The organism is Pseudomonas sp. NPDC089406, from assembly GCF_044900265.1.
Lineage (GTDB): Bacteria > Pseudomonadota > Gammaproteobacteria > Pseudomonadales > Pseudomonadaceae > Aquipseudomonas > Aquipseudomonas fakonensis.
Genome location: NZ_JBJDNC010000051.1, coordinates 1 through 41,174, shown reverse-complemented (window position 1 = coordinate 41,174; position 41,174 = coordinate 1). Strand labels below are relative to the sequence as shown.

The window sequence follows — 41,174 nt, the reverse complement described above, 5'->3', positions numbered from 1 at the left end:
ATGGTCTGCCCGTTGGCGAGGCTGACCACGACTGGGCTGCCAGTGACCGGAGCACCTACCGAGGCGGTGTAGATGATGGTGCCGCCCTCGGCCACGCTTGGCGTGGCGGTGAGAGTGACGGTGGTGGTGTCCTGCACATCGGTCACGGTGGTGCTGACCGGGTTCTGATTGGCGACCAGATTCTCGTAGTTGCCACCGCTGACGCCGGTGATGTTGTTGGTCACCGGCGCGTGGCCTTGGTAGACATCGTTGGTCACGGCGCCTGTGGCGGTGCCGGAGCTCTGCCCGACAGGGATAGTGATGGTCTGGCCGTTGGCGAGGCTCACTACGACCGGGCTGCCGGTAACCGGAGCGCCCACGCTGGCGGTGTAGATGATGGTGCCACCTTCGGCCACGCTTGGCGTGGCGGTCAGGGTGACGGTGGTGGTGTCCTGCACGTCGGTGACGGTAGTGCTGACCGGGTTCTGGTTGGCAACGAGGTTCTCGTAGTTGCCGCCGGACACACCGGTGATGTTGTTGGTCACCGGCGCATGGCCTTGGTAGACGTCGTTGGTCACGGCGCCCGTGGCGGTGCCTGAGCTTTGGCCCACAGGAATGGTGATGGTTTGCCCGTTGGCCAGAGAAACCACGACCGGCGAGCCAGTCACTGGTGCGCCTACGCTGGCGGTGTAAATGATGGTCCCACCCTCGGCCACGCTTGGCGTTGCGGTGAGGGTGACGGTGGTGGTGTCCTGCACATCAGTGACGGTTGTGCTGACCGGGTTCTGATTGGCGACCAGGTTTTCGTAGTTACCGCCGCTAACGCCGGTGATGTTGTTGGTAACTGGCGCGTGGCCTTGATAGACGTCGTTGGTCACGGCGCCGGTTGCCGTCCCCGAGCTTTGACCAACGGGGATGGTGATGGTTTGCCCGTTTGCGAGGCTCACCACGACCGGGCTTCCAGTCACCGGAGCACCTACCGAGGCGGTGTAAATGATCGTCCCACCTTCGGCAACGCTCGGCGTGGCAGTCAGGGTAACGGTGGTGGTGTCCTGAACATCGGTGACGGTAGTGCTGACCGGATCCTGATTGGCGACCAGATTCTCGTAGTTGCCGCCGGACACCCCGGTGATGTTGTTACTAACCGGCGCATGGCCCTGGTAGACATCGTTGGTCACAGCGCCCGTGGCGGTTCCTGAGCTTTGGCCAACCGGGATGGTAATGGTCTGACCATTGGCCAGGCTGACCACGACCGGGCTGCCGGTGACTGGTGCGCTAACCGAGGCGGTGTAGATGATCGTCCCGCCTTCAGCCACGCTCGGCGTAGCCGTCAGGGTAACGGTGGTGGTGTCCTGAACATCCGTGACGGTAGTGCTAACCGGGTTCTGGTTAGCGACCAGGTTTTCGTAATTGCCGCCAGACACCCCGGTGATGTTGTTGGTAACCGGTGCATGGCCTTGGTAGACGTCGTTGGTCACGGCGCCCGTGGCAGTACCAGAACTCTGGCCCTCGGGAATGGTGATAGTTTGCCCGTTGGCCAGCGAAACCACGACCGGCGAGCCAGTCACTGGTGCACCTACCGAGGCGGTGTAGATGATCGTCCCGCCCTCGGCCACGCTCGGCGTAGCGGTCAGGGTGACAGTCGTAGTGTCCTGAACATCCGTGACGGTAGTGCTGACCGGGTCCTGGTTGGCGACCAGGTTCTCGTAATTGCCGCCGGACACCCCGGTGATGTTGTTACTAACCGGCGCATGGCCTTGGTATACGTCGTTGGTAACAGCACCCGTGGCCGTGCCTGAGCTTTGGCCGACTGGGATAGTGATGGTTTGGCCGTTTGCCAGTGATACCACGACCGGTGAGCCAGTTACTGGGGCACCCACGCTGGCGGTGTAGATGATGGTGCCACCTTCGGCCACGCTTGGCGTAGCGGTCAGGGTCACGGTGGTGGTGTCTTGAACATCGGTCACTGTAGTGCTGACCGGATTCTGGTTGGCGACCAGATTTTCGTAGTTACCGCCGCTAACGGTGGTGATGTTGTTGGTAACTGGTGCGTGACCTTGGTAGACGTCGTTGGTCACCGCGCCGGTGGCCGTGCCGGAGCTTTGGCCGACCGGGATGGTGATGGTTTGCCCGTTGGCCAGCGAAACCACGACCGCAGAGCCAGTCACCGGTGCCCCCACGCTGGCGGTATAGATGATCGTCCCGCCCTCGGCCACGCTTGGCGTGGCGGTCAGGGTGACCGTGGTGGTGTCCTGAACATCGGTGACGGTGGTGCTGACCGGATTCTGGTTAGCTACGAGGTTTTCGTAGTTACCGCCGGATACGCCAGTGATGTTGTTGGTTACCGGAGCATGGCCCTGGTAGACGTCGTTGGTCACAGCGCCGGTGGCGGTACCGGAACTCTGGCCGACCGGGATGGTGATGGTCTGCCCGTTGGCCAGCGAAACCACGACCGGCGAGCCAGTCACTGGTGCGCCGACCGAAGCGGTGTAAATGATGGTGCCGCCTTCGGCCACGCTCGGCGTAGCCGTCAGGGTAACGGTGGTGGTGTCCTGAACATCCGTGACGGTAGTGCTGACCGGATCTTGATTGGCGACCAGGTTCTCGTAGTTGCCGCCGGATACGCCTGTGATGTTGTTACTAACCGGTGCATGGCCCTGGTAGACATCGTTGGTCACCGCGCCAGTGGCGGTGCCGGAACTTTGGCCGACCGGGATGGTGATGGTCTGCCCGTTGGCCAGGCTGACCACGACCGGGCTGCCGGTGACCGGAGCCCCGACGGTCGCGGTGTAGATGATGGTGCCGCCCTCGACCACGCTTGGCGTGGCGGTCAAGGTCACCGTGGTGGTGTCCTGCACATCAGTGACCGTTGTGCTGACCGGGTTCTGGTTGGCGACCAAATTTTCGTAGTTACCGCCGCTAACGCCGGTAATGTTGTTGGTAACTGGCGCGTGGCCTTGATACACGTCGTTGGTCACAGCACCCGTGGCCGTGCCTGAACTCTGCCCGACCGGGATGGTGATGGTTTGCCCGTTGGCGAGGCTGACCACGACCGGGCTGCCAGTGACCGGAGCACCAACGCTGGCGGTATAGATGATCGTCCCGCCTTCGGCCACGCTCGGCGTAGCCGTCAGGGTAACGGTGGTGGTGTCCTGAACATCCGTGACGGTAGTGCTGACCGGATCTTGATTGGCGACCAGGTTCTCGTAGTTGCCGCCGGATACGCCAGTGATGTTGTTGCTGACCGGCGCATGACCTTGATAGACGTCGTTGGTCACCGCACCCGTGGCAGTGCCGGAGCTTTGCCCGACCGGGATAGTGATGGTCTGGCCGTTGGCGAGGTTCACCACGACCGGGCTGCCAGTGACCGGAGCACCGACCGACGCGGTGTAGATGATGGTGCCGCCCTCGGCCACGCTTGGCGTGGCAGTCAGGGTCACCGTGGTGGTGTCCTGCACATCGGTCACGGTGGTGCTGACCGGATTCTGGTTAGCGACCAGGTGCTCGTAATTGCCGCCGCTAACGCCGGTGATGTTGTTGGTAACTGGCGCGTGGCCTTGATAGACGTCGTTGGTCACAGCGCCCGTGGCAGTACCAGAACTCTGGCCCACGGGAATGGTGATGGTCTGCCCGTTGGCCAAAGAAACCACGACCGGCGAGCCAGTCACTGGTGCTCCGACCGAAGCGGTGTAAATGATAGTCCCGCCTTCGGCCACGCTTGGCGTAGCGGTCAGGGTGACAGTGGTGGTGTCCTGCACATCAGTGACAGTAGTGCTGACCGGATCCTGATTGGCGACCAGGTTTTCGTAGTTACCGCCGCTAACGGTGGTGATGTTGTTGGTAACTGGCGCGTGGCCTTGATAGACGTCGTTGGTCACAGCTCCCGTGGCCGTGCCGGAGCTCTGCCCGACGGGGATGGTGATGGTCTGCCCGTTGGCCAGCGAAACCACAACCGGTGAACCGGTCACCGGCGCACCCACGCTGGCGGTATAGATGATCGTCCCGCCTTCAGCCACGCTCGGCGTGGCAGTAAGGGTAACGGTGGTGGTGTCTTGCACATCGGTGACAGTGGTGCTGACCGGATCCTGATTGGCGACCAGGTTCTCGTAGTTGCCGCCGGATACGCCGGTGATGTTGTTGGTCACCGGCGCGTGGCCTTGGTAGACGTCGTTGGTCACCGCACCTGTGGCTGTACCGGAACTTTGGCCGACCGGGATGGTGATGGTCTGGCCGTTGGCGAGGCTCACTACGACCGGGCTACCAGTCACAGGAGCCCCGACCGAAGCGGTGTAAATGATGGTGCCGCCCTCGGCCACGCTCGGCGTAGCTGTCAGTGTGACTGTGGTGGTGTCCTGTACATCGGTGACGGTGGTGCTGACCGGATTCTGGTTGGCAACCAGATTTTCGTAGTTACCGCCGCTAACGGTAGTGATGTTGTTGGTAACCGGCGCATGGCCTTGGTAGACGTCGTTGGTCACAGCACCCGTGGCAGTACCAGAGCTTTGGCCCACAGGAATGGTGATGGTCTGCCCGTTGGCCAGAGAAACCACGACCGGCGAGCCAGTCACTGGTGCCCCGACTGAGGCGGTGTAAATGATCGTCCCGCCTTCGGCCACGCTCGGCGTGGCGGTCAGGGTAACGGTAGTGGTGTCCTGCACATCGGTGACAGTAGTGCTGACCGGATCCTGGTTAGCGACCAGGTTCTCGTAGTTGCCGCCGGACACGCCGGTGATGTTGTTACTAACCGGCGCATGGCCTTGGTAGACGTCGTTGGTCACGGCGCCCGTGGCGGTGCCGGAACTTTGGCCAACAGGGATGGTAATGGTCTGGCCGTTGGCCAGGCTGACCACGACCGGGCTGCCGGTGACTGGTGCGCCAACCGAAGCGGTGTAGATGATCGTCCCGCCTTCGGCCACGCTCGGCGTAGCCGTCAGGGTAACGGTGGTGGTGTCCTGAACATCGGTGACGGTAGTGCTGACTGGATCCTGGTTAGCGACCAGATTCTCGTAATTGCCGCCGGACACCCCGGTGATGTTGTTGCTGACCGGCGCATGACCTTGATAGACATCGTTGGTCACGGCACCCGTGGCAGTGCCGGAACTCTGCCCGACCGGGATAGTGATGGTCTGCCCGTTTGCCAGCGAAACCACAACCGGCGAACCGGTCACCGGAGCCCCCACGCTGGCGGTGTAGATGATCGTCCCGCCTTCGGCCACGCTCGGCGTAGCCGTCAGGGTAACGGTGGTGGTGTCCTGAACATCGGTGACGGTAGTGCTGACTGGATCCTGGTTAGCGACCAGATTCTCGTAATTGCCGCCGGACACCCCGGTGATGTTGTTGCTGACCGGCGCATGACCTTGATAGACATCGTTGGTCACGGCACCCGTGGCAGTGCCGGAACTCTGCCCGACCGGGATAGTGATGGTCTGCCCGTTTGCCAGCGAAACCACAACCGGCGAACCGGTCACCGGAGCCCCCACGCTGGCGGTGTAGATGATCGTCCCGCCTTCAGCCACGCTCGGCGTGGCGGTCAGGGTCACCGTGGTGGTGTCCTGAACATCGGTGACGGTAGTGCTGACCGGATTCTGGTTAGCGACCAGATTTTCGTAGTTACCGCCGCTAACGGTGGTGATGTTGTTGGTAACTGGCGCGTGACCTTGGTAGACGTCGTTGGTCACAGCACCCGTGGCCGTGCCGGAGCTCTGGCCGACTGGGATGGTGATGGTCTGCCCGTTTGCCAGCGATACTACGACGGGCGAGCCAGTGACCGGAGCGCCAACGCTGGCGGTATAGATGATCGTCCCGCCCTCGGCCACGCTCGGCGTAGCGGTCAGGGTGACCGTGGTGGTGTCGGTGGTATCGGCAACCTGGGTCACCGCCGCCGTATTGTTTACCGCAAGGTTCTCGAAGTTGCCCCCGGAAGCCCCGGTAATGTGCGCGCTGACCTGCCCGGCATCGACATACGGGTCGTCGCCCGGCGCAGCCACGGTGACGCTGCCCGAGGTCTGGTTGGCCGCGATGGTGATGCTCTGACCGTTGCTCAGGGTCACGGTGACATCGGACTGGGCCGCGCTGGTCAAGGTGGCGGTGTAGGTGATCTGGCCACCTTCATCCACGCTCGGCGTCGCCGACAGCGATACCGTGGTGGTGTCCTGGGTATCGGTCACGCTGGTGCTGACCGGGTTCGGGTTGGCCACCAGATGCTCGTAGTTGCCGCCGGACACCCCGGAAATGCTGTTGGTTACTGGTGCATGGCCCTGGTAGACGTCGTTGCTGACCGCGCCCGTGGCGGTGCCCGAGCTCTCACCCACCGGGATGGTGATGGTCTGGCCGTTGGTCAGCGTCACCGTGACCGGGCTGCCAGTGACCAGTGCATCGACCGTGGCGGTGTAGGTGATGGTGCCACCCTCGGCAACGCTTGGGGTGGCGGTCAGGGTGACCGTGGTGGTGCTTTGCACATCGGTGACCGTGGTGCTGACCGGCGTCTGGTCCGCCACCAGGCTCTCGTAGTTGCCGCCGGTGACGCTGGTGATGCTGTTGCTGACCGGTGCATGGCCTTGGTAGACGTCATCGGTCACGGTGCCGGTGGCGGTCCCGGAGCTTTGGCCCACCGGGATGGTGATGGTTTGCCCGTTGCTCAGCGCGACCACCACCGGCGAGCCAGTAACCGGCGCCGCCACACTGGCGGTGTACACGATGGTGCCGCCTTCGGCCACGCTGGGCGTGGCGGTCAGCGTGACGGTGGTGGTGTCCTGCACATCGGTGACGGTGGTGCTGACCGGGTTCTGGTTAGCGACCAGGTTTTCGTAATTGCCGCCGCTGACGCCGGTGATGTTGTTGCTGACCGGCGCATGGCCTTGGTAGACGTCATTGGTCACGGCACCGGTGGCGGTGCCGGTGCTCTGACCGACAGGGATGGTGATGGTCTGGCCGTTAGCCAGCGAAACCACGACCGGCGAGCCAGTCACCGGTGCACCCACGCTGGCGGTGTAGATGATCGTCCCACCCTCGGCCACGCTTGGCGTCGCCGTCAAGGTAACGGTGGTGGTGTCCTGTACATCGGTGACGCTAGTGCTTACCGGGCTCTGGTCAGCCACCAACTGCTCGTAGTTGCCGCCACTGACGCCGGTGATGTTGTTGCTGACCGGCGCGTGGCCTTGGTACACGTCGTTGGTCACGGCCCCGGTGGCCGTGCCGGAACTCTGCCCAACCGGGATGGTGATGCTCTGGCCATTGGCGAGCGTCACCACCACCGGCGAGCCGGTCACCGGCACATTGACGGTCGCGGTGTAGACGATGGTGCCGCCTTCGGCCACCGAAGGGGTGGCGGTCAGGGTCACCGTGGTAGTGGTCTGCACATCGGTGACTGTGGTGCTCACCGGGTTCTGGTCGGCGACCAGGCTCTCGTAGTTGCCGCCAGTTACACCGGAAATGCTGTTGCTGACCGGTGCGTGGCCTTGGTAGGCGTCATCGGTCACGGCCCCGGTTGCGGTACCGCTGCTCTGGCCCACCGGGATGGTGATGGTCTGGCCATTGGTCAGGCTCACCACCACGGGGGCGCCGGTCACCGGTGCGTTGACGGTTGCGGTGTAGACGATGGTGCCGCCCTCTGCGACCGAAGGTGTAGCGGTCAGGGTGACGGTGGTGGTGTCCTGCACGTCGGTGACGGTGGTGCTGACCGGGTCCTGGTTGGCAGCCAGGTGCTCGTAGTTGCCGCCGGACACCCCGGTGATGTTGTTGGTGACCGGCGCGTGGCCTTGGTACACGTCATTGGTCACGGCCCCCGTGGCCGTACCGGAGCTCTGGCCGACCGGGATGGTGACGGTCTGCCCGTTTGCCAGGGTCACCACCACGGGCGAACCGGTCACCGGTGCATTGACGGTCGCGGTGTAAACGATGGTGCCGCCCTCAGCCACGCTTGGCGTGGCGGTCAGGGTGACGGTGGTGGTGTCCTGAACATCGGTGACGGTGGTGTTCACCGGGTCCTGGTTGGCCACCAGGTTTTCGTAGTTGCCGCCGCTCACACCCGTGATGTTGTTGCTGACCGGCGCGTGGCCTTGGTACACGTCATTGGTCACAGCCCCAGTGGCGGTGCCGCTGCTCTGGCCAACCGGGATGGTGATGGTCTGGCCGCCCGCGAGGGTCACCACCACGGGCGAACCTGTGACCGGTGCATTGACGGTCGCGGTGTAAACGATGGTGCCGCCTTCGGCCACGCTCGGGGTCGCCGTCAGGGTCACGGTAGTGGTGTCCTGAACATCGGTAACCGTGGTGCTCACCGGGTCCTGGTTGGCCACCAGGTGCTCGTAGCTGCCGCCGGATACGCCGGAAATGCTGTTGCTGACCGGCGCATGGCCTTGATACACGTCGTTGGTCACGGCACCGGTGGCAGTGCCGGAACTTTGCCCGACCGGGATGGTGATGGTCTGGCCATTGGTCAGGGTCACCACCACCGGCGAGCCGGTCACTGGTGCGTTGACGGTCGCGGTATAGACGATGGTGCCGCCTTCGGCGACCGACGGGGTGGCGGTCAGGGTCACCGTGGTGGTGGTCTGCACATCGGTGACCGCAGTGCTGACGGGCGTCTGGTCGGCGACCAGGCTTTCGAAGCTGCCCCCGGATGCGCCAGTGATGCTGTTGGTGACCGCTGCATGCCCTTGGTAGGCATCGTCGGTCACCGCTTCGGTGGCGGTGCCGGAGCTTTGCCCGACCGGAATGGTGATGGTCTGGCCGTTGGCCAAGGTCACCACCACTGCAGAGCCTGTGACCGGCGCCCCGACTGAGGCGGTGTAGATGATGGTGCCGCCTTCGGCCACGCTTGGCGTCGCCGTAAGGGTGATGGTGGTGGTGTCCTGTACATCGGTAACCGTGGTGCTGACCGGGTTCTGGTCGGCGACCAGGTGTTCGTAGTTGCCGCCGCTGACGCCGGTGATGTTGTTGCTGACCGGCGCATGCCCTTGATACACGTCGTTGGTCACCGCCCCGGTGGCGGTGCCCGAGCTCTGGCCGACCGGGATGCTGATGGTCTGGCCGCCCGCGAGGGTTACCACCACCGGCGAGCCGGTCACCGGTGCGTTGACGGTTGCGGTGTAGACAATGGTGCCGCCTTCAGCCACCGAAGGGGTGGCAGTCAGGGTCACCGTGGTGGTGTCCTGCACATCGGTGACGGTAGTGCTGACCGGGTTCTGGTTGGCCTCGAGGTTTTCGTAGTTGCCCCCGCTGACGGCGGTGATGCTGTTGCTGACCGGCGCGTGGCCTTGATAGACATCGTTGGTCACGGCACCAGTGGCGGTGCCGGAGCTTTGCCCGACAGGGATGGTGATGGTCTGGCCGCCCGCGAGCGAAACCACCACAGGGGAGCCTGTGACCGGCGCATTGACGGTCGCGGTGTAAACGATGGTGCCGCCTTCAGCCACGCTGGGCGTGGCGGTGAGGGTGACAGTGGTGGTGTCCTGCACATCGGTCACGGTGGTGCTGACCGGGGTCTGGTCGGCGGCCAGATGCTCGTAATTACCACCCGAAACCCCGGTGATGCTGTTGCTGACCGGTGCATGGCCCTGATACACGTCGTTGGTTACCGCGCCGGTGGCGGTGCCGGAGCTCTGGCCAACCGGGATGGTGATGGTCTGGCCGTTGGCCAGGCTCACCACGACCGGCGAGCCGGTCACCGGCGCATTGACGGTTGCCGTGTAAACGATGGTGCCGCCTTCGGCCACGCTTGGCGTGGCGGTCAGGGTCACGGTGGTGGTGTCCTGAGCATCGGTAACCATGGTGCTGACCGGGTCCTGGTCGGCCACCAGGTGCTCGTAGCTGCCGCCACTGACCCCGGTGATGTTGTTGCTGACCGGCGCATGGCCTTGATAGACGTCATTGGTCACCGCGCCGGTGGCGGTGCCCGAGCTCTGCCCGACCGGGATGGTGATGCTCTGGCCATTGGCGAGCGTGACCACCACCGGCGAGCCGGTCACCGGCGCCCCGACCGACGCGGTGTAGATGATCGTCCCGCCCTCGGCCACGCTGGGCGTTGCCGTCAGCGTAACGGTGGTGGTGGTTTGCACGTCGCTGACCGTGGTGCTGACCGGCGTCTGGTTGGCTACCAGGCTCTCGTAATTGCCGCCAGAAACCCCGGTGATGCTGTTGCTCACCGCGGCATGCCCTTGATAGGCGTCGTCGCTCACCGCTTCAGTGGCGGTGCCGGTGCTTTGCCCAACCGGGATGGTGATGGTCTGCCCGCCCGCGAGGGTCACCACCACGGGGGAGCCAGTGACCGGCGCATTGACGGTTGCCGTGTAAACAATGGTGCCGCCCTCGGCCACGTTGGGTGTGGCGGTGAGGGTGACGGTGGTGGTGTCCTGAACATCGGTGACGGTGGTGCTGACCGGGTTCTGGTCGGCCACCAGGTGCTCGTAGCTGCCGCCACTGACCCCGGTGATGTTGTTGCTGACCGGCGCATGGCCCTGATAGACGTCATTGGTCACCGCGCCGGTTGCGGTGCCCGAGCTTTGCCCAACCGGGATGGTGATGGTTTGGCCATTGGCCAGGCTTACCACCACAGGCGAGCCTGTGACCGGTGCATTCACGCTCGCCGTGTAAACGATGGTGCCGCCCTCGGCCACGCTGGGCGTGGCGGTGAGGGTCACCGTGGTGGTGTCCTGCACATCGGTGACCGTGGTACTGACCGGTGTCTGGTCGGCCACCAGGTGCTCGTAGTTGCCCCCGGAAACCCCGGAGATACTGTTGGCGACCGGTGCATGCCCCTGGTAGACATCGTTGGTCACACTGCCCGTGGCCGTGCCCGAGCTTTGGCCAACCGGGATGGTGATGGTCTGGCCGTTGGTCAGGGTCACCACGACCGGCGAGCCTGTAACCGGTGCGTTGACCGTTGCGGTGTACACGATGGTGCCACCCTCGGCCACCGAAGGCGTGGCGGTAAGGGTGACGGTGGTGGTGTCCTGCACATCGGTGACGCTGGTGCTCACCGGGGTCTGGTTGGCTTCGAGGTGCTCGTAGCTGCCCCCGCTCACGCCGGTGATGCTGTTGCTGACCGGCGCATGGCCTTGATACACATCGTTGGTCACCGCGCCCGTGGCGGTGCCCGAACTTTGCCCGACCGGGATGCTGATGGTCTGGCCGCCCGCGAGGGTTACCACCACCGGCGAGCCAGTCACCGGCGCGCCCACGCTGGCGGTGTAGACGATGGTGCCGCCCTCCGCGACCGAAGGCGTCGCGGTCAGGGTCACCGTGGTGGTGTCCTGCACATCGCTGATGGCGGTGCTGACCGGGCTGGGGTCTGCCACCAGGTGCTCATAGCTGCCGCCGGACACGCCGGAGATGCTGTTGGTCACCGGCGCATGGCCCTGGTACACGTCGTTGGTCACGGCACCCGTGGCAGTGCCTGAACTTTGCCCCACGGGGATGGTGATGGTCTGGCCATTGGTCAGGGTGACCACCACGGGGGAGCCTGTGACCGGTGCATTGACCGTCGCGGTGTACACGATGGTGCCGCCCTCGGCGGCGTTCGGGGTGGCGGTCAAGGTCACCGTGGTGGTGGTTTGCACGTCGGTGACCGTGGTGCTGACCGGTGTCTGGTTGGCCACCAGGCTCTCGTAATTACCGCCAGTAACCCCGGTGATGTTGTTGCTGACCGCCGCATGGCCTTGATAGGCGTCATCGGTCACCGCCTCGGTGGCGGTACCGGAGCTTTGCCCGATCGGGATGGTGATGCTTTGCCCGTTGGCAAGGGTGACCACCACCGGCGAACCCGTCACCGGCGCGCCGACCGTGGCGGTGTAGACGATGGTGCCGCCTTCGGCGACCGAAGGGGTGGCGGTGAGGGTCACCGTGGTGGTGTCCTGCACGTCGGTAACGCTGGTGCTGACCGGGCTCTGGTCGGCCACCAGATGCTCGTAGTTGCCGCCGCTCACGCCGGTGATGTTGTTACTCACCGGCGCGTGGCCCTGGTACACGTCGTTGGTCACAGCGCCCGTGGCGGTCCCCGAGCTTTGGCCCACCGGGATGGTGATGGTTTGGCCATTGGCCAGGTTTACCACCACAGGCGCACCTGTGACCGGTGCATTGACGGTCGCCGTGTAAACAATGGTGCCGCCCTCGGCCACGCTGGGCGTGGCGGTCAGGGTGACGGTAGTGGTGTCCTGCACGTCGGTAACGCTGGTGCTGACTGGGGTCTGGTCGGCCACCAGGTGTTCATAGCTGCCGCCGGACACGCCGGTGATGTTGTTGCTGACCGGCGCATGGCCCTGGTACACGTCGTTGGTCACCGCCCCGGTGGCGGTGCCCGAGCTTTGCCCAACCGGGATGGTGATGGTCTGGCCGTTTGCCAGGGTCACCACCACAGGCGAGCCTGTAACCGGTGCGCTGACCGTGGCGGTGTAGACGATAGTGCCGCCCTCGGCCACCGAAGGGGTGGCGGTAAGGGTCACGCTGCTGGTGCTCTGCACGTCGGTCACGCTGGTGCTGACCGGCGTCTGGTTGGCCACCAGGTTTTCGAAGTTGCCACCGGACGCACCGGTGATGCTGTTGGTGACGGCAGCATGCCCCTGATAGACATCGTCGGTCACAGCTTCGGTGGCGGTGCCCGAACTTTGCCCGACCGGGATGGTGATGCTCTGCCCATTGGCGAGGGTGACCACCACCGGCGAGCCTGTCACCGGTGCGCCGACCGAGGCGGTGTAGACGATGGTGCCGCCTTCGGCCACCGAAGGGGTGGCGGTCAGGGTCACCGTGGTGGTGTCCTGCACGTCGGTGACGGTGGTGCTTACCGGGTTCTGGTCGGCGACCAAGTGCTCATAGCTGCCGCCGGACACGCCGGTGATGTTGTTGGTAACGGGTGCATGCCCTTGGTAGACATCGTTGGTCACCGTGCCCGTGGCGGTGCCGGAACTCTGGCCGACGGGGATGGTGATGGTCTGGCCGCCCGCCAGCGAAACCACGACAGGCGAGCCCGTGACCGGTGCGCCGACGCTCGCGGTGTAGACGATGGTGCCGCCTTCGGCCACCGAAGGGGTGGCGGTCAGGGTCACCGTGGTGGTGTCCTGCACATCGGTGACGGTGGTGCTGACCGGGTTCTGGTCAGCGACCAGGTGCTCGTAGCTGCCCCCGCTCACCCCGGTGATGCTGTTACTGACCGCGGCATGGCCCTGATACACATCGTTGGTCACCGCCCCCGTGGCGGTGCCGGAGCTTGCGCCCACCGGGATGGTGATGGTCTGCCCATTGGCCAGGTTGACCACCACGGGCGAGCCGGTCACCGGCGCGCTGACCGTAGCGGTGTAAACGATGGTGCCACCCTCGGCCACCGACGGCGTGGCGGTGAGGGTCACCGTGCTGGTGGTCTGCACGTCGGTGACCGTGGTGTTCACCGGGTCCTGGTTTGCGACCAGGTGCTCGTAATTGCCGCCGGACACACCGGTGATGTTGTTGCTGACCGGTGCGTGCCCTTGATACACGTCGTCGCTGGCGGTTCCGGTGGCAGTGCCGGCGCTTTGGCCGACCGGGATGGTGATGGTCTGGCCGTTGGCCAGGGTCACCACCACCGGCGAACCGGTCACCGGCGCATTCACGGTCGCGGTGTAGACGATGGTGCCGCCCTCGGCCACCGAAGGTGTGGCAGTCAGCGTCACGGTGGTGGTGGTCTGCACATCGGTGACCGTGGTGCTGGCCGGTGCCGGGTTGCCCACCAGGCTTTCGAAGTTGCCGCCAGACACCCCGGAGATGCTGTTGCTGACCGGCGCATGCCCTTGGTAGGCGTCATCGCTGACCACTGCGGTAGCGGTGCCCGAGCTTTGCCCGACCGGGATGGTGATGGTCTGGCCATTGGTCAGGGTCACCACCACCGGTGAGCCAGTAACAGGCGCGTCAACGCTCGCGATGTAGACGATGGTGCCGCCTTCGGCGACCGAAGAGGTGGCGGTCAGGGTCACCGTGGTGGTGTCCTGCACATCGGTAACGGTGGTGCTGACCGGATTCTGGTTCGCTACCAGATTCTCGAAGTTACCCCCGGAAACGCCGGAGATGCTGTTGGTAACCGGCGCATGCCCTTGGTAGATATCGTTGGTCACGCTGCCCGTGGCAGTGCCCGAGCTTTGGCCCACCGGGATGCTGATGGTCTGGCCGTTGGTCAGGGTCACCACGACCGGCGAACCCGTCACCGGTGCGTTGACCGTGGCGGTGTAGACGATGGTGCCGCCTTCGGCCACCGAAGGGGTAGCGGTGAGGGTCACCGTGGTGGTGCTCTGCACATCGCTGACCGTGGTGCTGACGCCCGTCGGGTCGGCGACCAGGTGCTCGTAATTACCACCAGACACCCCGGTGATGCTGTTGGTCACCGGCGCATGCCCCTGGTACACGTCATCGCTGACGCTAGCGGTGGCGGTGCCCGAGCTCTGGCCGACGGGGATGGTGATGCTCTGGCCATTGGCGAGCGTGACCACCACCGGCGAGCCGGTCACTGGTGCATTCACCGTGGCGGTGTAAACGATGGTGCCGCCCTCGGCCACCGAAGGGGTGCCCGTCAGCGTCACGGTGGAGGTATCCGGGGTATCGCTCACCTGGGTGACCGCCGGCGTGGCATTGATCGCCAGGTTCTCGAAGTTGCCGCCACTGGCGCCAGTGATGCGCGCGCTGACCAGCGCGGCATCGGCATAGGGGGTGTCCGCCGGGGCTGGCAGGCTGATGCTGGCGCTGGTCTGGTTGGCGGCGATGAGGATGCTCTGGCCGTTGCTCAAAATGACGGTCACATCCGTCTGGCCCGGGTGGTCGAGGGTCGCGGTGTAGACGATCTGCCCACCCTCGGCCACGCTCGGCGTGGCACTCAGCGTCACCGTGGTGGTGTCGCGCACATCGTTGACCGTGGTGTTGGCCGGGGCCGGGCTGGCCACCAGGTTTTCGTAGTTGCCGCCGGCCACCCCGCTGATGCTGGTGCTCACCTGGCCGTGCTGCTGGTACACATCGTTGCCCACCGGCACGCTGACGCTGCCGGTGCTCTGGCCCACACCAATGGTGATGCTCTGCCCGTTGGCCAGGCTCACCACCAGCGGCGTGCCGGTGACCGGCGCATTGACGCTGGCGGTGTAGACGATAGTGCCGTTCTCGCTCACCGACGGCGTTGCCGTCAGGCTCACCGTGGTGGTGTCGAGGCTGTCGCTGACCTGGGTGCTGGCCGGGGTGGTGTTGGCCTGCAGGTGTTCGAAGTTGCCGCCGTTGGCCGAGGTAATGCTGGTGCTCAGGCTACTGCCACCCTTGTAGGCGTCGTTGGGTGCCTGCACGGTAACGCTGGCGCTGCTCTGGCCGGCGGCAATGGTCAGGGTCTGGCCATTGGACAGTGCGACGGTAACCGGCGTTTGCGCCGGGTTGCTCAGGGTCACGGTGTAGGTGACCACGCCGCCCTCGGTCACGGCCGGCGTGGCGCTGAGGGTCGCCGTGGTGATGTCGACGGTGTCGACCACGCGGGTGGTGGCCGGGGTGTGGTCGATGCTCACGCTCAGCCCGCCGCCGCTGGTGGCGGTGATGTTGGCCGACAGGTCATGGGCGTCGAGGTACACGGTGTTGTTGGGCGCTACCGTCACGCTTACCGAGCCGCTGGTCTGCCCGGCGGCGATCACGATCACCGCGCCGTTGGACAGCGTCACGGTCAGGTCGCTCAGCGGCGCCTGGCCCACCGTGGCCACGTAGACGATGGTGCCGCCAGCCTCGCTGATCGACGGTGTGGCGCTCAGCACCACGGCAGTGCCGGTTTCCAGCGGCTGCGGGGTGAGGCTACCGGCCGCCGCCGTTTGCCCGGTGGTGTCGAGGTTGGTGAACTGTGCCGGGCTCAGCCCGTCGTTGAACCCCAGGGGGACGGTGGGGTAGCCCACGTTCGGGGCGACCACCCCGGCGGTCTCCTCGAGGATGACGAAGCTGTGGCCGCCGCCCAGGGCACCGCTGCCGCTGCCCGGGTTGCCGGGGCCGGCTGCGGTGGCCTCGAATGCGGTGGTCGGGTCGAGGCCCGCCTCGATCGCCTGTTGCAGTTGCTCCACCGACGGCGCGTTTTGCGCCGTGGCCATGCACATGTCGGTGCTGTGGTCGGGCTCGCCGGCGCTCCACTGGCTGTCGCGGCCAAGGTCCAGGTGGCGGCCGTCGGGCAGTTGCAGGGTGACCGCGCCGCCCGGCCCGGTCAGCAGCTGTTCGCCCACGTACAGGCGGTCACCTTCCACGAGTACCCGTCGCACGCCTTCCGGCGACACTGCAACGACCTGGCCAACAATGCGTTCTACGATGGCAACAACAGTACTCATTGAACTCTCCAGATGACCCGACCTATACCTTCCCTGGCCTGCCGGTGGGGTTTCCGGCGCTGGCTGGAATGATTTTAAAGTGCCGCTAGTTGCTAGCTGTCAAACTTTCGTTATTGCTATTCGCTGCTGGTTAAATATGCCGAAATATTGACATTTATCGGCGTGTGACACGCACGCGGCAATCTAAAGTCATATCGTGATTTCACCGCTTGCCAACTCTCACTTTCGTATTAGTCCTATGGCCGGTGGCTTGGTTCATAAACCTGCGTGCACTCGGCGTTGAGCTTCACCCTAGACGCCTTCACGGCTTTTTGCGTGCACAAGCCGCGTAGTACGGGGCTTGCGCACGGCCTGGCAAACCCTGCAAGCGGTACCGTTGCAACTTCCACTTGCATCGGCGCCATCAAGCGTTAGTCTTTTGAACGTGCTGTGGCCTGAATGAAACTTGTGTTCAGGCTTATAACCAAGGATGGCTGATAGCTCGCGAAGTGCTGGTGGCAAAGATGAACCTTCGTGTTGGCTCACCGTCTGCACTAAAGAACATCGGGTGACGGTTGATGGCATGTTGCCCGCAACTTGCGCAATGGAAGAGAGTGCCACGTGGAATCCGAAGTCAGTCGAGTCCTGCTCAGTCACGATCCGCGTAGTCAGCACGACGATCCGTTGCTGGACTGCCTGCTGACCCTGTGCGTCCTGCACCAGAAACCCGCCAGCCGGGTGATGCTGACCACCGGGTTGCCCTTGCCCTCCCAGCGCCTCACCCCCGAGCTGCTGCCCCGTGCCGCTGCCCGTGCCGGCCTGCAGGGGCGCATGCTGCAGCGCAAGCTCGAGCAGATCCCGAGCATCGCCATGCCGGCCATGCTGCTGCTCAAGGAAGGCCGCGCCGCCGTGCTGCTGGGCTGGGAAAACGCCGACACCGCACGCCTGCTGCTCAGCGAAAGCGACGGCGGTGAGGTGCTGATCAGCCGCGAAGCACTGCTCAGCGACTACAGCGGCCGGGTGTTCTTCGCCCAGCCGCAGCACAAGTACGACGTCAACCACGGCAACCTCATCCCGCGTACTCGCTCGTGGTTCCGCGACACCCTGCTGCGCAGCAAATGGCTGTACATCGACGCCATCGCCGCGAGCCTTGTGATCAACCTCATCGCCTTGGCCGCGCCGTTGTTCGTGATGAACGTCTACGACCGCGTGGTGCCCAACCAGGCCACCTCCACCCTGTGGGTGCTGGCGGTGGGCATCACCGGCGCCTACATCTTCGACCTCATTCTCAAAGGCCTGCGCAGCCTGTGCCTGGACCTGGCCGGCAAGAAGACCGACCTGATCATCTCCGCCACGCTGTTCGAACGCATCGTCGGCATGGCCATGAAGTACCGCCCGGCGCGGGTCGGCAGCTACGCGCAGAACATCCACGAGTTCCAGGGCCTGCGCGACTTCCTCGCCTCGCTCACCCTCACCAGCCTGATCGACCTGCCGTTCACCCTGATCATCCTGGTGGTCATCGCCATCATCGGCGGGCACCTGGTGTGGATCCCGGTGCTGGCCTTCCCGCTGGCCCTGGGTATCGGCTACGCCCTGCAAAAACCGCTGATGGCAACCATGGAGCGGACCATGGCGCTGGCCTCTGAGCGCCAGTCGAGCCTGATCGAGACCCTCGCCGGGCTGGATGCAGTCAAGGTCAACAACGCCGAAAGCGAGCGCCAGTACATGTGGGAGCAGACCCTCGGCACCCTCAGCCGCCTGGAGCTGCGGGTCAAGGTGCTGTCGGGCCTGGCCATGAACATCACCCTGCTGATCCAGCAACTGGCCGGCGTGGCAATGATCTGCGTGGGGGTATACCTGATCATCGACGGCAACCTCAGCATGGGCGGCCTGGTGGCCTGCTACATGCTCAGCGGCCGCGCGCTCGGCCCGCTGGGCCAGCTCAACGGGTTGCTGGCGCGCTACCAGCAGGCCAAGGTGACCATGACCGCCACCAACCAGATGATGGACCTGCCCCAGGAGCGCAACTTCGAAGAGCGCCCGCTGAGCCGCCAGGTGCTGCAGGGTGCCATCGAGTTCCGCGGGCTGGACTTCACCTACCCCAACCAGCAGAACATGGCGCTGAAGAACATCAGCCTGACCATCCGCCCCGGCGAGAAGGTCGGCATCATCGGCCGCAGCGGCTCGGGCAAGAGCTCCCTGGCCAAGCTCATCGTCGGCCTGTACGAGGCCGACAACGGCGCGCTGCTGGTGGACGGCGTGGACATCCGCCAGATCGACGTCAGCGAGCTGCGCCACAACATCGGCTACGTGCCCCAGGATATCCAGCTGCTGGCCGGCACCCTGCGCGACAACCTGGTCAGCGGCGCCCGCTATATCGAGGACGAGCTGATTCTGCAGGCCGCCGAGCTTGCCGGGGTGCACGAGTTCGCAAGGCTGCACCCGGACGGTTACGAGCTGCAGGTCGGCGAGCGCGGGCAGAACCTGTCCGGCGGCCAGCGGCAGAACGTCGCCCTGGGCCGGGCGCTGCTGCTCAACCCGCAGATCCTGCTGCTCGACGAACCCACCGCAGCCATGGACAACACCGGCGAGGAACGCCTCAAGCAGCGCCTGCAGGCGGTGGTCGAGAACAAGACCGTGCTGCTGGTCACCCACCGCGCCTCGCTGCTGTCGCTGGTCGACCGGCTGATTGTCATCGACCGCGGCCAGGTGGTCGCCGATGGCCCGAAAGCTTCTGTCATGGATGCGCTGAAGAAGGGGCAGATCAGTGTTGCCTAAACTCGATGTCGGTCACTTCAAGGACCAGCTGCGCCGTTATTTCAAAGGCTCGGACTCGCTCCACGGGCAACCCCTGCCCGAGGTCAACAAGGCGCTGATCGAAGACGCCCCGCGGGTGGTGCGCCTGACCATCTGGGGGGTGATCGCGTTCTTCCTGTTCCTGATCGTCTGGGCCAGCTTCGCCCCCATCGACGAGGTCACCCGCGGCGAGGGCAAGGCCATCCCCTCGTCCAAGGTGCAGAAGATCCAGAACCTCGAGGGCGGCATCGTCGCCGAAATCTTCGCCAAGGAGGGCGAGGTGGTGGAGGTGGGCCAGCCGCTGCTGCGCCTGGACGAAACCCGCTTTGCCTCGAACAAGGGCGAAACCGAGGCCGACCGCGTGGCCATGGCCCTGCGCGTCGAGCGCCTGAGCGCCGAGGTCGAGGACCGGCCGCTGAACATCGACAGCAAGCTGCGCGAGTCGGCGCCCAGCCAGGCCGCCAGCGAGGAGTCGCTGTACAACAGCCGCCGCCAGCAACTGGGCAACGAAATCGACGGCCTGCAGCAGCAACTGGTGCAAAAACAGCAGGAGCTGCGCGAGTTCAACTCCAAGCGCGCCCAGTACAGCAATCAGCTGGGGCTGTTGCGCCAGGAGATCGGCATGTCCGAACCGCTGGTGGCCAAGGGCGCCATCTCCCAGGTGGAAATCCTGCGCCTGCGCCGCGCCGAGGTGGAAATGCGCGGCGAGCTGGACGCCACCGGCCTGGCCATCCCCCGGGCCGAGGCTGCGGTAAAGGAGGTGCAGAGCAAGATCGAAGAGACCCGCGGCAAGTTCCGCAGCGACGCCCTCACCCAGCTCAACGAGGCCCGCGCCGACCTCAACAAGACCACCGCCACCAGCAAGGCCCTCGACGACCGGGTCAACCGCACCCTGGTCACCTCGCCAGTGCGCGGCATCGTCAAGCAGCTGCTGGTCAACACCATCGGCGGGGTGATCCAGCCCGGCAGCGACATCGTCGAAGTGGTGCCGCTGGACGACTCGCTGGTCATCGAGGCGAAGATCCTGCCCAAGGATATCGCCTTCCTGCACCCCGGCCAGGAAGCCATGGTCAAGTTCACCGCCTACGACTACACCATCTACGGCGGGCTTGAAGCCAAGCTCGAGCAGATCGGCGCCGACACCGTCACCGACGAAGACAAGAAGACCACCTACTACCCGATCCGCCTGCGCACCGAAAAAAGCCACCTGGGCACCGACGACAAGCCGCTGCTGATCATCCCCGGCATGGTCGCCACGGTGGATATCAAGACCGGCAAGAAGACCATCATGAGCTACCTGCTCAAGCCGATCATCAAGGCCAAGGCCGAGGCATTGCGTGAACGTTGAGCGGGCGAGCGGGCCCTGCGGGTTTTCGGTTAACCTTGGCCCTACTGCGCCTCTACAAGGACCGCCATCATCGCTCCCGCTCTCTCGCGCCGCCAGCTGCTGGGCCTGCTGGCCATGGCACCGATAATCGCCAACCTGCCAGGTTGCACCCGCTCTTCAGGGTTGCAGGGCAGCTTCCTGCAGCTGTGGAAGAGCCACGCCGACCTCACCCCCGAACAGTGGCGCCAGCGCCTGGCAGCCACCGCCGCCATGGGCTGCCGGACCATCACCGTACAGTGGGTCGGCCTGGTGGGCGGCGATTCGCCGTGGATGATCCCCGATGCCAGCTTGCGCACGGTATTCGACATCGCCCGCGACGAAGGCATGCAGGTGCAGTTGGGCCTGCCGTTCGACAACGCCTGGTGGCCGGCGCTGTCGGCCGATGCCCAGGGCCAGGCGCGTTTCTTCGCCCAGGCCTTGGCCGGGGCGCAGGGCTACATGGCCAGCGCCCCTTGGCCTGAGCACCGCGCCTTCGCCGGCTGGTACATCCCCTACGAGCTGGAGCAGTACCACTGGGCCACTGCCGACAGCCAGCAGCGCCTGGCGCAGTGGCTGGCGGACATGGCCAGCAGCACCCGCCAGCACAGCGACAGCGTGCCGGCCATTTCCACCTACTACAGCGTGCTGCCCACCGAGGGCTCGCTGGTGCAGCTGTGGCGCACGCTGCTCGACAGCACCGCGCTGCGGCCGGTGGTGCAGGACGGCGTCGGGGTGGCCGGCTGGGCCAACCTGCAAGGCATCGAGCCGCTGCTGCTGGAGCTGCGCAAGCGCAAGGTGGCGTTCGATGTGGTGGTGGAGCTGTTCGAGCAGTTGCCGTCGCAGAACAACGACGGCAGCGACTTCCAGGCCCGTTCTGCCGACTACGCCCGGGTCAACCGCCAGCTGGAGTGGGCCCGCACCACCGGCGCCGAGCAAGTGGTGGCCTTCGCCCTCGACCCCTGGGCCCTGGGCGACGACCCCCGCGCCAAGCGCCTGCTGCACGACTGGCAGCAACGCCGCGGTTGAGGCCTGCCCAGGCAGCCCAGGCCTGAAGTCTGCGCGCCCTCTGTAGGAGCGGCCTTGTGTCGCGATCGGGCTGCGCAGCAGCCCCGGCGATTTTGCATGATGCCGAGGTCCTGGGGCTGCTGCGCAGCCCGATCGCGACACGAGGCCGCTCCTACAGGGACTGCGCTAAAGGCTACGCCCGATAATCTCGAGCATGATCTCGCTGGTACCGCCAAAAATGCGCAACGCCCGTGCATCGGCCCAGGCCCGGCCAATGCCGTACTCGCTGCTGTAGCCATAACCACCATGCAACTGCAGCAACTGGTCGAGCACCTGCCCCTGCATCTGCGTGGCATTGAGCTTGGCCATGGCCGCCACCACCGGGTCCAGCGTGCCCTGCATCAGCTGGCGCGCGCAGTCGTCGAGGAACACCCGCAGCATGGTCAGGCGCGCACGCGCATCGGCCAGGATGAAGCGGTTGTGCTGGTGGTCACTGACCCGCTTGCCGAACACCTTGCGCTCGCGGGTGTAGGCCAGGGTTTCTTCCAGCATGCCCTCGGCATGCGCCGCGGCGCGCAGGGCAATGGCCAGGCGCTCGCGGGAAAGCTCCAGGCCCAGGTACTCAAAGCCTGCGTTCTCTTCACCCAGCAGGCAGTCGGCCGGCACGCGCATGTCATCGAAGAACAGCTCGCAGGTGTCCTGGGCATGCTGGCCGATCTTGGCCATGGCCGGGCCCTTGCTCAGGCCCGCCAGCCCCGCCTCGACGCAGAACAGCGACAGCCCCCGGGCGCCGAGATCCGGCTCGGTGCTGGCGACGACGATGATCAGCCCGGCGTTGACGCCGTTGGTGATGAAGGTCTTCTGGCCATTGAGCACATAGTGCTCGCCCTCGCGCCGGGCGCGGCAGCGCACGGCCTTCAGATCACTGCCGGCGCCTGGCTCGGTCATGGCGATGGCGCCGATCAGCTCGCCTGCGGCCATGGCCGGCAGCCAGCGGTCTTTCTGCGCCTGGCTGCCGAGGTTGTACAGGTAGGGCGCAACCATGTCGGAGTGGATCGAAAAACCAATGCCCAGGCAGTTGGCCCGGGCCAGTTCCTCGATCACCACCATGGCGTGGCCAAAGTCGCCATCGGCGCCATAGGGCGCCGGCAGTGCCGGGCACAGCAGGCCCTGGGCGCCGGCTTCGCGCCACAGCGCCGCCGGGGTCAGGCCGTCGCGCTCCCAGTCGGCATAGAAGGGCAGGATGCGCGCCTGGATAAACCGCTGCACCTGTTCGCGAAACAGCAGGTGGTCATCACGAAAGAGTGTGCGCATGGCCGCTTACCGGGCCAACGCCGCGGTGCCGGCCAGCTCGCCGCGCAGCACGGGCTGGCTGGCACTGCCAGTGAGGAACAGCGCGTAGTGGTCACCCGGCTGCAACTGCGGCAAGGCCAGGGCCTTGGCCTGGGTTGCGCCGCACCCGGCGCTCAGGTTGGCGCTGACCGGGTTGATGGCGCGGGCCTGGCTGCTGGCGGGTTTTACCTCGCTGAACAGGGTAGGGCCGCCTTGCACCTGCAACTGCCCGGCCGGGCAGTCGCTGGCCAGGTTGTAAAAGCGCAGCTCGGCCTTCAGCGCGTCATCGCTGGCGGCGCTGTCGTCCAGCACCAGCAGCTTGCCGCCCTGCAGCAGCAGGCTCTGGTAGCTGTCGGCGGCCACCGTCAGCTCACCCACCACTTTGCCGGCGATGCTCACGCTGAACGGCTCGCCGCCCTTGACTACGTTGTAGCTGCTGGCCAGCTGGTCGGCGCCCAGCGCCTGCGGGGTGTTCTTGCCGACTTGCACCTGTACGGCGGGGCCATCCGGGTGCAGCACGCGGACGAACGCCGAGCCTGCCGGCGGGCGCGGCGCGTACAGCTGGGCCAGCTTGCCTTCGGCCTGGGTGACGGCGGGCAGGGCCGCGCCCAGCAGCAGCGCGGCGGCGAACAGGTTCAGGGCTTTCATGCGGTCTCCTTGGGGCGTTTCATGCGGGCTTCTTGATACAGCGCCGCCAGGCGCTTGCGGTCGACCTTGTCCGACAGGGTCGCCGGGAACTGCCCGCAGGCCAGCAGTTCGGACGGGATCATATACGAAGGCAGGCTGCCGGCCAGGCGCTGTTTCCAGTCGGCCAGCGCTTCAGGCAACGGGCCCAGGGTGCCGGCAGGCAGCTGCTCGGGGGTTTCGATGAAGCCGATCATGCGCACCAGGGCGCCGTCCGGGCGGCGCAGGGCCACGGTGGCCGCAGCGCTGACCCCGGGCAGGCTGGCCAGGCCCGCGTCCACCTCGCCCAGCTCGATGCGGTAGCCGTGCAGCTTGATCTGGTCATCGCGCCGGCCATGGAAGAACACCCGGCCCTGCTCGTCGATTTCGGCCAAATCGCCGCTGCGGTAAGCGCGCTTGCCGTTGTGCTCGAACAGCACCGCAGCGCTGAGGTCGGGGCGGTTGAGGTAGCCGCGCATCACATGGTCGCCGGCAATGCACAGCTCGCCGGCTTCGAGGAACAACTCGGCATAGGGCTTGGCCCGGCCAATGGACAGCGGCTGGGCACCCGGCGCAAGCGGCGGCTGGATTTCGATCCAGGTGGTCGAGCAGGTCGCCTCGGTGGGGCCGTAGGAGTTGATGATGCGCGCCTTGGGGAAGCGCTGCCAAAGCTGCACGGCCAGGGCCGGGGTCAGCGACTCGGCGCCGAACACGAACACCTGCAAGGCCGGCAGGTGCTCGGCGTCGAAGGCATCGTTGAGCAGTTGCTGGCGCACGAACGAAGGCGTCGAAGCCCACACCTGCACCTGGCCCTCGGCCAGGTAACCGACGAACGCCTCGGGGTCGGCGATCACCTCGCGCGGGCACAGCACGCACTGCCCGCCCAGGGCCAGGGCGCCGCACAGGTCGAACAGCGAGAAGTCGAAGCTGAACAGCATCTGGTTCATGAACGCAGGCGCCGGGCCCAGGGCCAGGCAGTCGCGAATCCAGCCGGCGAACAGCGCCAGGCTGTCGCGGCCGATCTGCACGCCCTTGGGGTCGCCGGTGCTGCCGGAGGTGAACATGATGTAGGCCAGATTCGCCTCGGCCAGGGTTGCGGCCTCGGCCATACCAGCGGTGAAGCTGTCGCTGGCGGCGTCATAGCAGTGCCCCGCGCCCACCAGCTCGATGATGCGTTGCAGGCGCTGCGGCGGGTTGATGCTGTCCAGCGGCACGTAGGTCACGCCCAGGCGCAGGCAGCCAAGCATCGCCACCACCAGCTCGATCTGCTTGTGGCCGCTGAGCACCACGGCGGTGCCCGGCACGATGCCGGCGCCGGTGGCGCGCAGCATCCACGCCTCGACCTCGGCCTTCAGGCCTGCCCAGTCCAGCACCCGGCGCGCATCGCGCAAGGCCGGGGCAGCGGCGCCCTGCGTGCAGTCGGCGAAGTCACAGCGCTCGAAATCGAAGTGCATCCGGCAGCCTCCCTGGTGCGCGCCCGTGCGGGCTCAGCGGTTGTTCTGGACGAAATCGGCCAGGGCGTCGACCGACTCCAGGTGCTCGTCGATCTCGGTGGGCGGCACTTTGCAGCCGTACTTGTTCTTCACCGCCATGACGATGTCCACGGCGGTCATCGAGTCCACCAGGCCCGACTCGATCAGCAGGTCGTCGTGGGCAACTGCGGTGCCGATCACATTCTCGATGATCTCGGCGAGTTCTTGCTTGAGGTCGCTCATGTCGTTCTCTCTTGAAGGTCAGAATTGGAAGTACAGGAAGCGTGCTTCCTTGTGCAGGTTCATCAGGCACAGCAGCAACAGCGCCGCCATGATCGCCAGCCACTTGAGGTTCGGTGCCCAGCGCAGGGCGGCCGGGCCGTCCAGCTGGGCGCGCGCCAGCGACGGCGAGAAACCGCCCATGATCTGGTGCGAGTTGGGCAGGAACCAGGCCACCGCCAGCACCGCCAGCACGTGCACGGCCTCGAGGTGGCGGCCGACCAGCATGCGCCAGGCATCGCCCCAGGCCACACCGGCCGGGTAGAGGACGTCCGGCAGGCTGCCCAGGCCACGCAGGCCGAACATGCCCTCGACCAGCAGCACGGCATCGTGGGTGGACTCGGCGCGGAAGAACGCCTGGGCGACGATCACCGCAGCGAAGGTCAGCAGCACGTAGCCTGCCACCTTGAGCGGGTGTTGCGGGCCCTTCTTGTGATTGCGCCCGACCACGAAGATGCGCCAGGCATGGTTGATCGACAGGTAGCCGGCGTGCAGCAGGCCGAAAATCAGGAACTGCAGCCCGGCACCGTGCCAGATGCCGGCCAGGCCCATGGTGAAGGTGGTCGGCAGGATGATCGCCGCAGCAAAGCCGCCGGCGGTGGCCGCACCCTGGGTGCCCACCGGCAGCCCGCGCTTGCCGCGCCACTCCGACACCGCCATGGCCACCGGGTAGTACAGGTAGGCGGTGAGGTAACGGGTCAGGGTGATGTGCCAGCGCGCCCAGAAGTCGATGATGTTGCTGGCCTTGTAGGGCGAGTTGAAGTTCAGCGGGAAGCGGATGCCGAACATCTTCGCCAGGCCCAGGGCCATGTCCGAATAACCGGAGAAGTCGAAATACAGCTGCAGCGCGTAGGCGATGCCGGTACCCCAGGCAGCCCAGAAGCCCAGGCTGCCCGGGTCGGCGAAACCTGCGTCGGCATAGGGCGCGATGGGGTCGGCCAGCAGCACCTTCTTGGCCAGGCCAATCACGAACAGCATGCCGCCGATGCTCAGGTTCTCGGCGCGGAAGCGGTAGTTATCCGGCTTGGCGAACTGCGGCATCATCTCTTTGTGGTGCAGGATCGGGCCGGCGATCAGGTGCGGGAAGAAGGTCACGAACAGCACGTAGCTGAGCAGGCTACGTTCCTTGACAATACCGGCGCGGCAGTCGAGCAGGTAGCCGATCTGGGTGAAGGTGAAGAACGAGATGCCCAGCGGCAGGATGATGTCGTCCAGGCGGGTGCCGGCCAGGCCCCAGTCCTGGGCGAAGTTCACCAGGGTGACGAAGTACTTGTAGTGGAACAACAGGGCCAGGTCCGCGCCCACGCCTGCGGTGGTCACCAGCAGTTGCAGCCTGGGCCGCCCGGCGCTGTTCAGGATCAGCAGGCTGACCAGGTAGTTGAAGGCGATCGAGCCGATCAGCAGCAGCACGAACTGCGGGTTCCACCAGCCGTAGAACACGATCGAGGTCACGCACAGCCACAGCGCCGCGCCGCGCAGGCTGCGGGCGGCGATCAGGTAGTGCGCGGCCAGGGTCAGCGGCAGGAACAGCAGCAGGAACAGGTAGGAGTTAAAGAGCATGGTCGGCCTGCTTTTCAGGTAGCGATGCCAGCACGGCGCGCTCGTCGGCGGTCAAAGGCAGCGACAGGGCGCTTTCGGAGAACTCCCAGATCACCAGTTTCAAGGTGCTGGGCCAGCGTTCGCGCTTGCCCAGCGCCGCCACTAGAGCGCCGCTGAACTGGCCGCCGTCCAGGCTCTGGTTCCACACCTGTTGGCCAAGGTTGCGCCCCAGGCGCTCGGCGAAGGCGCTGCGCCGGCCGTTGGAACTGCCGGCCAGCAGCACTTCGACCGCTGGCGTGTCGTCCAGCAGGCCGCCGCCGCGTTGCGCCTGGATCTGCTCGGGGTATTCGTCTTCGAGCGAAGGGCGCCAGGCTGTCGAGGCGTGCTCGAGGCCCGCCAGCACGATCAGGTCGCCCATGCGCGGCTGGGCGTTGCCGGCCTGGCTCTGGTTGAACTGCTGCGCGCCCTTGCCGGCCAGCAGCGGCAGGGCGGCGGCGGCCACGGCATCGGCGGCGCGCTGGGCGCCGCTGGCATTAAGGTGCACGTCGGTGCGGAAGAACCGCGGCGCTTGCTGCGAGTCTTCGGCCAGGGCGCTGCCCAGGTCGGCGTAGGGCACGCCCAGGCTGGCCAGCCCGGCCTGCCACTGGCCCAGCCGCGCCTGCAACTGCGCCGACTGGCGCAGGCCGCACAGGGCCTGGGTTTCGATGCGTGATTTGTCCGGCACGGCCACCAGCAGCACCTGCAGGCCCTGATCGCGCAGTTGCGCCACCCAGTGCTGCATCAGCCGCTGGCGCGCCTCGAAGGCGCCCTTCACGCCGGGCTGCGCGCGCAGGCCGTCGCGGTAGAACAGCCAGCCCGGGCAACCCTGCACCACCTGGTCGCCCAGGTCGCCCAGCAGGCGGTAGCGCACGGCGGCGCTGACGGTGTCGGCATCTTTTTGCAGCGCCGGCTGCAGGGCATCGCCCAGCGCCTTGCCCGCCTCACCGTCGAGCCAGGCCGCCGGCTTGAGCTGCGCGGCATCCAGCTGGCCGTTGTGCAGCAGCCACAGGCCGCAGGCCTGGGCCAGCAGCAGCAAGGCGATCACCGCGGCGCTGTAGCCGCGGTGCGAAGGGGTGCCCTGGTCAGCCATGGGTCACTTACCGGCAGCGGCGCGCAGGCGCTGGCGCCAGGCGTCGGCGGACATGATCGAGGCGTTGTCCCACAGGCCGCTGGCCTGCGGGCCCTGGGCGTAGGTGGGCTCGAACATCTGCCACACCAGCACCTGCGGCGGGTTGCGCTTGAAGTCCGGCGACTCCAGGTACTCCAGCAGCATGATCCACTGGCCGACGTTGCCGGGCTTCCAGTTCACCGACACCGGGCGGTCGATGCTGTTGGACAGCTTCTGCGGGAAACCGAAGTACGGCTGCACCATGCTGTGGCCGGTCACGTGCAGCGGCGCCGGGGCATCGTCCAGCAGGCCGTTGGCGGCGGCCTGGCGGCGCACGGTGAAGGTTTCGCGGCCGGTCTGCTTGCGCTGCTCGGGGGTGAGGAAGCGCTCGGCCAGGTCGCCGAAGCGGCGCTCCTTGAACTCGCTGCCCAGCACCATGCCGCTGCCGGCGCTGCCCTTGAGGGCCGGCACGTCACGCTTGGCCTGCTCGGCGGTGGCCACGGCGGTGGCGTCGGCGGCGGCCTGGGTCCAGTGCTGGTCGGTGCGGTAGAACACCTCCTGGCCGCTGCCCTTGACCTGGCGCAGCACCGCCTCGTCGTCGATGGCGCTGACGCCGGCCTTGTGCAGGCTGGCGAGGATGGTCTGGTAGCGCTGCTGCACCTGCGTGCTCAGGGTTTTGCCGGCGGGCAGCTTGTCCTGGTAGAAGCGGGTCTTGTCCGGCAGCACCAGCACTTGCAGCTGCACGCCACGGGCGGCCAGGGCTTGCTGGGCGTCCTTGATCAGCGCGGTGGAGGCCTCGATACCGCGGCTGTCCACCTCGGTCAGGCTGCCCCAGCCCGGGAACAGCCAGCCTTGCTGGCCTTGCAGCACGATCGAGGAGTCATCGGCACGGGCGGCGGGCACGGCCAGCGCCACGGCGGCGGCCAGCAGGCCGGCGAACAGGCCGGTGCGGGAAAGGTTGAGCAGAGAAGACGGCAACATCAAAGAGGTCCTCAATACGACAGAGTCAGGTTCATGAACAGCCCCTCGGCCCGCTCGCTGGCACCGCCGCCGACGGCGAAGCGGTACTGGGCGGTCCAGTCCAGGTAGGAACGGGGGGTGTGATAGTGGTCTTCGCGGAAGTAGTAGCGTACTGCCACTCCTGGGCCGGCGCCCATTGACCATGTGCCTTGATCTCGAGTCAAGGAGTAGTTCCCGCCGTCGATATCGTCGGCAAAAATACCGCTCTTGCCCTTGAGATCGCGGGCTTCATCTTTTTGCCAGATCAAATCGGCTGCACCCACCACATGCGGGAACACGACGAGATTGGGGGAGATACCAGCAAGTCGGAAACTGCGGCCCAAGCGGATTTCGTTGCTCAGGAAAAGCTGCTGCCGCTTGAGGCGCCCGGAAGCCGTAGCCAGCTCATCAGTTGGAGAGCCTTGGGCATCTACGTCGTTGATGGTGAATTTGGCGGAGTTGTCCTCAAGGGAATAGCCAAGCTGGGAATAGGCGTCGACCGTCCACCAGCTGTTATCCATTCGCAGTTCGGTTCCCCTGTAGAAACCGTAAGTGGCGTAAGCCAGCCAGCCGCCAGTACCAGCGTTATCCTTGAGCTTGTAGCTCATCAACGCGCCATTGATTCGGTCGGCGGGGGCGCGAGTAGCGTTTTCCTCGGCGATTGCGGTCTGAATTTCGCATCGAACGCTGTTCTTGGCAGGGTTCGCAGTACCTTCGCGGGTCGCGGTGCCCAGCAAGAAACGTCGCTCCAGACCAAACGTGAAACCGGTATCGGACAGCACGTAGCGAACGCCCAACGAGCCAATGGTGCTAGGGAAACCACTCACGGATTTCGAGTCACTCGAGCCGCTGTTATTCAGCGATTCTTTGGTGCACGGGTCGATGGCGCCTGCCGAATCGAACTTGCCACCCTCATCCCACAGCGTATTGCTCAACCGCCCATACAGCTCCAGCACGCCGTTCTGGTCGTTGAACTGGCTGGGCCGCCAGTACAGCTCGGCGGTGCTGAACACCGAGTCACCCGCCGAGCTTTGCCCGGCGTTGGCGATGGTGGTGGTGGGGCGTGCGCCGCGGTAGCTCATGGTCACCGTGGCGCCCCACTCGCGGTCGAAGCCGGTGATGGCGCTGCGGGTGTTGTGGCGTTGCTGGGCGTCCAGGTCGAGCTTGCCGGCATCGTCCATGTCGATGGCCTGCTTGAGCTTCTCGACCGCCGCCGGTTTTTCACCCATGGCCGACAGCGCGTAGGCCTCGTCGAGGATGATGGTCTTCGGCGCCTTGCCGGTGTCGGCGGCGGCGCGGAAGTCTTCACGGGCGCGCTCGGGCTGTTTGGTGCGCATGCGCAGGTAGCCGCGTTGCATCAGCAGTTCGGCATCGCTTGGGGTGCGGGCGATGGCATCGCTCAGGCGCTGCTCGGCCTCGGCGGCCTGGCTGGCGTCGCCGGCAGCCAGGGCGGTGGTCAGCAGGCGCTGGAATTCGAGGTTGTCCGGGTCTTGTTCGCTGGCCTTGCGCGCCTGGCGGATGGCTTCCTGGTAATCCTGGCGGGCATAGGCGGCGTAGGCCTCGGTGGCCGGGCCGGCGGCGCCGCCGGCATCGGCGGGCAGCAGTTCGCACTGGGTGCCGTAGGGCGTGTCCACGCACGACTGGCGCGGCGCCGGGTAGTTGGTCAGGTTCAGCGTGGCCGCAGGGCTGCGCAGGTCGGCGATGGCTTGCTGGCGGCGGGCGACGGCTTCGTCTGCGCCATCCAGCGGGGCCAGCAAGGCACTGGCGCGGGCCTTGTCGCCGGCGGCCAGGGCGGCATCGATGGCGATCAGGCGCACGTTGCGCAGTTGGTCTTCGTCCAGCCAGTCCTGGGCCAAGGCGCTGTCGAAGTCGGCGTTGGCGGCCTGGGCGTTGCCCTGGTACTGGCGCAGGTAGCCGCGCATCACGATCAGCACGGTGCTTTCGTCGTCGTCCTGCAGCGCTTCGTTGGCTGCCTGTTCAGCGGCGGCGGGCTGGTTGTCGAGCAGCAGCACGGTGACCAGCAGCAGGCGGTGGCTGGCGATGTCCGGGGCCAGGCGCACCGCTTCGCGGGCCAGCGGCACAGAATCGCCCGGGCGGTTGGCGATCAGCGCCTGGTAAGCCTGCTCGGCCGGGCGCACGGCCATGCGCCGGTTCAGCGTTTGCTTGCGGGCTTGCAGGTCGCTGGTGTTGGGTGCGCCCAGCTTGACTGCGGTGTCTGCCGCTGCGGCGGCATCGGGCCAGCGCTGCTGGGCCTCGAGGCTGTCGAGCCAGAGCAACGCCCAGGCGCCCTGGGTCGGGTCGGTACGGAAGGCCCGCTCGGCATCGCGCTCGGCGGCCGGCATGTCACCGGCGTTGTAGGCGGCGTAAGCCTTGGTGGCCAGCGGGAAGCCCAGCTGATAGGCCCGCGATGGCGCCGGGCCGCCGCTGCTGGCCGCCGGGGCGCTTTGCAGGTTGGTCACCGCCGCTTGCAGGCCCGGGTCGCGCACCCCGCGCTTGAGCGCGCTTTGCGCGGCCTGGCGGGCCTCGTTACGGCGGCCAAGCTTCTGCAGGGTGTAGACCTTCAGCAGGTTCAGCCGCGCCACTTCCGGGCGCAATTTAAGCGCACCGTCGACCTGGCGCAGGGCATCGCTGTAGCGCCCCAGCTGGTAGCTGCGGTAGGCCTGGTCGGCCTGCTCCCAGGCCACGCCCTCCAGCGGCGCCTCGGCGGCGTAGGCGGCGGGCAGGCTGGCGCAGCTGAGCAACGCACCGAACAACACAACGGCAGGACGAGCGGAAATCATGTCAGTGCGGCACTCTGCTTCTTCTGCGCCGCAGCTGCGGCTGGGGGAGCTGTGACGGGGGCCGGCGCTTCGGGCTCGCCGTTTTCCTGCTGGAACAGGATCGCTTCCTGGAGGGTGTCGGCGTCCAGGTAGCCGTGCTCGAGCAAGATCTGCCCCAGCGGCTTGTGCTCTTCGGCCTGGGCCTTGAGCGCCTGGCCAAGGACCTCCTCGTCGATGGCGCGCCACGAAACCAGCAGCTCGCCCAGGCGCAGGCGTTGCTGCTGCAACTGGTCGGACGACGGGAAGTCGTGCATGGTCTTGTCCCACACCAGCTTCTTGCCCAGAAACAGATAACCCAGGTACAGCCGCCAGGCCCGTGCTGCGGCCATGGCGTTGATGAAGTTGCCGATGATCATCCGCGGCCCCGACAGCAGGGCATGTTCCCAGCCATACAGACGGCCGACGAAGTAGGCCCGCTGCAGGATGCGCAGGCTCAGCGCCAGGGTGTTGGCCCACATCAGGTCGATCAGGGCGCTGTTGGGCCCGAACGCCGAGGGGAAGAACACATCCCAGTGGCCGCTGGCGCTGATGCCCAGAAACACCAGGTGCTGGGCCAGCAGCAGGTAGGCGAGGATGGCGATGAACGAGGTAATCAGGCCCTTGCGGTCGCGGAACAGCAGGTACTTGGTCGCCAGCGACCCCTCCCAACCCACCTGGCTCCAGCCTTGCAGGCCGATGCCCAGGGTCCAGCGGGCCTTTTGCCGGTAGGCGGTGCGGAAGGTGTCGGGGAAGTACTCACGCACACCCAGGGGCATGTGTACCGCGACCATTTTTTCTTTGCCGTGGCCAAACCAGGTGGTGCGCTTGGCCACGTAGTCCACCGGGAACTTGCCGAAGATCTGCTTCATGCCGCGCCGGGCCAGGCGCGCACCGATGTCGTAGTCCTCGGTGAGGGTGTCGGTGTTGAACGGCTGGTTGTTGGTTTCGGCCGACAGCTCCAGCAGCGCCTTGCGCGAGAAGCAGGTACCGACGCCTGCCGACGGCACCATGCGCGACATGCTTTCGCGCACCACCAGGTCTTTGGTGTGCCATTCGGCGAACTCGTCCATGTAGGTGCCGGCCACCAGTTCGTACCAGTCACGTTCCAGCGAGGTCACCGGCAGCTGGACGAAGTCGATGCGCGGCAGCAGGTAGTTGAAGTAGTGCAGCTCCAGGCGGTGCAGCACGTCCTCGCTGTCGTGCAGGATGGCCCCGGCGAACGGCTCGGGCATGCGCGCATCCTGGGCGAAGATCGCCTGGATGATCCAGTTCAGGCAGTCGGCCTTGCAGGTCGGGCCGTCGTGGGGCACCTCGACGCGCACCAGCTGTTTGTAGCGCCGGCGCATGCGTTCGACTTCGTCGATGGTGCGCTGGTCGTTGCAGTAGGTGCCGACGAAGATGTAGTAGTTCTTGTAGTCCAGCGAGCCGACCATGTTCTCCAGCATCGGCGCGATCACGTCGTATTCCAGCCACGCCGGGATCATGATCGCCAGCGGCTGCTCAGGCTTGCTGCGTAGCTGCTCCACCGTCAACGCCTGGTAGCGTTTACGGCGGATCAGCAGCTTGCGGTACACCTGGCGCACCCAGTACCAGACATCGATGAACAGGTCATCGAGGCTCGACAGCAGGATCAGCACCCCGACGAACGCGGTGACGAGTTCGAGGATGCGGTAGTAATCCGCCAGCAGGTACGGCCAGTAGAGTGAGGACATGGTCGGTTACCTGGCCTTACTTGCCTTTGTTCTTCAGGCGCAGACGGCGCGCGATCACACCGAGCACCAGCAGCACCAGGACGATGCCCGACAACGTCGGCAGTGCCCACACCAGCTGCTTGCGCCACTGGTGGAACGGCGTGCCGCTGAGGTTCAGCTCAGGGTCGGTGGTGTCGATCCAGGTCAGCGGGCCTTCCTCGCCCACCACCACGGCATTGCCGCGGGTCAGCAGGAACGGCTGTTGCGGGACCATGCTTGGGTTGCCCAGGCTGTTCCACAGCACGCCGTCCTGGCCGTTGGAGGCGACCACCGACAGCGTGCCCAGGCCTTGCGGGCCTTGCAGGTCGAGGGCCAGCTGCTGGTTGCCCTGGGCTTGCAGGCGCTCAAGCTCAGCCACGCCCAGCACCGGCTTGGCGCCTGGCAGCTGCACGTCCAGCGCCAGGAACGGGCGGCCCGGGGTCACGTCACCCTTGGCATCGCTGAGCAGCAGCTCGGCGTTGACTGGCGACAGCGACGCGGCGCTGGCCAGGCGGATCAGCTTGCCCAGGCTGGCAACCGGGGTTTGCAGCGCCGACGGGTTGACCAGCACCTGCGGCTTGCCGGCCAGCAGCGGCAGCAAACCGACGAAGGTGCCGTCGGGCTCGGCGTCGGCCTGGGTCAGGTAGCTGCTGGGCAGCACGTTGACCGGGTAGGCCTGCGGGATCTCGGCGCAATGCGGCGAGCTGGGCTGGCGCTGGAAGCGCACCTGCACGGTGTTGGTCACGCCCAGGGCGTAGCCCGGGATACGCGCCTTGAGCCGCTCTGCGCTGCCGTCGGCGGTCATTTGCGCGGCGTTGAGCAGCACGTTGTTCCAGATCACCGAGGCCACCGGCGCGGTGCTCGAAGCGCCTGGCGCGGCGGCCAGGTCGAGGTTCAGCTCGCCCGGCATGCGGCCGTTGACCGACACCGCACTGAGCGGGAAGGTGGCGGTCCATTCGCCGCGGCTGACCACGTCGAAGGTGTTGAAATTGCCGCCCAGGGCGCTCAGGCGCACATGGCCGCTGTCGTTGCGAAGGGCCTCGCCGACCTGGCGGACCTGGGCTTGCGGTGCCACCAGCACGTCGCGCCAGTAAGCGTCGAACACCCCGGCGGCCTTGGCCCCGGCGTCGGCGGCCACGGCCACCACGGCCTGGCGGCCCAGGCTCAGCAGTTGCATCTGCTGGCTCGGCAGGGCGCTGCCGGCCAGGGCTGCGCGGCGCTTGCGCCACTGGCTGAGGGCGTCCTGCGCTTCGCGGTCATCCTGCAGCTGCTGGCCCAGGGCATCCAGGGCGCTGTTGATCTGGCCCACCAGGGCGGTGTCGGCCACGGCAAGGTCGGCGCGAATGGCCGGGGCGTCGAGCAGCAGCAGGGCGCCCAGCTCGGCCGGGTCGGCCAGCTTGTGCGCCTGCTGGCCGGCCAGCGCGGCGAAGGCCGGCAGCTTGGCCAGGGCAGGCGGTACATCCACGCCGGCCAGTTGCACGGTGTCGCCGACCTGCGGCAGGGCACGCACCTGGGCGCGGCGGGCGCTGCGCTCCAGGGCTACGCCCAGGCGCCAGGCGCTGTCGAAGCTGGTGCGCTCCAGCGCGCCGCCGGCCACCAGAATCACCGGCTCGCCCGGCAGGCTGCTCCAGGCTTCGGCCAGGCTGCCTAGGGCCGACATCGAGTAGCGGTAGTTAAGGCGCGTCTCCGGCGACAGGGTCAGCACGTTGGCGGTGGCCCGGGGCGGCGAACAGAAGTCTTCGGAAACCGGCGAGCTCCAGTCCAGGGTGAAGTTGACGAAGCCGCTGGCGTGCCGGCCGCTGTCCACCGCCAGATTGCGACCCAGGTCGCCTTCAGCGCGGCTGACGCGCTCGGCCACACGCGGCTGGCCATCGACGCTCAGGCGCAGGGTGGCGGGCATTTCTTCGCCCTTGATGAAGCGGCCCTTGAGCTCGATTTGCGCATCGCTGATCGCCACGCCCTTGGGCACCGGCAGGAAGAACGCCTGGCGGTTGTCGGCCTGGTCGAGCACTACCGGGTTGGTGATGCCCAGGTCCTTGAGCGACACACTGCGCGACACCAGGTCCTGCGCGGTCAGCGCCTGCAAGGCATCGCTGGCAGGGGTGGCATGGGCCAGCAGGGGGGAGGTCAGGGCAGCGCTCAGTGCGGCGAACTGCAGGCGACGATTCGGGTGGCTCAACGATCTGGTCCTTGCAAAGGTTCAGGGGCGTCGACAGCCCTCGAGCGGGCGTGCAAACGTGTGCGCAAACAGGCGCGGACAAGCGCACGGCGTTGCGTGGTCATCGGGAAAATTCGGGTATCGGGGAAGTGATAAACATGCGTTCTTCTAGTGGAGCGCGACGCAACTTCCTGATCACATCGGGTGCGTAATCTCTAGTATCAAAATGCCAATGTCAATATTTTGTTAGACAATCTGATAAAAGACGTGATACGGAAATTCGCCGCCGTTATTTTGACGGCGAATCGCCCTTTTTGCGGTTTTCTCAATGACCCTGGAACGGTTCGAACGGCCGGCCCAGCAAGGCGTTAACGATGCGCTCGCTGGCCTTGCCGTCGCCGTACGGGTTCACGCTGCGGGCCACCTGGGCATACAGCGCGGTGTCGTCGAGGAAGGTCTCGACCGCCTGCTTGATGCGTGTGCTGTCGGTGCCGACCAGCTTAACCGTGCCGGCGGCCACCGCCTCCGGACGCTCGGTGGTGTTGCGCATCACCAGCACCGGCTTGCCCAGGTGCGGGGCTTCTTCCTGCACGCCGCCCGAGTCGGTCAGCACCAGGTAGGCGCGGCGCATGTACCAGACGAATTCCAGGTAATCCAGCGGCTCGATCAGGTGCACGTTGGGGTTGTCGCCCAGCACGCTCATCACCACGTCACGCACCTGCGGGTTGAGGTGCACCGGGTAGACGATCTGCACGTCGTCGCGGCGCGACAGCTCGGCCAGTGCCTGGCAGATCTGGCGGAAGCCATCGCCGAAGTTCTCGCGGCGGTGGCCGGTCACCAGCACCAGGCGGCGCTTGGCATCCAGCCACGGGTAGCGGCGGGCGAAGCCTTCGCCGACCTGGGGTTCGTTGTCCAGCTTCTGCACGGCAAGGTCCAGGGCGTCGATCACCGTGTTGCCGGTGATGTGGATCTGCCCTTGCAGGTTCTCTTGCAGCAGGTTGTCGCGCGAAGTCACGGTGGGGGCGAACAGCCAGCGGCCCATCACGTCCACTACCCGGCGGTTCATTTCTTCGGGGAACGGCTGGGTCAGGTCGCCGGTACGCAGGCCCGCCTCGACGTGGCCGATGGCGATGCCGCGGTGGAAGGCAGCCAGGCAGCAGGCGGCCGCGGTGCTGGTGTCGCCGTGCACCAGCACGCAGTCCGGGCGGATATCCTCGAGCAGCGCGTCGATGCGGGTCAGCAGGCGGGCGAACAGGCCGTTGAGGGTCTGCCCGGGCACCATCACGTCCAGGTCGTAGTCCACCGGGATGGAGAACAGCTGCAGCACCTGGTCGAGCATCTGGCGGTGCTGGCCAGTGCTGCAGACGATGCTTTCGACGCCCTCGGTCTTCGCCAAGGTCTTGACCAGGGGCGCCATTTTAATGGCCTCTGGGCGGGTGCCGAACAGCGTCAGAACTTTCATCTAGCGCAACTCCACGAATGAACGGATGGTTTGAAAAGCCGGCGATGATACCGGATTGCCATATCGGTTAAGTGACATAACGTCGGCTGGTGGCTGCTTTCCGCTGGCCGGCGAAGCGCCTGCGGCAATCCGCCGCAGACATATTCATATGCTCTAAAGGTATTTAAATTATTTTTCTTATGCCCTTATAGTCGCTCTCACTGCGTACCCGCCGACCAATCGGCGCGCCGCACGACTCGAACCCACACGGGTAAACCCCGTGCGTTTCTGAATCGTTGCGCGCCCTGAACGTCGCGCACTGCGTGGGAGTGAACAATGCCAGCCGCCTCGAACGCCTTGTCGATCAACGACAGCGCCCTGCCGCAACATTTCGAAATCCGCCCTTTCAGCGGCGCCGTCGGTGCCGAGATCGTCGGCCTGGACCTGGCCAAGCCGGTCAATGCCGAGGATTTCAGCCGTATCCACCGCGCCCACCTGGACCACCACGTGCTGGTGTTCCGCGACCAGCGCATCACCCCCGAACAGCAGATCGCCTTCAGCCGCCGTTTCGGCGAGCTGCAGATCCACGTGCTCAAGCAGTTCCTGCTGGCCGGCCACCCCGAGATCCTGATCGTTTCCAACATCATCGAGGACGGTCGCAACCTTGGCCTGGGCGATGCCGGCAAGTTCTGGCATTCGGACCTTTCGTATAAAGAGCTGCCGAGCCTGGGTTCGATGCTGCACGCCCAGGAGTTGCCCAGCGAGGGCGGCGACACCCTGTTCGCCGACATGCACAAGGCCTGGGACGCGGTGCCCGATGCGCTGCGCAAGGTGGTGGAGGGCCGCGACGCCGCCCACTCGTATACGGCCCGCTACGCCGAAACCAAGTTCGAAGGCAGCTGGCGCCCGACCCTCACCGCCGAGCAACTGGCCCAGGTGCAGGAAGTCATCCACCCGGTGGTGCGCACCCACCCCGAAAACGGCCGCAAGGCGCTGTTCGTCAGCGAAGGCTTCACCACCCGCATCGTCGGCCTGCCCGAAGATGAAAGCCGCGACGTGCTCCAGCAGCTGTACGCCCTGAGCGTGCTGGAGCAGAACATCTACCGCCACCGGTGGCAGCCCCATGACCTGGTGTTCTGGGACAACCGCTCGCTGATTCACCTGGCCACCGGCTGCCCCGCGCACCTGCGGCGCAAGCTGTACCGCACCACCATCCAGGGCGATGCCCCGTTCTGACGACTGAGGAAACAATCATGCGTAAATCCATCAGCCGCCTGGCGGCAAGCATCGGCCTGGGCGCAAGCCTGGTGGTCGGTAGCCTCGCGGCGCCCACCCTGGCCCACGCCGAAGGCAAGATCCGCATCGCCGAGCAGTTCGGCATCGTCTACCTGCTGCTCAACGTGGTGCGCGACCAGCAACTGATCGAAAAACACGGTAAAGAGCAGGGCATCGACATCCAGGTGGACTGGGCGCAGTTGTCCGGTGGCGCGGCGATCAACGACGCGCTGCTGTCGGGCTCGGTGGACATCGCCGGCGCCGGCGTCGGCCCGCTGCTCACCGTGTGGGACCGCACGAAGGGCCGGCAGAACGTCAAGGCCGTGGCGTCGCTGGGCAACTTCCCGTACTACCTGGTCAGCAGCAACCCCAATGTGAAGACCATCGCCGACATCAGCGACAAGGACCGCATCGCCCTGCCGGCAGTGGGTGTGTCGGTGCAGTCGCGCTTCTTGCAGTACGCCGCCGCCCAGCAGTGGGGCGACAAGGAGTACAACCGCCTCGACAAGTACACCCTGGCCGTGCCCCACCCGGACGCCACCGCGGCCCTGCTGGCCGGCGGCACCGAGCTGAACGGGCACTTCTCCAACCCGCCGTTCCAGGACCAGGCGCTGGCCAACAAGAACGTGCACATCGTGCTCAACAGCTATGACCTGCTCGGCCCCAACTCGCCGACCCTGCTGTTCGCCACCGAGAAATTCCGCAAGGACAACCCGAAGACTTACAAAGCCTTCGTCGATGCCCTCGCCGAGGCCGCCGACTTTGCCCAGCACGACAAGGCCGCAGCCGCCGATACCTACATCCGCGTGACCAAGGCCAAGATCGACCGCAACGAGTTGATCAAGCTGATCGACAACCCGCAGTACGAATTCACCGTCACCCCGAAGAACACCTACAAGCTGGCCGACTTCCTGTACCGGGTCGGCGCCATCAAGCACAAGCCGGAATCGTGGAAGGACTACTTCTTCCAGGATGAACGCCCGTTGCAGGGGAGCTGATCGCCCATGACCGCCCCATTGCCAGGCCACACGGCCAGCAACCTGAGCCGTGTCGCCACCCCACCGCTGCTGGCGGTGGACAACCTGAGCCTTGAATACCGCACCGCCCAGCGCGTGGTGCGGGCCACCCACCAGGTCAGCTTCGAGGTCGACCGCGCCGACCGGTTCGTGCTGCTGGGGCCTTCGGGCTGCGGCAAGTCGACCCTGCTCAAGGCGGTGGCCGGCTTCATCGAACCGCGCGAAGGGCAGATTCTGCTGCAAGGCCAGCCGGTGCGCGGCCCGGGGCCGGACCGCATTGTGGTGTTTCAGGAGTTCGACCAGCTGCCGCCGTGGAAGACGGTGAAGCACAACGTGATGTTCCCGCTGCTGGTATCCGGCCAGCTCAAGCGCGCCGAGGCCGAGGAACGGGCCCTGCATTACCTCGACAAGGTTGGTTTGGCGGGGTTTGCCGATGCCTACCCGCACACCCTGTCGGGCGGCATGAAGGCCCGCGTGGCCATTGCCCGCGCCCTGGCCACCCAGCCTAAGATCCTGCTGATGGACGAGCCCTTCGCCGCCCTCGACGCCCTTACCCGGCGCAAGATGCAGGAGGAGTTGCTGCTGTTGTGGGAGGAGGTGCGCTTCACCTTGCTGTTCGTCACCCACTCCATCGAAGAGGCGCTGGTGGTGGGCAACCGCATCCTGTTGCTGTCGCCGCACCCAGGCCGGGTGCGCGCCGAGGTGCACAGCCACCAGTACGACCTGGGCAGCCTGGGCGCCAGCGACTTCCAGGCCAGTGCGCGGCGCATCCACCGCTTGTTGTTCGATGAAGCCGAGGCGCCTGAACAGGCCGCCGAGCTTGGCTTCAACGACATCCGCATCGCCTACTGACAGGAGCACGCACATGAGTACGACACCTGCTCGCCAGGAATACGAAGTGCAGCTGCAGCCCCTGCCCGGGGTGCCGCTGGAACGCCAGCTGCCGGTGCCGCAACGCTTGTGGCAGCTGGGCTGGCTGCGCAAGGGGCTGATTTTGGCGCTGCTGGCGATCGTGTGGGAGGCGGTGGCCCGTTACACCGACAACGACCTGCTGCTGCCGAGCTTCTTGCAGACGGCTGCGGCGTTCGGCGAAGGCATGCTCAGTGGTGAACTGCCGGCCAAGGTCGGCGTGTCGCTGGTGGTGCTGCTCAAGGGCTACGTGCTGGGCATCGTGCTGGCGTTCGGGCTGACCAGCCTTGCGGTATCGACCCAGTTTGGCCGCGACCTGCTCAGTACCCTGACCTCGATGTTCAACCCGCTGCCGGCCATCGCCCTGCTGCCCTTGGCGCTGCTGTGGTTTGGCCTGGGCGACAACAGCCTGATCTTCGTGCTGGTGCATTCGGTGCTGTGGGCCTTGGCGCTGAACACCTACCAGGGCTTCCAGGGCGTGTCCGAGACCTTGCGCATGGCCGGGCGCAACTATGGCCTGCGCGGCCTGCGCCTGGTGCTTTACGTGCTGGTGCCGGCGGCGCTGCCGTCGATTCTGTCGGGGCTGAAAATCGGCTGGGCCTTTGCCTGGCGCACGTTGATCGCCGCAGAGCTGGTGTTCGGCGCCAGCAGCGGCAAGGGCGGGCTGGGCTGGTACATCTTCCAGAACCGCAACGAGCTGTACACCGACAAGGTGTTCGCTGGGCTTGCGGTGGTGATTCTGATCGGCTTGCTGGTGGAGGGGCTGGTGTTCAATACCCTGGAGCGGCTGACGGTGAAGCGTTGGGGGATGCAGCGCTAGGTGCGCTGACCCAAAACCTGTAGGAGCCGGCTTGCCGGCGATGAGGCCGGGCCTGCCAACCACCCATCCTGTGTGCGGGCTGATGGCCCTATCGCCGGCAAGCCGGCTCTCATAGAACAAACTACAACTCATTGATTTAACACAGTCCCCGTGGGAAGCGGCCTTGTGTCGCGATGGGC

Annotated in this window: 18 protein-coding genes and 1 pseudogene; 7 read left to right on the top strand and 12 right to left on the bottom strand. The window is 66.0% G+C overall.

Annotated features, from left to right (window positions below; genetic code table 11):
* Window positions 1–16,271 (bottom strand): immunoglobulin-like domain-containing protein (locus tag ACI2KK_RS25535; protein ID WP_404671144.1); only part of this gene is annotated, 16,271 nt, incomplete at its 3' end.
* 600 nt (window positions 16,272–16,871) lie between these two features.
* On the opposite strand from ACI2KK_RS25535, the gene ACI2KK_RS25530 reads away from it, so the two are divergent.
* From ACI2KK_RS25530 to ACI2KK_RS25520, 3 genes are all read left to right on the top strand, one after another.
* Window positions 16,872–19,028: a type I secretion system permease/ATPase gene (locus ACI2KK_RS25530; protein WP_404671143.1), complete on the top strand. Its 2,157-nt coding sequence runs from the start codon at window positions 16,872–16,874 to the stop codon at window positions 19,026–19,028.
* A complete protein-coding gene (locus tag ACI2KK_RS25525) occupies window positions 19,018–20,394 on the top strand; it encodes an HlyD family type I secretion periplasmic adaptor subunit (RefSeq protein WP_404671142.1) in 1,377 nt (458 codons plus the stop codon). Before ACI2KK_RS25530 ends, ACI2KK_RS25525 begins: the two co-directional genes overlap by 11 nt.
* Window positions 20,395–20,508: 114 nt before the next feature.
* On the top strand, window positions 20,509–21,438 hold the full coding sequence (locus ACI2KK_RS25520; protein ID WP_404671141.1) for a DUF4434 domain-containing protein: 930 nt from the start codon (window positions 20,509–20,511) through the stop codon (window positions 21,436–21,438).
* 165 nt (window positions 21,439–21,603) lie between these two features.
* Here the strand turns inward: ACI2KK_RS25520 and ACI2KK_RS25515 are convergent, their stop codons facing one another.
* From ACI2KK_RS25515 to wecB, 11 genes and pseudogenes are all read right to left on the bottom strand, one after another.
* On the bottom strand, window positions 21,604–22,731 hold the full coding sequence (locus ACI2KK_RS25515; RefSeq protein ID WP_404671140.1) for an acyl-CoA dehydrogenase family protein: 1,128 nt from the start codon (window positions 22,729–22,731) through the stop codon (window positions 21,604–21,606).
* A 6-nt stretch (window positions 22,732–22,737) separates the two neighbouring features.
* Window positions 22,738–23,397: an alginate O-acetyltransferase AlgF gene (locus ACI2KK_RS25510; protein ID WP_404671139.1), complete on the bottom strand. Its 660-nt coding sequence runs from the start codon at window positions 23,395–23,397 to the stop codon at window positions 22,738–22,740.
* Window positions 23,394–24,866: an AMP-binding protein gene (locus ACI2KK_RS25505; RefSeq protein WP_404671138.1), complete on the bottom strand. Its 1,473-nt coding sequence runs from the start codon at window positions 24,864–24,866 to the stop codon at window positions 23,394–23,396. Before ACI2KK_RS25505 ends, ACI2KK_RS25510 begins: the two co-directional genes overlap by 4 nt.
* A gap of 33 nt (window positions 24,867–24,899) precedes the next feature.
* The gene (locus ACI2KK_RS25500; RefSeq protein WP_369989028.1) at window positions 24,900–25,127 is read right to left on the bottom strand and encodes an acyl carrier protein; all 228 of its coding nucleotides are present in this window, start codon (window positions 25,125–25,127) and stop codon (window positions 24,900–24,902) included.
* Window positions 25,128–25,145: 18 nt separating this feature from the next.
* The gene (locus tag ACI2KK_RS25495) at window positions 25,146–26,723 is read right to left on the bottom strand and encodes an MBOAT family O-acyltransferase (protein WP_404671137.1); all 1,578 of its coding nucleotides are present in this window, start codon (window positions 26,721–26,723) and stop codon (window positions 25,146–25,148) included.
* Window positions 26,713–27,831: a hypothetical protein gene (locus ACI2KK_RS25490; protein ID WP_404671136.1), complete on the bottom strand. Its 1,119-nt coding sequence runs from the start codon at window positions 27,829–27,831 to the stop codon at window positions 26,713–26,715. Before ACI2KK_RS25490 ends, ACI2KK_RS25495 begins: the two co-directional genes overlap by 11 nt.
* Before the next feature lie 3 nt (window positions 27,832–27,834).
* Window positions 27,835–28,830, bottom strand: coding sequence for a twin-arginine translocation pathway signal (locus tag ACI2KK_RS25485; protein WP_404671135.1), 996 nt, complete (start codon window positions 28,828–28,830; stop codon window positions 27,835–27,837).
* Window positions 28,831–28,841: 11 nt separating this feature from the next.
* Window positions 28,842–31,628, bottom strand: a complete 2,787-nt coding sequence (locus tag ACI2KK_RS25480; RefSeq protein WP_404671134.1) for a tetratricopeptide repeat protein — start codon at window positions 31,626–31,628, stop codon at window positions 28,842–28,844.
* Between the two features lie 83 nt (window positions 31,629–31,711).
* Window positions 31,712–33,358, bottom strand: a pseudogene (locus tag ACI2KK_RS25475) (glycosyl transferase family protein); the annotation flags it as partial.
* A gap of 16 nt (window positions 33,359–33,374) precedes the next feature.
* Window positions 33,375–35,555 (bottom strand): hypothetical protein, encoded by a 2,181-nt coding sequence (locus ACI2KK_RS25470; RefSeq protein WP_404671133.1) that lies wholly within the window; start codon window positions 35,553–35,555, stop codon window positions 33,375–33,377.
* A 304-nt stretch (window positions 35,556–35,859) separates the two neighbouring features.
* Window positions 35,860–36,996: a non-hydrolyzing UDP-N-acetylglucosamine 2-epimerase gene (gene wecB, locus ACI2KK_RS25465; protein WP_404671132.1), complete on the bottom strand. Its 1,137-nt coding sequence runs from the start codon at window positions 36,994–36,996 to the stop codon at window positions 35,860–35,862.
* 315 nt (window positions 36,997–37,311) lie between these two features.
* Between wecB and ACI2KK_RS25460 the strand changes: the two genes are divergently transcribed.
* Genes ACI2KK_RS25460 through ACI2KK_RS25445 form a run of 4 tightly spaced genes read left to right on the top strand, consistent with a single transcriptional unit; the run spans window position 37,312 to window position 40,995 of the window.
* On the top strand, window positions 37,312–38,211 hold the full coding sequence (locus tag ACI2KK_RS25460) for a TauD/TfdA dioxygenase family protein (RefSeq protein ID WP_404671131.1): 900 nt from the start codon (window positions 37,312–37,314) through the stop codon (window positions 38,209–38,211).
* A 17-nt stretch (window positions 38,212–38,228) separates the two neighbouring features.
* The gene (locus ACI2KK_RS25455) at window positions 38,229–39,248 is read left to right on the top strand and encodes an ABC transporter substrate-binding protein (protein ID WP_217886829.1); all 1,020 of its coding nucleotides are present in this window, start codon (window positions 38,229–38,231) and stop codon (window positions 39,246–39,248) included.
* Window positions 39,249–39,254: 6 nt separating this feature from the next.
* Window positions 39,255–40,118 (top strand): ABC transporter ATP-binding protein, encoded by an 864-nt coding sequence (locus ACI2KK_RS25450; protein ID WP_404671130.1) that lies wholly within the window; start codon window positions 39,255–39,257, stop codon window positions 40,116–40,118.
* 13 nt (window positions 40,119–40,131) lie between these two features.
* Window positions 40,132–40,995, top strand: a complete 864-nt coding sequence (locus tag ACI2KK_RS25445; RefSeq protein ID WP_404671129.1) for an ABC transporter permease — start codon at window positions 40,132–40,134, stop codon at window positions 40,993–40,995.
* The last annotated feature ends 179 nt before the right edge of the window (window positions 40,996–41,174 follow it).

Bases quoted from the DNA above. Each gene is read 5' to 3' on its own strand.
- ACI2KK_RS25485 (WP_404671135.1), bottom strand. From the start codon at position 28,830: ATGTTGCCGTCTTCTCTGCTCAACCTTTCCCGCACCGGCCTGTTCGCC.
- ACI2KK_RS25505 (WP_404671138.1), bottom strand. From the start codon at position 24,866: ATGCACTTCGATTTCGAGCGCTGTGACTTCGCCGACTGCACGCAGGGC.
- wecB (WP_404671132.1), bottom strand. From the start codon at position 36,996: ATGAAAGTTCTGACGCTGTTCGGCACCCGCCCAGAGGCCATTAAAATG.
- ACI2KK_RS25510 (WP_404671139.1), bottom strand. From the start codon at position 23,397: ATGAAAGCCCTGAACCTGTTCGCCGCCGCGCTGCTGCTGGGCGCGGCC.
- ACI2KK_RS25500 (WP_369989028.1), bottom strand. From the start codon at position 25,127: ATGAGCGACCTCAAGCAAGAACTCGCCGAGATCATCGAGAATGTGATC.
- ACI2KK_RS25480 (WP_404671134.1), bottom strand. From the start codon at position 31,628: ATGATTTCCGCTCGTCCTGCCGTTGTGTTGTTCGGTGCGTTGCTCAGC.
- ACI2KK_RS25445 (WP_404671129.1), top strand. From the start codon at position 40,132: ATGAGTACGACACCTGCTCGCCAGGAATACGAAGTGCAGCTGCAGCCC.
- ACI2KK_RS25490 (WP_404671136.1), bottom strand. From the start codon at position 27,831: ATGGCTGACCAGGGCACCCCTTCGCACCGCGGCTACAGCGCCGCGGTG.
- ACI2KK_RS25515 (WP_404671140.1), bottom strand. From the start codon at position 22,731: ATGCGCACACTCTTTCGTGATGACCACCTGCTGTTTCGCGAACAGGTG.
- ACI2KK_RS25460 (WP_404671131.1), top strand. From the start codon at position 37,312: ATGCCAGCCGCCTCGAACGCCTTGTCGATCAACGACAGCGCCCTGCCG.
- ACI2KK_RS25455 (WP_217886829.1), top strand. From the start codon at position 38,229: ATGCGTAAATCCATCAGCCGCCTGGCGGCAAGCATCGGCCTGGGCGCA.
- ACI2KK_RS25450 (WP_404671130.1), top strand. From the start codon at position 39,255: ATGACCGCCCCATTGCCAGGCCACACGGCCAGCAACCTGAGCCGTGTC.
- ACI2KK_RS25495 (WP_404671137.1), bottom strand. From the start codon at position 26,723: ATGCTCTTTAACTCCTACCTGTTCCTGCTGCTGTTCCTGCCGCTGACC.
- ACI2KK_RS25520 (WP_404671141.1), top strand. From the start codon at position 20,509: ATGGCACCGATAATCGCCAACCTGCCAGGTTGCACCCGCTCTTCAGGG.